The sequence below is a fragment of the Micromonospora sediminimaris genome, from assembly GCF_016863575.1.
Taxonomy (GTDB): Bacteria; Actinomycetota; Actinomycetes; order Mycobacteriales; family Micromonosporaceae; genus Micromonospora; species Micromonospora sediminimaris.
Map to the genome: position 1 here is coordinate 1 of NZ_BOPD01000036.1, position 57,000 is coordinate 57,000.

Sequence of the window (57,000 nt, forward strand, 5' to 3'; positions counted from 1 at the left end):
ACCGACCGGTGAGCCGGGCGCGGGGTGCGGCCGGACGCCGACGCTGGGCAACGGTACGCACACCATCCAGAGCGGCGGCCAGAGTCGTAGCTTCATCCTGCGCCTGCCGGCCAACTACAACAGCAACACCCGCTACCGGTTGATGTTCGCGTTCCACTGGTGGGGTGGCACCGCCGGCGATGTCGCCTACGGTGGAGCTGACGGGGCCGCCTGGGCCTACTACGGGCAGCAGGAACAGTCCAACAACAGCGCGATCCTGGTCGCGCCCCAGGGCATCGGTAACGGCTGGGCCAACTCCGGTGGGGAGGACGTCACCTTCGTCGACGACATGATCCGTCGGATCGAAAGTGACCTCTGCGTCAACACGACGCAGCGCTTCGCCCTCGGCTTCAGCTACGGCGGGGCGATGAGCTACGCCCTCGCCTGTGCCCGCGCGAACGTCTTCCGGGCCGTCGCGGTCTACGGTGCTCCCCGGGAGCTGAGCGGGTGCAGCGGCGGTACCCAGCCGATCGCGTACTTCGGCATCCACGGCATCTCCGACAACATCACCAGTGGACGGTCGTTGCGGGACAGGTTCGTCCGTAACAACGGCTGCACCGCGCAGAACCCGCCGGAGCCGGCGGCGGGCAGCCGGACGCACATCACCACCGTCTACTCGGGGTGCCGCGCCGGCTATCCGGTGCAGTGGGGCGCGTTCGACGGTGGTCACACCCCTGGCCCGGTCGACGGCGGCGGCGACAGCGGCGCCAGGACCTGGACCAAGGGCGAGGTGTGGCGGTTCTTCGCGCAGTTCTAAGCCGAGGGTCGGAGTCCCCGGTCGAGCCCGGGGACTCCGACGCGCCGTCCACCGGCTGGCGGACCGGCCACGGATGGTGCCTGCTCGGCGTGGGTCAGGCGACGCCGGCCGGGCGGAACTGGACGCTGACGCGGGGGCCGACCGGGCGGGCGGTCTTCGGTATCGCGTGTTCCCAGGTGCGCTGGCAGGAGCCGCCCATCACCACCAGGTCGCCGTGGCCGAGCGGAAAGCGCAGGCTGGTGCCGCCGCCGCGGGGGCGCAGCAGAAGCTGACGCGGCGAGCCGAAGGAGACGATGGCGACCATGGTGTCGGTGTGGGCGGAGCGGCCCTGGGTGTCGCCGTGCCAGGCGACGCTGTCCCGGCCGTCGCGGTAGAGGCACATGCCGGCGGTGACGAAGGGCTCGCCGAGCTCGTCGGCGTAGTGGCGGGTCAGCGCCGTGCGGGCGGCGGTCAGCACCGGGTGCGGTAGCGGTCGGCCAGCGCCGTACCAGCAGAGCAGCCGGGGCACGTCGACCTCGGTGTCGTACATGGTGCGTCGTTCGGCCCGCCACGGCACCTCGCGCAGCAGCACGTCGAGCACCTGGTCGGAGCCGTGCACCCAGCCGGGCAGGTGGTCGACCCAGGCGTCCCGGCTCAGCGGGTGCCGGCGCGGTCGCCCGGTCAGCGGGCCGAGGGTCGGTGCCGTGTCGGTGACCTCCAGCATCGACGGCTGGTACGCGGTCTGCGACATGCCCCGCAGCCTAGCAGGTACTTAGCACACCAGTGCTACCGAGTCGGTGAGCCGGGGGTTGCGTGTGGCCGGCAACTGTTCTATAACTCCATGAGAGAGTTATAGAACAGTGGGGAGTGGTCATGGAGGCTCTGGCACTGCGCGACCCGACCGCCGCGCCGGTGGCCGGCCGATTCGGGCGCCACGGTGGCCGGTTCGTACCCGAGCCGCTGATACCCGCCTGCGAAGAGGTCGAGGTGGCCTTCGCCGAGGCGTGGGCGGATGCGGGCTTCCGGGCCGATCTGGCGTGGCTGCTGTCGAGGTACGCGGGCCGACCGACGCCGCTGACCCCGGCCCTGCGGCTGTCGACCGAACTCGGCGTGACGGTGCTGCTCAAGCGGGAGGATCTGGCGCACACCGGCTCCCACAAGATCAATAACGTGTTGGGGCAGGCATTGCTGGCGCGCCGGATGGGCAAGCGGCGGCTGCTCGCCGAGACCGGTGCGGGAATGCACGGCGTCGCCACCGCCACCGCCGGTGCCCTGCTGGGCCTGCCGGTGACGGTCTTCATGGGCGAGCGGGACGTCGAGCGGCAGGCACACAACGTGTTCCGGATGCGGCTGCTCGGCGCGCAGGTCGTACCGGTGCGGTCGGGCAGCCGGACCCTCAAGGACGCCACCAGCGAGGCGATGCGCCACTGGGTGAGCGTTACCGAGGAGGCCTACTACTGCGTCGGCTCGGTGATCGGTCCGCACCCGTACCCGTGGATGGTTCGCCAGCTACAGGCGGTCATCGGCCAGGAGGCACGACACCAGTGCGCCGAGCAGTTGCCGGCCGGCACGCCGGAGCATGTCGTCGCCTGCGTCGGTGGTGGTTCCAACGCCGCCGGCGCCTTCGCCGGCTTCGTCGACACCTCGGCACGTCTGGTGGGGGTCGAGGCGGCGGGCGGTGCCGGCGCGGCGCGGGGTGAGATCGGCGTGCTGCACGGATTCCAGTCGCTCTTCCTCCAGGACGAGCAGGGTCAGATCCGCGAGGCGCGCTCCGCGGCGGCGGGCCTGGACTACCCCGGAGTCGGGCCGGAGCACGCCCACCTGCGCGATCTCGGTCGGGCCGAATACGTCACCGCCACCGACGAGGAGGCGCTGGCGGCGGCGGTCCGGCTGGCCCGCGCCGAGGGCATCGTCCCGGCGATCGAGTCGGCGCACGCGCTCGCCTGGGTCATCCGCGCCGCCGGCACCACCGAACTCCCCACCGGCAGCAGCGTGCTCGTCACGCTCTCCGGGCGCGGCGACAAGGACATCGCGACGCTGATGACGTACCTGGGTGACGGGGAGGCGGAATGACCAGTCTGGAGACCCGGCTGCGGCTGCGCCGGGACCGCGGGCGCAAGCTGCTCATGCCCTACCTCACCGGAGGAGTGACTCCGGACTGGACCGACCACCTGCGCGCCCTGGCCGACGCCGGGGCCGACGCGATCGAGGTCGGCATCCCCTTCTCCGACCCCACTCTCGACGGCGTCACCATTCAGGAGGCCTCCGACGTCGCGCTCTGCCGGGGTGCCACCACCGCCGGTATCCTCGCCGACCTGTCGCGGAGTCGGATCGACGTGCCGGTCGTCGTCAGCACGTACGCCAACCTCGCCCTGCGTCGTGGCGCGGACCGGTTCTGCCGGGCCCTCGCCGATGCGGGCGTCCAGGGCCTGATCGTGCCCGACCTGCCGCTGGAGGAGGCCGGATCGACGGGTGCGGCCGCGCGGGCCGCGAACGTCGACCTCGCGTTGCTGGCCTCGCCCGCCACCCCGGCACGGCGGCTGCGGGACATCGCCGAACGCAGTCGCGGCTTCGTCTACGCCGTCTCCCTGATGGGAACCACCGGCGAGCGCAACCAGCTCGCCGCCTCGGCCGCCGGGCTGGCGCGGCGCCTGCGGGGCGTCACGGACCGGCCCGTATTCTTGGGATTCGGCATCTCGACACCGGCGCAGGCAGCTGCCGCGGCGCGGGACGCCGACGGCGTGATCGTCGGCGCGGCGCTGATGCGACGCCTGCTCGACGGCGCGGACCCGGCGTCGACCGCCGGATTCGTCCGGTCGCTGCGCGCGGCGCTGGACGGCGTGCCGGCACGGACGGCGGCGGACGCCGGAGGATAGGAGGCGGGGCGGCGGCATGGCTACCGGGCAGGACGCGCCTGCGGCGCGGTACCGCACCATCGCCGCGGACCTCGCCGCCAAGATCCGATCCGGCGACTATCCGCCCGGCGGGGCGCTGCCCTCCCAGCGTGACCTCAGCGCCGCCTACGGCGTCACGCTGATGACGCTCCGGCAGGCGTTACGGCAGCTCAGCGACGAAGGGCTGATCGAGCAGCAACCCGGCCGGGGCACCTTCGTCACGCCGCCACACCTGGCGTACCGGCTCGGCTCGCTGCGCAGCTTCGCCGACGACCTGCGGGAGCAGGGTCACGAGGTGCGTACCGCCGTCGTCGGCCGCGCGGTGCGTCGGCTGCCCGCGCGGGTCGCCGGCACGCTGCGGGCCAGCGCGACCGATTCGGGGCTGCGGCTGGAGCGGGTCCGCGCGTTCGCCGGCCGTCGCGCCGTGCACCAGGTCTCCTGGGTACGCGCCTCGCACGCGGACGGTCTGCGCGAGGTGGACTTCGCCGCCACCTCTCTGTACGAGGCGCTCGCCACCCGGGGTGTCCCGGTTGCCCGGGCCACCGAGACGATCCGGCCCGGCATCCTCGCCGGGGCACCGGCGGCACACCTGGACGACGCTCCCGGCGCTGCCGTGCTGATCAGCGACCGGACCACCTACACGTCGGACGGCATCGCCATCGTCGCCGACCGGGCGACGATCCTCGGCAGCATGATGGAGATCAACACCGACCGTGCCGCGCGGGGCCTGTCACTGCACTGGGGCGCCAGCCGCGACGTGTCGTAGCGCCTCCAGTACCGCGTCCACCACCCGTTCCCGTCCGCGCCCGTCCACGGCGGCCCAGGCGCGGGCGGACAACTCCGCCCGGCGGGCCCCGTCGTCGAGCAGCCCTGCCAGGGTGCGCGTGGCGGCCCGGGTCGCCGGAGCGTCGCCGGCCAGCGCGGGCAGTTCACCGAGCCCGGCGGCCAGGCCCGCCGCGACCACCCGGTGGTACGACTCGCGCTGGTTGTCCACCACGCAGACCAGCGCCGACGGGGCCCCGAGACAGCACAGTTCCCAGGTGGAGGTGCCGGCCGCGCTGACCACCAGATCCGCCGCGGCGATCAGCGCGGGCAGCGTACCGGTGGGTGGCACCGGCAGCAGCGACTGCCCGGGCCCCGGCGTCAGCCGGGCCAGCCGCGCCGCCAGTTCGGGCCGGCCGACGACGACTGTGAGTTCCATCGGCCGGCCGGTAGACAACAGCACCTCGGTCAGCACCGGCGCTGCGCCGGCCGCGTCGGTGCCGCCGAAGAAGGCCAGCACCGAGGGAGGATCCACCGTCACCGCCGGGCGCGGGGCCGCCGGCCGGGCGGCCAGGACACCCTCGCGCAGCAGGGCGTACCCGCTGCCGGCGAGCAACCTGCCCGCCGGCACCGCCAGGTCGGTGGCGAAGTTCTGGTCGAGGTAGAGGTCGGCGTCCTGCCCCCGGGTGTCCCCGTCGACGATGGCCAGGGTCAGCACCCCGGCGGCCCGCAGCGCGCCCGCACCGGCGGGATCCAGCTCGTACGAGTCGAGAACCAGCACGTCCAGGTCGTGTCGGCGGGCCGTGGCGACCAGGTCGTCCGGGGTGTCCGGGCCAGGGCGCAACGCGATACCCCGGGCGGTGAGCTGGTCCGCCGCCCAACCGACGCCGTCGACGGTGCCGAAGACCTCGACGGTGGCACCGCGGGCCTGGAACTCCTCACCGAGAGCGAGACAACGGACCAGGTGCCCGACACCGCGCAGCGGCCCCGCGTCGCAGCGCAGTCCGACACGTAACGTGCTCAGCGCTCCTCCAACCGCTTCTGCCGGACGTCGGCGTTGAGCGCGCGCAGCGCCGGTTGCCCGTCGAGCCAGTCGGCGAGCTTGGCCAGCGGCACGCTGACGTCACCGAAGTGCTCGACCACCGCGCGGACCAGATCCCAGTCGCGGGCCGTGTCGAGGGTGAGGCGCAGCTGCGAACGGTCCGGGGTGAGGGTCACGCCGAGCACCCGGAACAGCTCCGGATGCGCGTACGCGTACGAGGTCACGTGCACCCGGTGATGATCGGTGGCGAGCCGGTCGACGGTACGCAGCGCGTCCGCCCGGACGATCTCGACGTCCAGACCTCGGGGGAGGGTGCGGGCGATCGACGTGCTGGCGTAGTCCAGCCCTGGCACGGCGCGGTACACCGAGGCGACCAGGCTGACGATCTCCGGGTCCAGCAGCGGACAGTCGGCCGTGAACCGCATGACCGCGTCGGCGGGATGGGCGTCCAGGGCACCGACGAAGCGGGTCAGCACGTCATCGACGGGGCCCCGGTGCCAGGCGACGCCGAGCCGGTCACACTCGGCGACGACCGCGTCGTCACTGCTGTCGCTGCTGGTCGCCACCACGAGGTCGGCCAGCACGCCGCTGTCCTGGGCGGCCCGGACCACCCGGCCGAGCACGCTGCGCCCGGCCAGCGGGCGCAGCACCTTGCCGGGCAGCCGGGACGAGCCCATCCGCGCCTGCACGATGCCGACGATTCGGTCCGTCACTGCTGTCCTCCCTGCTTCGCGGAGATGGCGGCGCGGGCCCGGCGTTTGGCGGCGCGGGCGCCGCGCCGGGCCATCCGGGCCGGAGTGATGGCCAGGCGCCCGACCTTGTAGCTCAGCGAACCGCTCAACAGATTGATCTTCGCCTCGGCCCGACGCAGCGCACGTTCCCGCGAGGTGAGCAGGTCCTCGGTCCACTTGAGCAGCGCCGTCAGCCGGGTGTTCTCCTCCCGCTGGCGTAGCCACGCCTCGCGGAGTTGCTGGTAGCTGCGCGGGCCCGGTGGCGGGTCGGTCGGTTCGGCCGTGGCCGCGGTCGGTTGCATCGCGGCCTCGACGACGGCCCGGTCGAAGTCGCGTCCGGCGACCCCACCGAGCACCACGGTCAGCCCCGCAACGTCCAGCGTGGACGTCCACGGGTGGGCGTACCCGCCGGTGAGCAGGTCGGCGGCGAAGCGCCACAACGTCCGGGCCAGCACCACGTCGACCGGTGACGGTGCCTCGGCCCGCCAGCCCCGGTCGAGCACCGCCCAGCGGTCACCATCGACGACCACGTTGTCCACCCCGGCCAGGGCCGCCGCCCCGGCGAGCTGTCCCTGCTCGGCCTGGCCGTCGAGCCAGCCGGCGTACCCACGCAGCAGCCGGCGCAGCAGCGCCGTGTCGCGGCGCAGGCAACCGTCGAGCAGCAGGCTGCGCAGCAGACGCCCGTCGGGCACCGGCCCGTCGGGGCCATCCGGGTCGCCGTGGACCGCATCCAGGCCGGCGTCGGCCGAGGCGTTGGCCACGGCGATGCCGGTGCGGTGCCAGTGCCAGCCCTGCGGCCCGTCCCGCACCTCCACGACGGTGCCGCCCGCCGTCGCGTCGGCGAGCAACGCCACCGGCAGCCGGTCGGATCCGCCGACCTCGGCTGACGGGTGCGCCGACCGGTCGGAGCGGGGCAGCCGGTGAACCGCGTCGCCGGTGTCGACCGGGTCGGGGGCGGTGCCGACCGGCTCCTCGTCGTGGTCGGTCGACTGGTGGTCGGGGTCGGTCGGTCGGCGGGCCAGGACCAGCCAGGACGGGGCCAGGTCGGCGGCGCGCCCGGCGTGCAGGGCGTCGGCGGCCAGCCGAGCCGGATCGGCGAGGACGAACCGGCCGGTGTACCCGTCGGTGCAGGCGGCGTGCAGCACCGCGTCGAACAGCCCACTTGTGGTGCGCCGAGCCAACTCGTCGACGGCCAGCAGCGCGGTGGTCAGGTCGGGACGCGGGTACCCGGCGTAACAGGTGCCGGTGCGCATCCCGGCGGCGGCCAACCGTTCGCGTACCTGCGCCAGATTGGCCGGACGGGCGGCGTCGAGCACCCCACCGACGCTCCACTCGGCATCGCTCCGGCCGGCGTACCAGCTCTGCGCGGCGACCAGCCGGTGCACGCCGAGCGGGTTGTCCAGCCGCAGCAGCAGGTCACCACCGGGGCGGACCGCCGCCACCAGGCGGGCCAGCAGCCCGTCCCAGCCGAGCCGCTCACCCTCGACCGACTCGACCGCGTCCAGCCCGGCACCGGCGATCACCACGTCGTACTCCTCGCCGGCGGGCAGGCCGTGCGGGCCGGCCACCAGCACCCGGTCCACCCGGTCGGCGAGCACCGACGCGTCCGGGTAGCCGCGCAGCAGGCAGGTGATCCGGGCGTGGGCCAGCACGTCGAGCAGCGCCGGACCGTGCGGCCCGGCCAGCAGCACCCGGGCCCCGGCCGGCACCAGGCGGGCGGCCAGCGCCGCGAGGGCGCCGTCGCCGGTCTCGTCCGTCCGGTCGGACCAGGCGAGCATCTCGCCGCCGGGCAGCGCCACCGCTGACGCCGTCTCGGTTGTCACGTCGTCTCCTCCTGCGGGTACGCCCACCCCAGCAGCTCCCGCAGCGCGGCGGGCGGGTGGCGGTGGTCGGTGCCCAGCTCGGCGTGGGCGATCGCGACGGCGGTCGGCAGGTGCACCTGTTCGCCGTGCAACTGCGGCCACTGCCGGCGGATGCGGGCGGTGCCGCCGAAGGTCGGGTCCTCGTCTGCGAGCACCATCGGATCGCCGTACACCGCCGGTTCGCAACCGGCCGCGATGCCGTAGAAGATGGCGCTGGTCAACCGGTTGGACGCGACCCGGCGGTGCCGGCGCAGCTCGGCGAGCTGGCGGTCCAGGAACCGCGGGTCGGTGTCCTTCCACCAGTGCCCTCGGTAGCCGTGGCAGATGACCCGGAAGCCGGCGTTCTCGTAGAGCCGGCGGACCCGACGCATCCGGTGCTCGTGCCAGTAGAGGCAGACCGTGACCGGGCCGGGTTCGGTGTCGCGGATGCGGGCGATCAGTTCCTTGTGGTCACCCTTGACGTGCTGGCCCTCCCAGCCGTGGAACGGGTACCAGATGGTGCCCTCCCGGGGCGCCGGCGATTCCTCCTCCGGTCGCATGGCCAGCAGGTAGACGAAGGGTGCCCCGATCACCGTGACGTTGCGCCGCCCGACCGACCAGGCCCGCCGCCGGGTCTGCTCCGACCAGAGCAGACTCGGCGTGCGCTCGGCGTACGGGTGGCCGGGGGCCAGGCCGTCGCCGATGTTCCAGCCGTGCTGGACGTACCCGTTGATCCGGGGCGGGTGGCCGTCACCCAGCCCCGCGTAGCGGGCCAGCACGTGGGCGTGACCGTAGAAGTGGTTCGCGTGGTGCATCGGGCGTTCCCTCAGGCGGCGGGCCGGAGCGAGGCACCGCGCAGGGCCGCGGCCAACGCGTCGATGACGCGGTCCTGGTCGGCGTCGCGCAGTCCAGGGTAGAGCGGCAGCGACAACTGCTGGGCGTAGAAGGCCTCCGACACGGGGCAACTGCCGCGCCGGTAGCCGAGGTCGGCGAAGGCCGGGTGCCAGTGCGCGGGGATGTAGTTGACCTGGACGCCGATGCCGGCGGCACGCATCCGCTCGTAGATTTCGCGGCGGCGGCCGTCGAGCACCCGGATCGGGTACAGGTGCCAGGCCGGTGCCGCCCACTCCCGCCGGCCGGGGACGAGCACGCCGGGCAGCTCGGCGAGGGCCGCGTCGTAGCGGGCCACCAGTTCGGCGCGGCGGGCGAGGAAGGCACCGAGCCGGCGCAACTGGCTGCGGCCGAGCGCGCACAACACGTCCGGCAACCGGTAGTTCAGGCCGAACTCGTGCACCTCCTGGTGCCAGCCGCCCTCGTCCGGCCAGCGCAGCTCGTCGGCCTCCCGGACCAGCCCGATGTTGCGGAACCGGCGGGCCCGCTTCAGCAACCGCGGATCGGTGGTGGCGACCGCGCCGCCCTCGGCGGTGGTCAGGTTCTTGGTGGGGAAGAACGAGAACGTGGTCAGGTCGGCGAGTGATCCGACCGGCCGGCCCCGGTAGGCGGCGCCTATCGAGTGGGCCGCGTCGGCGAGCAGCAGCGCGTCGCTGCCGTCGAGCGCGGTGCGCAGCGCGTCGTAGTCGGCCGGGTGACCGGCGTAGTCCACCGCCGCGACGACCTTCGTCCGTTCGGTGGTCGCCGCGGCCACCGCTGCCGGATCGAGGGTGAACGTCTCCTCCTCCACATCGGCGAAGACGACCCGCGCGCCGAGCGCGACCGCGCTGCTGGCGGTGGCCACGAACGTCATCGGCGGCACGATCACCTCGTCGCCGGGGCCGACGCCGGCCGCCGCGTACGCCACGTGCAGCGCGGCGGTGCCGTTGGAGACCGTGGCCACCCCGGCACCACCGGCCCACGCGGAGATGTCCGCTTCGAAGGCGGCGACCTCCGGGCCGGTGGTGAGCCAGTCGCTGCGCAGGGCGGCGACCACCGCGGCCACGTCGTCGTCGGTCACCGACTGCCGCCCGTACGGAAGAAAAGGCGTCATGCCGCGATGCCGAGCATTTCACGCAGCTGGGGCACGGTGAGCCACTCGTCGTTGGAGTCCGACTGGTACGCGAACCCGTCCGCCACCGGCTCACAGCCGACGGGCGGCTGGTAACCCCAGGTGGCGATGGTCGGCTGCACGATGAACCGGTCCTTGGCGATGAGCGTCCGCCGGCTGTCGTCCGGAGCGATCATCTCCTCGTGCAGCTTCTCGCCCGGCCGGATGCCGATCTCGTGGGTGGTGGCCTCCGGGGCGACCGCCTCGACCAGGTCGAGGATGCGCATGCTGGGGATGCGGGGGACGAACAGCTCGCCGCCCTGCATCTGGTCGAACGAGTCGATGACGAACTGCACGGCCTGGTCCAGGGTGATCCAGAAGCGGGTCATCCGCTTGTCCGTGATCGGCAGGCTCTTGCCTTCGGCGGCGAGCCGGCGGAACAGCGGAACCACCGAGCCCCGGCTGCCGACCACGTTGCCGTAGCGCACCACCGCGAAGCGGGTCGGGTGCTGTGCCGCGTAGTGGTTGGCGGAGATGAACAGCTTGTCGCCGACCAGCTTGGTCGCGCCGTACAGGTTGATCGGGCTGGACGCCTTGTCGGTGGAGAGGGCCACCACCTTCTTCACGCCCGCCTCGATCGCGGCGTCGACGACGTGCTGCGAACCGGTGATGTTCGTGGCGATGAACTCCGACGGGTTGTACTCCGCGGTGTCGACCTGCTTGAGGGCGGCGGCGTGCACGACGTGGTCGACGCCGTGCATGGCCCGGGTCAGCCGGTGCCGGTCCCGGATGTCGCCGATGAACCAGCGCAGCCGGGGGTCGTCGCCGAGCTGCTGGCGCAGCTCGTACTGCTTGAGTTCATCACGGGAGAAGACCACCACCCGGGCCGGATCGGTCTCGGCGAGTAGGTGCCGCAGGAAGGTCCTGCCGAAGGAACCCGTTCCCCCGGTGACGAGGATGGACGATCCGTTCAGCTCGCTCAACTGGTGCTCCCGTGTGTGTCGGATTCGCGGTCGACCTCGGCCGGCCGGGTGGGAACGCTAGACGCGGTGGGTTAACGGGCCCGAGCCCTGCGGTTAACCGCGCGCCGTGCGGCGATGAATGGCGAGCACCCAGTTGGCGAACACCTGCCGCCGTCGCGGCGTGCCCGCCGACAGGCGTCGACCGGCCCGTTAGCGTCCCCACTCGACCGGGAACCGTGGCGCGTCCGGCTGGCGGCTGCCTGCCCGGCCGCGTCGTGGGAGGAAACGATGACCGTCGAGGCCGAGGCGACCCGGGCCGGGGACACGGGCGGGCCGGTGGACCGGCGTGGGTCGGCGTGGCCCAACCGCCGACGCTGGCTGGTGCCCCTGCTGCTGGTCGGCGGCTGGCTGCTCGGCACCGCCTGGCGGATCTGGTTGGCCCGCCACGCCAGCATGCCGTTCGCGCACACCGACGAGGACAGCTACCTCAACACCGCACGCGCCCTGGCCGGCGGTTCCGGCGGGTTCAGCAGCGAGAACGAGACCCTGCGCCGGATCGGCTACCCGCTGCTGATCGCGCCGGCCTTTCTCCTCGACCGGGACTTCGTCGACACCTACCTGCTGGTACGGGTGATCAACGCGGCGCTGAACGCGACGGTCCTGCCGCTGGCGTACCTGCTCGGCAGTCGGCTGCTGGGCCTGCGACCCGGTCCGGCTCTGGCGGCGGCGGCCGGCGCGGCCACGTTGCCGGCGGTGGTCTTCCACGCCACGGTGGCGATGACCGACGCGGTGCTCGGTCCGCTGCTGCTGGCCTGGCTGCTCGCCGTGCACCGGCTGGTCGAGCGGCCCGGACCGGTCGCCGCGGCGGTGTGCGGCACCCTGGTGGGGGCGGCGCATCTGGTGCACTCGCGCGGGGTGGTGATCGTCGCCGGGTTCGCGCTGCTGGCTCTGGCGCTGGTCGTCCGCCGTCGACTGGACCCGGCCGCGCTGCTGGCGGCGGTGCTGCCGGTGGTGGCCGCCGTGCTGGCCAATGAGGCGGGGGTACGGCTGCTCGGCGAGACGGTGCAGCTGCTCGGCAACCCGGCCGGTGGCAACGTCGGGCGCGCGGTCACCTCGGTCCGAGGACTGTCGCAGGTGCTGGCGTCCGTCGGTACGCAGGTGTGGTACCTGACGGTCGTCACCTTCGGGCTGGCCGGGCTGGCCGGTGCCGAGGCGGTGACCCGGCTGTGTCGCCGGGGCGGTGCCGCCACCCGATGGACGTTCGGGGTGGCCCTGTTGACCACCGTCGGCGTAGCCGTCGGCGCGGAGGCGGTGCTGGCCGGCATTCCGGACCGGGTGCCGGACGCCATCTACGCCCGGTACGTGCAGATGTTCGCCCCGTTCTGGATGCTTGTCGGCATCGGGCTGCTGTTCGGTGTCGCGTACCGTCCGCTGCTGCGCCGGGCCGGGGCCGCCGTGCTGCTGCTGGCGGCGGGCGGCGCGCTGATCCACCTCCGACTGGCTCACGCCGCGGCCCAGGGTGCGCCGCTGCGCTGGGGTGGGTTCAGCGCGCCGGACCTGATGGCCCTGACCGGCGGGTGGCGACAGCTGCGCCCGCTTGTCGGCTCCGCGATCGGGGTCGCCGGTTGCCTGCTGCTCGTGCTCGTGCTGGCGACCCGCCACCGGACCGCGCGTACCCGCCTGATGGCGGTGGTGCTCGCGACGCTGCTCGTGGTCAACGTGGCGACCATGCAGGTGATCACGCAGCGACTGATCCGCCCACTGGCGGCGGCCGGCACCCCCGTGCCCAGCGTGACCGACCTGGGGGTCCGGCCGCCGGAGCGGGTCGCCGCGTCCACCGGCGTGCCCTACCAGATCCGGTTCAACCTCAGCCACCAGGTCACCTGGACCGAGGTGCCGTGGTTCCGCGACCGGCCGCCGGCCGACGCGGAGGTGGTCTTCGCCCGCTGGACGCCCGGCGAACCCGACGACTGGGACGGCACCCGGTACGGCTTTGTCCGGCTGGGCGGCGACCCGCACCGGAAATGGGCCGGGTGGCGGCGTCGGTGATTCCCGCAGTGGTGGCCCACGTAACTCGTCGGCCACGTGAACAATGCGTGGACGGAAAGCAAAAAATCAGCGAACGCGGCGGTTGGCGCGCTCCAGAGAAATGGGTATCACGGTGATTTCCCGGCCGTCATGGGTTTCCTGGCGGCCGGGCCCCTCGACAAAACGGAGCCGACGGTTCATCTGGCGTACCACAGTGTTGTGGGCAAGCACCTCACCGTCGAGCCGATCCAGCGACAGCACGTCGAAGGCGTGGTCGACCGCCTCCCGCATCACCTCCAGCCAGGCGGGCAGCGTCTCACCCCGCTCGGCCAACCCCTCGGCGTCCAGGTAGAAACCCCACCCGCCGGTACGCGGGCCGGACAACCGCAGGTCGAAGTAGGTGACCGCGCCGCTCGGCACGCCGTCGCGCAGGTAGGTCAGCACCCGACGGGAGGGGTCCTGACGGACCGCCGACCACCACCGTCGGTGCTCCTCGGCGGTGATGACGTGACTGGTCTTGCTGACCTGCCGGTTGACTTCCTGATTACGCCAGGACAACATCAGGTTAACGTCGTCCTCGGTGGCGTCACGCAACACGTACCGCTCGCTTTCCGTTCCGTTTACCTGGTCACCGGGCACCCTAATCACGATTCACCTGGCTGTACACTCCGCCGCATGAAGGAATTGAGTCGGGCGCAGATTCGCGACCTCATGGGCGAGGTTCTCAAGAACCAGGGCAAAGCGCTGCCCGCCGACGACGCCGCCGATCTGCGCGAGGTTGGCTTCCGATCGCTGGACTTCTCCGAGTTGGCGCTGCGCGTCGAGGACGCCACGGGGGAGGAGCTGAACTTCGACGCGCCCGGGCTGCGCCGGATCGCCACCGTCGGCGACGTGCTGGACTTCCTCGTCGAGTTGCAGCGGCAGTGAGCGTCGAGACCGCCCCGCAGGCCCCCGCCCACCCGGCGGGGATGGACAACCGGATCGTCGTCGACGGTGCCACCCGCACCTGGCGTGACCTGCCGGAGCTGACCCTCCCGGGGCCAGCCGCCGCGCTGGCCCACACGGCGCGGCACGCGCTCGCGGCCGCCCGGCACCACGCCGTGCACGGCACCGAGCTGCTGCTCAGCACGGCCAGCCGGGTCGACGCGGCGATGCGCGCCGAACTGCGCGACGCCGGGTTCGCGGTGACCGAACTGGGCGGTGACCACCCGGCGGGGGATACGACACCGCCCGCCTCGCGAGCCGCCGAGACCGGCCGGCTGTGGCTGCTGACCTCCGGCTCCACCGGTCGTCCCAAGCGGGTGGGGCACACCCTCGAATCGCTCACCACCGTCCGGGGGCAGCAGCCCGCACGGACCTGGCTCTGCCCGTACGCCCCCGGCACGTACGCCTGGTGGCAGGTGGTCACGCTGTCGCTGACCCAGCCGGGCCAGCATCTGGTGGTGGTGGAGCCCGATCAGCTCGACGACTGGCCGGCGCTGGCGGCCGAGCATGGTGTGGACGCCGCCTCCGGCACCCCCACCTTCTGGCGACGGGCCCTGCACCGCGACCCGGCCGGGCTGGCCCGGGTGCCGCTGCGTCAGCTGACGCTCGGCGGCGAACCGGTCGACCAGACCATCCTGGACCGGCTCCGGGAGGTGTTCCCAGCCGCCCGGATCTCCTGGATCTACGCCTCCTCCGAGGTCGGTGCGGCGATCGTGGTGCACGACGGGCGGGCCGGGTTCCCAATGGAGTGGCTGGACCGGGCAGCGCCGGGTCGCCCCACCATCGGGGTGCACGACGGAGAACTGGTGATCACCTCGCCGTACCACGGTGCCGGGCTGGACGGTCCCGTCCGCACCGGCGACCGGGCACAGGTGAGCGGTGACCGGGTGCTGATCACCGGGCGGCTCGACGCGGACGAGATCAACGTCGGTGGCAGCAAGGTCTCCGCCGGTGTGGTCCGCGACGTGCTGACCGCGCATCCGCAGGTGGCCTGGGCCCGGGTCACCGGCAGACGCGCCCCGCTGCTCGGCCACATGGTTGTCGCCGAGGTGGTGCCGGTCGGCAGCGCCACCGCGCCGGCCGAGGCCGGGCTGGACGAGGCCGGGCTGGACGAGGCGACGCTGGTGCGCTGGTGCGCCGACCAACTGCCCGAGTACGCGGTCCCGCGCCGGATCCGCGTGCTTACCGAGATTCCCGTCAAGGAGACCCTGAAGAGCGATGTCTGACTCCACCACCCCCGCCCAGCCCGTACCGCCCAGCTCCGTGGTGCTCGTCTCCGGCGGTTCCCGCGGTCTCGGCCTCGCCATCGTCACCGACCTGCTCGAAGCGGACCTGAAGGTGGCCGCCTTCGCCCGTACCGTCACGCCCGAGCTGGCCAAGCTCGCCGACGCCCATCCGGAGCGGGCGCACGTCGGCTCGGTCGACGTGACCGACCTCGTCGCCGCGCAGGCGTTCGTCCGGGCGGCCGAGGAGCGGCTCGGCCCGATCGACGGAGTGGTGAACAACGCGGCCGTCGGGCAGGACTCGCTGCACGTGCACACCGCCACCGCCGACATCGCCCGGATCATCGAGACCAACCTGACCGCACCGTTGCAGCTCACCCGGCTGGCCGTGCGGCGGATGCTGGCCCAGGGGCGACGCGGGCGGATCGTGAACATCACCTCGATCTGCGCGCAGCGCGGCTTCCCCGGACTGGTGGCGTACTCCGCCACCAAGGGCGGGATGGACGCGGCAACCCGCTCGCTCGCCCGGGAACTGGGCGGGCGGGTGCTGGTCAACGCGGTCGCGCCGGGCTTCTTCGCCTCGGAGATGTCGGCGGTGCTCGGCCAGACCCAGCTCGATCAGATCGTGCGCCGTACGCCGACCGGTCAGTTGACCGAGCCGGCGGAGGTGGTGCCGGTGGTGCGGCTGCTGCTGCGCGACCAGACGAACATCAACGGCCAGGTCATCGTGGTCGACGGTGCCGCCTCGATCTGATCCGCCGCACCCGTTGTCCCGCACCCACGACGGTGCGGGACAACGGGTCTCCGCCCTGCTCGCCGCCGCACCACGACACCTGCGGGTGGCATCGGCTGCCGACTCGGGTGCCGCCGTCACCCGCAGCCATCTCGGCGACGGACGTTGTGTCGGCTGGTACGCCCCGCCGGTGCCCGGCTGGCGGGTGGCGATCGACGCCGAGCGGGCCGCCGCCGCGCCACCCCCCGCGCTGGCCCGTCGGTTCGGGTCCACCGACTTCTGGGGCCGGTGGACCCGCGTCGAGTGTCTGGCGAAACTCGCCGACGTACCGGTGGCCACCTGGTGGCATCGGCACGGCTTGGAGGTGCCGTCCGGCACCGTCTGGCTGTGGCGCACCCTGCCGCTGACCGACCTGGCCGTCACCGTCGCCTTCACCCCCACCCACCGCGTCGACCGTGTCGACCGCGCCGGCCGGGATCCGCGCACTTTTCCGGATGTTGCGGTGTCCGGCGCCGGTTGAGACCGCACCATCAGGGAAGTTGTGCGGGCTCCGGCGTTTCCGAGCGGGCACTGGTGCTGCGCAGGCTCCAGGCGATGGACACCGCGATCGTCGCCACGATGACGCCCAGGGTGACCGGGATGGGGAGCTTGCCGACCGGGGTCTCGGACAGGATGAGCTTGACCCCGGCGAAGGCCAGCAGCACCGCCAGGCCGTAGTGCAGGTGCACGAAGCGGCGCAGCAGGCCGGCGAGACAGAAGTAGAGGCTGCGCAGCCCGAGGATCGCGAACGCGTTAGCCGTCCACACGATGAACGTGCTGGTGGTGATGGCCAGGATCGCCGCGACCGAGTCGATCGCGAAGATCAGGTCGGTGGTCTCGACCGCGATCAGGACCACGAACAGCAGGGTAGCGACCCGCCTGCCGTCGACCCGGGTGAAGAACCTGTCGCCGTGGTAGGCCGGATCGGTCGGCACGAGACGGCGGACCAGCCGGACCACGGGGTTGCGGTCCGGCGGGGTCTGCTCGTCGTGCCGGAACGCCATCTTGTAGGCGGTCACGATGAGGAACGCACCGAACAGGTACGCGGTCCAGAAGAACGTCTCCAGCAGCTCCGCCCCGACGAAGATGAACACGAACCGGAACACCAGCGCACCGATGACTCCCCAGAAGAGGACCTTGTGCTGGTACGCGGCGGGAACTCCGAAGTAGGCGAAGATCATCGCAAAGACGAACACGTTGTCGATGGAGAGCGCCTTCTCGATGAGATAGCCGGCGAAGTAGGTGCCGGCCACGTCGCCGCCCTGCCATGCCCATAGGATCACCCCGAACAGCAGGCCGGCGGCGATCCAGATACCGGACCAGGTCGCGGCCTCGCGGAAGCCGATGACGTGGTTGTCACGGTGCAGGAACAGGTCGACGGCCAGCATTGCGGCGATCGCCAGCATCAGCAGGGCCCAGACCCACCAGGAGACAGACACCGGATAGACCTCTCGTCCGGCCGGACCCGTCGCCGGGCCCGGCGTTGTCGGACGAAGGTCTCCCCGGCCACCGGTGTGGTGGCCGCGTCACCGGGGCCCGGATGGGCCGGGCCCGTACTGACGGTGGCGCGCCATGCGTCGGGTACTCCCCCTCGAACTGCGTACCAGTATTCATGAAGCACACTTCGTGTGTCAAGGGCGCGTCTGCGTCACCGCCACCAAGGTCATACGCAGAGGTATACCCCTCCTGGCGGAAACCGGCACCCTCAGATGAGGTCCCAGCTCAGCGCGGTGCCGCGTGCCACGTCGGCGGTGAAGCGGCGGCCCAGCACCCGGTCGATCTCCACCGGGGGGAGTCCACCGGCCGGTCGGATCGAGCGGACGTTGTGCACGGTCACCTCGTCGCCGGCGCGCACGTCCGCCACCACGTACAGCGAGCGCCGGAAGCGCAGGCCCTCCTGCTCGGCCGGGGTCGGCCCGACCGCCGTGCCGCCCAGTGCCGCGTACGCTCGCTCCGACTCGACCACCAGGGCGGCCAGCTCGGTGGGGTTCAGGGAGAAGTCGGAGTCCACCCCGCCGTCGGCCCGGTCCAGGGTGACGTGCTTCTCGATGAAGCAGGCGCCGAGCGCCACCGAGGCGACCGGCACCCCGATGCCCGGGGTGTGGTCGGACAGGCCCACTGGCACGCCGAACGCGTCGGCCAGCACCGGGATGCGGCGCAGGTTGCTGTCGGCCGGCGGCGCCGGGTAGGAGGCGGTGCAGGCCAGCAGGATGATCCCGCCCGCGCCACCGTCGCGGGCGGTGCGTACGGCGGCGTCGATCTCGGCCAGGGTGGCCATCCCGGTCGAGATGACCATCGGCTTGCCGGTGGCCGCGACCAGCCGGATCAGCGGCAGGTCGACCAGCTCCGACGAAGCGATCTTGTACGCCGGAGCGTCCAGTTCCTCAAGCAACTCCACGGCGGTGGAGTCGAACGGGGAGGAGAAGACGGTCAGCCCGAGGGAGCGGGCCCGCTCGAAGATCGGCCGGTGCCACTCGTACGGCGTGTGCGCCTTCTCGTAGAGCCGGTAGAGGTTCTGCCCGCCCCACAGCTCGTGCCCGCCGGAGATGCGGAAGTCCGGGGTGTCCACGTCGATGGTGATGGTGTCCGGCCGGTACGTCTGGAGCTTCAGCGCGTGCGCGCCACTGGCCGCCACGGCATCCACGATGGATAGTGCGCGGTCCAGGTCTCCGTTGTGGTTGCCGGACATCTCGGCCACCACGAAGGGGCGCTCTCCGGTGCCGACCAGATGCGACCCGATCTTGAACGTCATTCCGATCCGTTTCCGTGCGTGCTTACCAAGGTGCGGTCCTGGGCCGGGCTGCCCGGTGCCGGGTCCGCCCCGCTCGTCGCGGGATCCCCGCCGGTGCTGCCGCGTAGCCGGCCGGCGAGCCGATGGGCCCGCCGCAGCGCCGCGTACGCCAGGTAGCTGTCGCGGCCGACCAGCCGGTGCTTGAGCCCCGACACCCCGCCCGGCCGGGGGTAGCCGCCGCGGGGCAGGTACGTGCGGTAGTGCGCGGCGACCCGGCGGAAGAAGTCCCGGCGCAGGTGCGGATGCAACCGGTCGTCGTTACCCACCACCACCAGGAAGTGGTTCACCATCAGGTCGAACAGTTCCGCGTGCCAGCGCCCGTCGGGATGCCGTTCACGCAGCCAGGCGAAGAGCCGGTCGTACTGCTCGAAGGAGTCGAAGTGCCGGCCGCTGCGCGTCGAGGTGATCGCTCCCTGGCGACCCTGACGGTACAGATAGCAGACCCGGTCCAGCACGCTGATCCGCTCCGCGCCGATCAGCAGCGGATGGCTGAACGGGATGTCCTCGTACCAGCCGGGGTGGAAGCGCAGACCCAACTCGGCCATGAACTCCCGGCGTACCACCTTGTTCCAGGCGGTGTGCTGCACGCGCAGCAGTTGCGGCCGGTCGGCCAGCCGCACCACGCCGGGGGTCGCGCGCAGCAGCCGGCTGCTGGCGTCCACCTCCTCGCGCCCACACTCGTGCACCCGCAGGTGGTCGACCATCATCACGTCGGGGCGGTCCGTCCGTAGCCGGTCCAACACGGCCGGGATCGTCCCGGCCGGCAGCCAGTCGTCGCTGTCGACGAACCAGACGTACCGGCCGGTGGCCACGTCCAGGCCCGCGTTGCGGGCCGGCCCGAGGCCGACGTTGCGGTCCAGGTGCAGGACGCGCACCCCGGGATGCTCGGCGGCGTACGCGCGCAGCAGTTCACCGCAGCGGTCCGGTGAGGCGTCGTCGACGGCGATCACCTCGACCTGCGCCGCCTCGTCGTCCGGGACGTCGGCGCGGATGGAGTCCAGGCACTGGCGCAGGTACGCCTCGACGCCGTAAACCGGCACGACGATGCTCAGCAGCGGCGTCGGCGTCGGCGGTGTGACCACCCGGAAACCTTCGATCACCCGGGTTGACGAACCTGGAACCTGACGTGGCCGGGCGCGGTGAAGTTTTCGAACAGCCGATGAGTGTCAGGTTAACGGCGGGGCACTCGGTGGTCTGAAGGGTCGCCGGTGATCGATCTGGAGGAATGCCGCGGTGGGCGGTGCTCCGGAGTGCGGCAGGCGGCCGAGCCAGGAAGTTGTCTGCCAGCTACCCGAGGTAGGGTGCCCGGCGGGCTGCGTCGACCGGTTGCCACGGGAGACCGGCTCCTGCCGCCAACTCGGCGGCCACGAGGAGACGGGCGTGCGGGTGACGTGGTCGAGAACCGGGAGGTGGACATGACGAGCACTACCCTCGCGGCGTCGGCGACCACCCCGAGCGAGCGTACGGACGCCGACCGCCTGCCGTCGCTGACCGGGCTGCGGTGGATCGCCGCGCTGCTGGTCTTCGGTTTCCACGCCGGCACCATGCGCATCATCGCCGATCCCGGCCCGCAGTCGGTGGTGGGCGAGATCTTCACCCTGGGTCTGTCCGGGGTGCAGTTCTTCTTCATCCTCAGCGGCTTCGTGCTGGTCTGGTCCGCGCGGCCCGGCGCCTCCCGCCGCCGGTTCTGGCGACGTCGGTTCGCCAAGATCTATCCGAACCACCTGGTGCTGTGGGCGCTGGCCATGCTGGCGATGCTCTGGTTCGCCGATCCGATCAACCCGGTGGCGGCGCTGGAGAACCTTTTGCTGGTGCAGGCCTGGGACCCCCGGCCCGGACACTTCTACAGCGTCAACAACGTCAGCTGGTCGCTCTCCTGCGAGCTGTTCTTCTACCTCTGCCTGCCGCTGGTGCTGCCTGCGGTGCGGCGGGCCCGACCGTGGCTGCTGTGGGCCGTGGTGATCGCGGTGCCGCTGCTGATCCTGGCGCTCTGGCCCGGGCAGGCACTGGTGCCGGAGTCGGATCGCTGGTGGTTCACCCAGGTCTTCCCGCTGGTCCGTTCGCTGGAGTTCTGGATGGGCGTGGCTGCGGCCGAACTCATGCTGCGGGGCCACTGGCGTGGGCCGAGGCTCCCCGTGGCCAGCCTGATCTTCGTTCTGACCTGGGTGGCGGCCTCCCAGTGGATCCGGGCCGAGTTCTGGGCGGCGCTGCTGGCGGCGGCGTACGTCCTGGTGATCGCCGCGGCGGCCGACGCGGACGTGCACGGGCGGCGCTCGCCGTTGCGCTCCCGGACGATGGTCTGGCTCGGCGAGGTCTCGTTCGCGTTCTACCTGGTGCACGTCTTCGTGATCATGACGATCCTGCGGTTGACCGGCGACTGGGGCACCGGCCTGCCCGGTTGGTGGGGCCCGCTCGCGGTGATCGGATTCCTGCTGCTCACCCTGGGACTGGCCGCTCTGCTGCACCGGTACGTGGAACAGCCGATGATGCGTCGCCTGGCCCCGTCCCGACCGCCGGCGGTCGGGCTGCCCCGACAGCGGGCGTCCCGGGGCGGCGCGGGCGCTGCCGGAGACGTCGAGCATGGCTCGACCGTCCATCACGGACAGTGAGCTGGCGGTAGCCTGACCTGCGCGTATCGACGCATCCGGCGACGCGCCGGGCGGTTCGACACGCCCGGTGGCTGGTGCGTCCCGGCGGTCGTGGCGGTAGCGTGACGGGGTGCTCTCCGCCGCGCCTGCCCGTCCTCTGTGGTGGTTGGCGCGCTGGGCCGCGCGGCTGCTGACCGGGCTCGCGGTCGCCGCCGCCTTCACCCTCGGCGCCTGGGCCCTGCCCGGCCACCCGGCTCCCACCGATCGGCCCGCCACCCCGGCACCGCTGGCCGACCCCGCCGTGGCACCGGCGTCTCCGGGTCTGGCCGCATCCCTCGACCTGGTGGGCCTGGCGACGCCTGCTGCGCGGTGGGCCGGTGACGCAGCGGGCCCGGCCGGAGCATGCGCGTCGCCGACGACGTGGGGTGCCGACGATCCCGCCGACCCGACCGGGGTGTCCGCGACGCAGCCGCCGGCCTGTGGCCGGCCCGGGCTGACAGTCCTCGGCAGCGTCGCTGCGGGCGTCACGCGGGGGTCTACGGCCCCGGTCGAGGGCGTCCGGGCCGCCCGCGCCCCACCGCACGCCTGATCCCGGCGACACTGCCCGCCTGATCCCCGGCGACCTTCCGTCGCGTCCGCACCGCTCGGGGCCGCACCCGCGCCGAGCCCTTGCCAACCCGTTGCCGCCAGCCGCACCGTCGGTGCTCCTCAGCACGAGGGGCACCCGCACGAACCGCGACCGCGCCGCAACGCCATCCGCGATCCGCTGCCGGCACGGCCACCGTCGCCGTACCGATTTCCCGAGGTGCCGACATGGAGAAGACAGTTCTCTACCAGTTCCTGATCGAGGTGCCACGCGCCGCCGCCATCTGGTCGGTCCTGCTCGTGCTGGCGTTGGGCGTACTCACCGTGCTTGTCGCCCGCCCGGAGCCGGCCGGGCCGGTGGAGAAACCCGCCGACGAGGACGCGCTCCGCGCCGCGACCGAAGAGGCCGACCTGCGCCGATACGCGGGCGAGGTGGCGGTCGCGGCAGCCGGTGCCGGGCAGAACGCCGAGCGACGCCGTACGGCATGGCGGGTGGCCCAGACGGAACTGGACCGCGCCTGGGCCGCGTACGACCAGGCGGAGGCCGCTGCCCGCCGGCTGGCCGGCGTCGCCGGACTGCCGACCCCACGCACCCCCCGAACCCCGGCTGAGTACGCGGCCCGCGAGCGCTGGCTGCGCCGGGCCGCGATGGCCGCCCACTGGAGTGGCGACCTGACCGCCCGTCAACTCAGCGATGTGCTGGCGCGCCGGTCCGGCTGGGATCCCCGGCGGCATCCGGCTGAGCAGGAGGTGGTCCTCGCCCGGGTGGTGCGTGACAACCGCCTGGCCGCCTATCGATCGGCCGCCGAGCGGGAGCGGGACCTGTGGCGGGCGGCGGAACTGGCCACCGAGGCGGCCCGCGCCCTCTCCGCCGAGGCGTACGCGGCCGCCGAGCGGCTCCGACCGAACCGGCTGCCCGTCTCCGGTCGGGCCACCACCGGGCGGCGCGACCTTGTCCCGCGCTGGCGCCCGGCTCGGCTTGGCTGAAATTCCGTGAGCTGGGTCACATGGGCCGGAAATTCGGTCACTGTTCGTAGGTGAGGCGATTACCGCAGCAATCTCCGTCGAGATTTCCACCGGCCGTCCGGTTGTTACCCTAAGGTGCCCGGAATGCCGTCGATCCCATTGAGCGACGCCAGTTCTCCGATACCCGAAAATTGCCGCCACGGATCATGTTTAAGCAGGTCATGGTGGGTTGGCTTCGAGATGACCGGCCAGTAGTGTCAGCGCGTCCGGTGCGGTAACCGATCGCAGGAAGCGACGCCGTACCGACCCGCTCAATCGTGAACCTCACGAACCGGGGACCCACTGCACCACTGGGGTGAATCCGCGAGTCTCGGCCCGCGGTAGGGCGTCTTCCCGCCCGAATCCGTCAGCTAACCCGGTCGGCGGTGACGGAAGGAGTACCAACCCTCGTGCAGTCCGATGTGATCCCCCTGTTCCCCCGCCTCCACGGCACCGCGGTGCCCGTGCTCGCTGGCCCGACCGCCGCGAGCTGACCCCGGTCATCGCCACCGCCCGGGTCTCTCCGGGCGTACCCCTCGAACGGCCTGTCCCGCTCACCCGGGCGGTCGTCGGCGCGCTGATGCCGCCCGACCGCCGGAGCCGGTGTGCCGTTCTCCCCTCAGCCCGTGGAGGAACCGTGAAGCACACCCTTTCCCGCCGGCTCCGCCGGCTGGTCAGCGAACGCCCCTATCAGCTCGTTGCCGGATCCGCCGTGGCCCTCGTACTTGCCACCGGCACCGGAGCCGCCCTCGCCGGCACCGGGAACACCCCGGCACCCACGCAGACCACGACCGCCGCCGCCGAACTGCTCAGTGACACGGTGGCCGCGCCGAGTCAGGCGGAGGCCGCGCCGACGACCGCCGCACCCAGCAGCGCCGCGCCGGCCAGTGCCGCGCCGGCCAGCGCCGCCGCCTCGCCGTCACCGAAGGCCAGCTCGGCTACCCCGGACCCGGACCTGGTCAGCAAGAAGGCGGCACCGAAGCCGCCGGCCTCGAAGGTTCTGGAGTACGACCACGAGGCCCAGATCAACGGCTACTACTGCGGTCCCGCCGCGGTGCGTAACGCGCTCAGCGCCGCCGGTGTCGCGCGCAGTCAGGACGCCCTGGCCAGCCAGCTCGGCACCACGTTCGCCGGCACCAACTCGGCCGAGGACACCACCCGCGTCCTCAACGCCGTCGTCAAGGGCGACCCGTACGAGACCACGATGATCCGTGGCGGTGCGGCCACCCCGGCCCAGATGGACCAGCTCCAGGCGGACGTCGTCGCCGCCATCACCGACGGGCGGGGCGTCGTGGTGAACGTCGCCGGTTCCGTCACCGACACCGACGGCCGCTGGCACTCGTTCCCCGGCGGCCACTACATCGCCGTGGTCGGCTACCAGGACTCCGGGCGGCTGGTGAAGATCGCCGACTCGGCGGACGCCTCGTACCCGTCGTACTGGCTCAGCACCATCGACCTGGCCAACTGGGCCGCCACCCGCGGCTACTCGGCCTGATCGCATCGTCCCGCTGCACCCGGAAGCCCTCGGCCCGCTGGCCGAGGGCTTCCGTTTCGGGTACGTCAAGCGGCGGGTTCATGCTGTGTCGTCGGGTCGACGTGGCCCGGGTTTCGTCAGGCGTGCGTGCGGTGTTGCGTCGTCAGGCGTGCGTGCGGTGCTGCTTCGCCAGGCCGACGAAGCTCGCCCAGGCGGCCGGGGTGAAGGCCAGCGTGGCGGCGTCGCGGTTCTTGGTGTCGCGGACCAGCACGATGCCGGGCAGGTTGTCGGCGACCTCCACGCAGTCGCCGCCGCCGGCACCGCTGCGGGTGGACTTGCGCCAGGTCGCGCCGTTCAGATCCATGGCTTCACAACATCCTTCATGCGCTCGATCGACTGGCGGCCGGACAGTGCCTCGTTGCGCACCGTCTCCCACCGGGACAGCAGGTCACTCAGGTCGCCGTCCTTGTCGACCAGGACGCCGCCGAGTTGGGTTTCGAGATTACCCACCCAGTCACCGTCCGCCCCCCTCGCCAGGATGAAGGGGCCGGTCAGTCCGATGTGCATGCCGACGCCGGTGGGCACCAGGTGCACGCTGATGTTGGGTCGGGTGGCCAGCGCCATGAGGTGGTGCACCTGCTCGACCAGCACGTCCTTCAGCTCCTCGTCGACCCGCCGCAGCACCACCTCGTCGATCACCGCGATGAGCTGGGGCGGGTCGTCCTGCTCCAGCACCGTCTGCCGGGCCATCCGGTTGGCCAGCCGCCGCTCCACTCCCGCCTCGGTCAGCGCGGCGTCGGTCCGAATCACCGCGCGGGCGTAGCGCTCGGTCTGGAGCAGGCCCGGAACCAGCGTCGGCTGGTAACAGCGGAGCTGCCGGGCGTTCCGCTCCGCCTCCAGGTAGGGCAGGAACCACGCGGGTTGGCGCAGGGCCTCGGCGGTTCGCAGCAACTCCTCGAACATGCCCCCGGTCTCCAGGACCTCGTCCGCCCGCTTCGCGTACGGCCGGTCGAGCGGGCGGGTGCCCACCTCCACAGCGGACACCAGGGACGCCGAATAGTTCGTCCGCCTACCGAACTCCTCCTGGTTCATGCCTGCGGCAGTACGCAGCCGGCGAAGCTGCGTACGGATCAACTCATGCAGGTCGGAAGGCTGCTCGCGTTCCATGTCCCCTCCACCGGGTCTGTCAAGATCGCCAAGAGGCCGCCCAGCGCTGGATCGGGGCACCCGGGCCCCACCGTGGCCAGCGTCGATGCCTTCCGACCGTAGTGCCGTGCTCACCAGACTGTCACGCAACGGGGCCGCTCCCATCCACAGGGGACGGGGCGGTTCTGTCCCGGGGCCGCCCGTGCGCCTTCCCCCGCGTCCGGGCGGCCCCTCCGATCGCTGACTGGGAGGTTGATGTGCGTACCCGGGTTGCCTGGTACCTGTGCCCGACGACGCTGCTGCCGGTGTACTCGCCGGGACGGCAGTCGCTGCCGGAGCACTGGCCAGGGCGGCAGTCACCGCCGGCGCACTCGCCAGGGCGGCAGGATCAGCACGAGACGTACCTGCCGCAGCGTCGGCGGGGCACGCACCTGCCGAAGTGGATGCGGGAGCCGACCCGGCCGTTGCCGATGCCGCGTCCGGGGCGTCCCGGCTGGCTCACCCCCGGGCAGCAGTGGCGGGCCAACGGAGGCCAGTGGTGACCGCTGGCGGTTCGGGTGCGATCACCACCCGACTCTTCGCCCCTGAGCGGGGTCCGCGTCCGCAGCGTCCGTACGCCTCTGGCGGCGAGGTGCCGCACACCCCGTTACGGCCGATGTGGTGCTGCCGCGCCGACGGGCAACCCTGGCCGTGCGGGCAGGCCCGGCTGCTGCTGCGCGTCGAGTACGACGGGAACCTGCCCGGCCTGTCCATCTACCTCGCCGGCCTGATGTACGACGCCATGCGCGACCTCTACCACCTCAACCCCCACGACACCCCCGAACCCACCACCCTCTTCACCCGCTTCATAGCCTGGACCCGCCGCCAGCCCGCCTAACGACCCCCGCCGCCACCACCACCACCATCACACGAGATCTTGGAAAGTTTCCGTTATTCGCTAACGGAAACTTTCCAAGATCTCGGCGGATCGTCGCGGATCCTGTGCGCCAGGTGAAGCAGAGCAAGTGCGCCGTTCCGGCAGGGCCTGTCGCGGGCGCGGGGGCGCGGGGGTGGGGGCGATGCGACGATCAGGGGTGAGATCGACCTCGACGTCTGATGCGGGGGGAAGCATGGGGGAGCAGGAGCCGTACGCGGGGCTGGCCACCACGTTCGACACGGCCGCCGAGCTGTACGAGCGGGCCCGACCAGGCTATCCGGAGCCGTTGTTCGACGACCTGGCCGCGACGACGGGCCTGGTGACCGGGCCGGCCAGGGTGCTGGAAATCGGCACGGGCACCGGCCAGGCCACCCGTGGTCTGCTGGCGCGCGGCTGGCAGGTGGTCACCCTGGAACCGGGACGGGAACTGGCCTCGGTGGCGCGCCGCGTGCTCGCCGGTCGCGGAGACGTACGCGTCGTGGAGTCGCCCTTCGAGCGGTGGGAAGCCGGCGACCTCGCGCCCTTCGACCTCGTCTTCGCTGCCACGTCGTGGCACTGGCTGGGCCCGGAGGTCGCCTACCGCCGTGCCGCCGAACTGCTGCGCCCCGGCGGTCACCTGGCCATCGTGGCCACCGAGCACGTGTCACCGCCCGGGGGTGACGACTTCTTCCGGCAGGTCGAGCGGATCTACGACGAGGTCGGCATGGGCGACGGGCAGGGCGGCCCGAAACCACCCGAGGCGATCGCGGCCCCCGATGTGGCGGCGATGGCGGGCAGCGGCTTCTTCGCCCACCCGACCGTGCACCGCTACGTCTGGAGCCGCGACTACACCGCCGAGGAGTATCTGACCCTGCTCTCCACGTACTCCGGTCATATTGCCGCCGCGCCCTGGCAGCGACGGACCCTCTTCGACGGGATCCGGCAGCTTATCGCCGCTCGCCCGGCCGGGACGGTACGCAAGCACTACCTGAACACCCTCCAGATCGCCGTACGCGTCGACTGACGGCCGACCTGTCGCGTCCGCCGCTCTGGCAGCATGGCGACGTGCTGATCTACAAGATCCTGCTGCCGGCCGAGTGGGCCGAGTTCCAGGCTGCGGGCCGGTTCAACGGCTCACCGTTCGACCGGGACAGCGGCTACATCCACTGTTCGTCGCGATCCCAACTGGCCGCCACGGCGGCACGGGTCTTCGGCGATCAGCCGCAGCTTGTCGTCGTCGCGCTCGACGCGTCCCTGCTCGGTGGTGCGCTGCGGTGGGAGGACGCCCCGAATGGTGGGCCGTTCCCGCACGTCTACGCGGCACTGCCGGCGGCAGCGATTCGTGGGGTCCACGAGGTCGCGGGTGCGGCCCGGGTGGACGAGGCGGTTCCCCTGGCATAGCCGGCGGCGGGCGCGGGGCGCGTCGCGCACCTGCGTCCGCCGCCGGTCTGCTCGGCGTCGCGGCGAAGCCGGATCAGGGGGTCAGCACCGTTCCCATTTGAGGTTGAAGAGGGTGTCGACGTCGCCCTCGGTCGTCGTCATGGACATGCTGACGTTCGATCCGGCGGTGCCCGGGTCCACTCTCAACTCGGTGTTGACGTTGAGTACCCGCTGTTGCCCGCAGGGCGTGTAGACCAGCACGGGGGCGACGTCCGAGGTGCCCCAGAAACCGTTGTAGGGGCCGGTGAAGGTCGCGTCGGTGCGGCTGGTCTCGGACGAGCCCTGCCAGTAGTAGGTCGTACGCTGGCGACCGGTCGCGCCGGTGGGGATCCGGGCCCGGCCCCGGTAGTCGGCGGCCGCTACGGCGATGGTCCAGCCGGCCGGCACGGTGACGAGCACACCGAGCTGACAGTTCTTTCGGCTGTCGGTGACATCGACGCCGCGGCCCGCCGTCGCGACGAAGTCGTAGTACCGGATCCGGAAGCCGGTGTTGTCGGGATGGGCCACCACCCGCGCGGTGCCGGGCGAGCAACCGGAGCCGTTGGCAGCCACCACCTCGACGGTGATCTCGCTGTCCGGTGCAGCGGTGGCAGCGGATGGAGCGGCGTGGGCCGGTGCGGACAGGGACAACGCGAGAACCGTGCCGAGTACGGCGAAGATCCCGGTTCTCGCGCCGACGAGGTTCTTTGTCATTCCGTTCCTCTCGGATGCAGTTGATGTTCACCGAATTCAACGCGTGTTTCTTCGCCGAACGGCCGTGAGGCGCTTCGCGTGCCGGCCCGTTGTGGGTGGCGGTGAGTAGCACTCGGTTGGCGTTCTGCGAGAGGATGCTAGCGATGGGGGGCGAGGGTCGCAAGCATCAGTCTCCGTCTATGTGATCCAATGCTGGCCTTTGCTTGATCGGAATTGCCAGACGCGGAGATCAACCTCTATAACTGTTGCTGCGTAAGGGGTATCTGCCCGATCAACTGGCGGTGCGGGCCCAGGTTTCGAGCGATCTCCACCCTGTGGGACGTGGTGAAGTCGCCGGACTAAGCCGAATAAGATTCGGCTCGACATCCGCTGTCGACAAATCGAAATTACATTGACAGTCATCTATGTCTGTACGTAGCTTGTTCCGCATGTGGGTTCGTTTCCTGTACCGGAGGAGGATTCATGCGTAAACTGCTGACGCGGGGCGGCGTGGTGCTTGCGCTACTCGCTTCATCGTTGACCGTGGGGGCGTCGGCGTCCGCTAAGGGAGTCATGGATGATCCGCCCACCGACAAGGTCGTCATCGACCTTGTCGCGATGGCGGGCTCGGGGTGCCGGCCGGGCACTGCCGATGTCGCGGTCTCCCCGGACAACACCGCCTTCACCACCATCTACAGCGACTACCTCGTCCAGGCGGGGCCGGGCATCCCGGTCACCGACGGGCGGCGGAACTGCCAGCTCAACGTGCTGGTCCACGCTCCGGCCGGTTACACCTTCGCGATCGTCAAGGTGGACTACCGCGGGTACGGGCTGCTCAACCCGGGCGCCATCGCCTCGGCGCGGGCGAACTACTACTTCCAGGGCATGACGCAGAGCACCTTCAGCAACCACCCGATCCCCGCCCCGCTCGACGACAACTGGATGGTGACCGACGAGGTGCCGATCGCCTCCGTGGTCTGGCACCCCTGCGGCGAGCTGCGCAACCTGAACATCAACACCGAGCTGCGCCTGAGCCGGGGCCGGTCCACGGACACGAACTTCCTCACGATGGACTCGACCGACGGCAGCATCCAGACGATGTACCACCTCGCCTGGCAGCCCTGCCCGTGACCTGACGCGGCCTACGCCTCAGGAGGGTGGTCGGCGTCGCCGGCCACCCTCACCGGGTGCCCGGGGGCTGGCGGGCCGCGCCGCACCGGCTGGCGGGCCGCGCCGCACCGGCTGGCGGGCCGCGCCGCACCCGTGATCTCAGGTGGCGGAGGGGGAGGGCGCGGCGACCGCGGTGCGTTGCGCCGGTGCGGTCCAGGCCGGGTCCAGTTCGCGTCGGGCAGCGGCCAGGAAGACCTCGGCGTACGAGTCGGCGGGGAAGTCGCCCAGGTAGCGGGTGCGGGTGGCCCAGCGCGCCTCGGCGAGCGGGTCGGTGTCGAGCAGCCCGGTCAGCACGTCGTCCAGGTTGGCCATGTCCCGGCGCAGCACGTAGCCGGCGGCGGCCAGCGGGAAGCGTTCGACGAACCGGTCGCCGTCGGTGCCCATGTCGGTCACCGCGTACGGCTTGCCCGAGTAGAGCCAGTCGGAGAGCACCCCGGAGACGTCGGAGACCAGCGCGTCCGCGCGGTTGACGCAGTCGGTCAGGGTGAGCTTGCTCGCGGCGGCACCGTGGAGGTGCGCCCGGCCGGTGCGGGCCCGGTCGGCGGCGAGCAGGTCGTGCAGCCGCGCCAACTGCCGGGCCGAGGCCGGGTTCTGCGCGGTGTAGGGGTGGGCCCGCAGGATGACCGTGGCCCCCCGGTCCAACAGGCGTCGGAGCAGGGGCTCGGCCACCGGCAGCGAGCAGTAGTCGGCGTCGGCGTTGTGCCCGGTCCAGGTGGGGGTGTAGAGCACCGTCGGATTCGTCAGCCCCCGCGTCGGCCGCGAACGCACCTCGATCGCCTCGACCTGGGGACGGCCGACCACCACGAACTTCTCGGCGGGGATGTCGATTCCGGCCCGTGCGTACCGGTCGATGGCCGCCTCACCGGCGACGAAGATCCGGTCGAAGATCGCCGAGACCGGGTTGGCGCTGGGCGCCTTGTCGCTGTCACCGTGATGCAACTGCACGTGGGTGAGCTGGGTGAACCTGATGCAGTGACTGTTCTTCGCGCCGTGGTTGACGTAGAACGCCGCCCGCAGGCTCGGCACCAGCACCTCGTCCATGCTCCGGGTGGTGGGGCAGTAGACCACCGGGGCGGTGGTGGCCGCCGCGATGGTGGCCAGGAACTCGGGCTCCCGCACCATCACCACGAAGGGCCGGCCGATCCGTTCCAGGTACGGCAGCCACATGGTGACCTGGTACTCGGAGCCGGGCGGGGCCGAGAAGTGCAGGACGAACTCGGGCTGGTGCCGGCGCAGCGCCCGGGCCACCGCCGACCCGGTCGGGGACGGCCGGAACCGGCGCCGGGCCAGGTCGAGGGCGACGGCCGCGGCGGCACCGCCCACCAGCAGCGTCGCCGCCAGGGCCAGGGCCGCGGGCAGCCCCGCCAGCGCGGCCAGGGCCAGCAGACCGAGCAGTACGGCCACAGCGTCGCCGAGCACCGCCGCGACCTGTGGCACCCAGGCGCGTACCGGAAGGTTGGCGGCGCGGATCTCCAGGTTTCCGGCCTGGCGCAGCGGACCGGTGAGCAGCACCAGGCCCAGCAGGACCAGGGCGGTCGCGGCCAGGGCCGGGTCGAAACCGGCGTCGAGTTGGCGGGCGTAGCCGACCAGCACCCCGGCCGCGATCAGCGCGGTCTCGGCGACGTTGTCGGCACCGGGTCGCACCCGGCGCTCCCAGACCGTGGCGGCGAGCGCCACCACGGCCAGGCAGAGCCCCCAGGCGGTCGCTCCGGTGAGTGCGACCACCAGGAAGGCCAGGACCGCCCCACCGGTGGCCAGGCCCCGTGCGGTCAACTTCCGGACCAGCTCACCACGCATTTCGGTGTCGCTTTCGCGGTCGTGTGGTCGGACGGGTCAGCCGACGGCGGCGGCGCTGGCCGCCCGGTCGGTCTGGGCGGGTACGGCGACGGCGACCGGTGCCTCACCCGGCGGCCGGCGGACGTCGATCACCTGGCCGGTGAGATCCGAGATCAGTACGTCCAGCGACGACTGGGCGACGGTCTCGGCGGCGAGCAGCGTGTGCTCCGGTTCCGCGCCGAAGGCCTTCGTCCGCATCGGGGTGGCGGTCCGCTCCGGGTTGATGACGTTGACCCGTACGCCGAACTCCGCCCACTCGTCCGCGAGCGCCTGGGTCAGGTTGACCAGGGCGGCCTTGGTGGCCGAGTAGAGCGCGTAGTCGGCCCGCCCCCGGGTGTACGAGCTGGAGGTGTAGAGCAGCAGCTGGCCCTTTGTCTGCTGGAGGTAGGGCAGGGCCTGCCGGGCGACGGTGACCGGGCCGACGAAGTTGACCTGGAGCACCCGGTCGATGGTGTCCTGGTCCATCTCGGCCAGCGCGCCCTTCTCCAGGATCCCGGCGGTGACCACGACGTGGTCGATCCGGCCGGTGGCCTCGAAGGCGGTCCGCAGCGCGGCCTCGACGTCCTCGGGGCGCTCCACGTGGGTGCCGGTGCTGGAACGGCTGAACGGGAAGACCTGGGCACCGTAGCGGCGGGCCAGCTCGGTCAGGTCGTGACCGATGCCGTAGCTGCCGCCGAAGACGACGATGGTGCGGCCGGAGACCTCCTCGCTGTACGCGCGGTGGTCGGTCAGCCGCGGCACCTTCGCGGCGGCCAGCTGGAACAGCTTGTCGGCCAGGTGCACGTCGACCGGGTGGGTGACCTTGATGTTCTCGTCGGAGCCGTCGATCACCTTGATCGGGGTCTCCGGCAGGTAGCGCAGCACCACCCCGCAGTCGTCGGTGGCGGCGAAGTTGGGGTCGCCCTCGGCCCGGCGGTACGCCTCCCGGATGGTGCCGGAGCGGAACGCCTGCGGGGTCTGCCCCCGGCGCAGCGTGGCGCGCACGGGGATGTCGGTGATGCACTCGTTCTCGTCGACCTGGATGATCGTGTCGGCCGACGGGATGGCCACGTCCACGGCCGAGTAGGTCCACAGCGCGTTCACGCACTCCCGGACGATCCGGCCGCTGAGCAGCGGGCGCACCGCGTCGTGGAAGAGGATGTTGCAGTCGCCCTCACCGACCGCGTCCAGCGCGACGCGGGTGGTGTCGTTGCGGGTGTCGCCGCCCTCGATGACCTTGGTGACCTTGCGGAAGCCGGCCTTGTCGACGATCTTCTGCGCCTCGGCGACGTGCCCGGTGGCCATCAGCACGATGATCTCGTCGATCTCGGGCGCGGCCTCGAAGACGGCCAGCGTGTGCTCGATGATCGGCTTACCGGCGATCTTGAGCAGCTGCTTGGGAATGCCCAGACCCAGCCGGGTGCCGGTGCCGCCGGCCAGCACCACCGCCACCGTCCGTGAGGGTCGCCACGGCGTCCGGTCCTCCGACGTGGTACCCGGATCGGTGGTCTGGTCCTGCGTCATTGCCGGTCCTCGCTCTCGGGGGTGCATGACTGTGGTGGGTAGGTGAACGGAAGGTTCCGCCGACGCGGCGACGGAGTGAACCATAACGCGCGGGCCGCGTCGTCCCAACGGGACAACGCGGCCCAAGATCTTGGGCACGCTCGGCGACGTCGCCGCTCGTTCACCCAGACTCTACTTGCCGTTCGTAAATGCCTCGTAAGCCGCCAGTACCTCGCGAGTCGGGCCGTCCATCCGGATCTCGCCGGATTCCAGCCAGATGGTGCGTTCGCAGGTGTCCCGTACGGAAGAGAGCTGGTGGCTGACCAGGAACACCGTGCCGGCGCTCTCCCGCAGCTCCCGCACCCGCCGCTCGCTGCGCTTGCGGAACGCCTTGTCGCCGGTGGCGAGGGCCTCGTCGATCAGCAGCACGTCGTGCTGCTTCGCGGCGGCGATGGAGAAGCGCAGCCGGGCCGACATGCCGGAGGAGTAGGTGCGCATCGGCAGCGAGGCGAAGTCACCCCGCTGGTTGATCCCGGAGAACTCGATGATCTCCGGGAGCTTGCGCCGTACGTCGGCCGGTGACATGCCCATGGCCAGGCAGCCGATCGTAACGTTGCGCTCGCCGGGGAGGTCGTTGAGCAGAGCGGCGTTCACGCCCAGCAGCGAAGGCTGCCCCTGGGTGTAGACGGCCCCCCGCTCCACCGGCAGCAGTCCGGCGATGGCCCGCAACAGGGTCGACTTGCCGGAGCCGTTGGTGCCGATCAGCCCGATGGCCTCGCCCCGGTACGCGGTGAACGAAACTCCGCGTACCGCGTGCACCTCCCGGACGTTCGGCGTGTTGGTGCGGGTGATCAACCGCTTGAAGGCGGCCACCGGGCTGGTGTTGCCGGCGGAGCCCCGGTACACCCGGTAGACGACGTGCGCGTCGTCCACCACCACGGTGGGGATCCGCTCCTCGATTCGGGGAAGGGTCACCGTCACATCATTGGACATTTCAAGGTTAACCACGGCCGTACTCCTGTTCGCCGCGCCAGAAGTAGAAGTAGCCGCCGAGCCCCGCGACGACCGCCCAACCGAGCGCGATCAGCCAGGTCAGCGGCAGCGAGTCGTTGAGCAGGTGGGTGTTCTCCAGCAGGGAGATGCGGGCCAGCTCGATGTAGACAAGCATCGGGTTGAACTGCACGATGCCCGTGGCCCAGCCGGGCAGGTTCTCGGCGAACAGGGTGACGCTGTAGAGCACGCCGGAGCCGTACATCCAGGCCCGCAGGATGAACGGCATGACCTGCTTCAGGTCGGTGGCCTTGGCGCCCAGCCGGGCCATCGCCATGGTCAACCCGGCGTTGAAGACCGTCTGGAGCAGCACCGCCGGCACCAGCATCAGCCACATCAGGGTGATCGGCTCACCGGTGGCGACCACGATGATCAACAGCACCACGATCGAGCCGAGCAGCTGCTGGAACTGGGTGGCGGTGATGGCCAGCGGCAGGCAGGCCCGGGGGAAGTGCAGAGCGCGGATCAGGCCGAGGTTGCCGCTGATCGCCTGGGTGCCCTGCTGGAGGCTGACCTGGGTGAAGTTGAAGATGAACACCCCGGTGGTCAGGTAGGCGATGAAGTTGGGCATGTTGCGGGTCTGTTCGAGCACCACACCGAAGATCAGGAAGTAGACCGCGGCGTTGCTCAGCGGGGTGAGCACCTGCCAAAGCTGCCCGAGCCGGGCGTTGCTGAACGAGGCGGTCAGCTTGGCGTGGGCGTACGCGGAGATGAAGTGCCGGTAGCGCCACAGCTGGCCGCTGTAGGCGCCGATCGTGGGCCGCTCGCCGGCCACCCGCAGCCCGTGTCGGGCGGCCAGCTGAGCTGGGGTGAGGCCGGAGTCGGGGTCGGCCAGCAGGTTGGCCATGGGGATGGGCGCTCCGATCTGTCGTGCCGGCGTTATGTCGCGCGATGAGTGAATCTAGCGTGGGTCAGTGCGGGAGCGCCGCCCCCGGTCGCTGGCTGGACAGTAGTCCGAAATACGTCGGGACGCAACCGTAGCGTCGTTGCGCTACGCTGTGCCGGTGACAGTCGAGAAGAGTCCCAGGTGACGGCCGAGAAGAGGCGCGCGCCGGCCGGTGCGGCGGTGCTCCGGGGTGAGATCACCTCGGCCATCCGTCGGGCCCTCATGCAGGAACTCGCCGCGGTCGGATACGGCCGGCTCTCCATCGAGGCGGTGGCCCGCCGGGCCGGGGTCAGCAAGACCGCGATCTACCGCCGCTGGAACTCGAAGCTCGACCTGGTGCTGGACGTGGTCTCGGCCGTCGCGAGCCGGAAGCTGCCGATGCTGGACACCGGAACCCTCGACGGTGACGTCCGGCTGCTGCTGCTGGTCGTGAGCGGTGCGCTGGGTCACCCGGTGGCGTCGCAGATCATCCCCGACCTGCTCGCCGAGGCGGCGCGCAATCCGCAGATCGCCGGGACCCTGCAGAGCGCGCTGAAGGACTACCAGGACCGGATCGGCAAGATCGTTATCGGGCGGGCGGTGGAGCGTGGTGAGCTGCCCAGCGGCGCCGACCCGCGGACCGCGGCCGACCTGATCGTCGGGCCGATCTACTGGCGGATGGCCATCGCCCGGTTGCCGCTGGACCCAGCCGAACTGGACCGGATGGCACGGGCTGCCGTGGCTGCCCTGCGGGTGGCCTGCGCCGTGCCGGAGGACGAGCTGGCCTGAGCTGCGTGGCGTTCGCCACCGAATCGTGAACGCCGGCTGGACGCCCCGTGAACGGCTTTCTCATCTTCCGTGTCCAACGGACTAGTATCGCACCCCGAACTTGCGAACAGTCCGGCAACGGGAGGGGATCTTCTTCATGACTGGGCAGCGCCCGGCCTTCATACCGCCAGCCCGCCCGATCATCGGCGAAGCCGAGATCGAGGCGGCTGTCAGGGTGTTGCGCAGCGGCATGGTGGTACAGGGACCTGAGGTAGCCGCGTTCGAGCAGGAGTTCGGCGAACTCGTCGCCAACCGACACTGTGTCGCCGTCAACTCCGGCACCTCCGCCCTCCAGTTGACCCTGCTGGCGCTCGGCGTCGGCCCGGGCGACGAGGTCATCGTGCCGTCGTTCTCCTTCGCGGCCAGCGCCAACGCGGTGCGGCTGGTCGGCGCCGAGCCGATCTTCGTGGACATCGAGCCGGGTAGCTTCTGTCTCGACCCGGAGGCGGTCGCCGCCGCGGTCACCACGCGGACCGTCGCCATCATGCCGGTCCACCTGTACGGCCACCCCGCCGCGATGGACCGGATCATGGCGGTCGCGCAGCGGCACAGCCTGGCCGTGGTCGAGGACGCCGCCCAGGCCCACGACGCCAGCCTGCACGGCACCCCGGTTGGCGCGTTCGGCACCGCCGGTTGCTTCAGCTTCTATCCCACCAAGAACATGCACTCCCTGGAGGGAGGCATGATCAGCACCGCGGACGCCGGGCTCGCCCGCACCTTGCGGCTGCTGCGCAACCAGGGCATGGAGCAGCGGTACGCGAACGAGATCGTCGGGGCCAACATGCGGATGACCGACGTGGCCGCGGCCATCGGCCGGGTGCAGTTGACCCAGCTCGGCGAGTGGACCGAGCAGCGTCGGGCCAACGCCAAGTACCTCGACTCGAACATCACCGGCATGGTGACCCCGCCGGTGGCGGACGCCGCCCGGCACGTGTACCACCAGTACACCGTCCGGGTCCGGGGCGACCGGGACGCCGCCCAGGCGCGCCTGCACGAGTCGGGTATCGGCAACGCCGTCTACTACCCGACCCCGATCCACCGGCTCAAGCCGTACCTGGACAAGGACGGCCAGCCCGGCCCCTGGGAACTGCCGGAGACCGAGCGGGCCGCCGCCGAGGTGATCTCGCTGCCGGTGCACCCCTCGCTGAGCCCCGACGACCTTGAGCGGATCGTCGAGGCCGCCAACCTCGCCGGTGGTGCCCGGTGAGCGCGCGGCAGGGCGGCAAGCTGCGCGCCGGCCTGATCGGCCTCGGCGCGATGGGGCGCAACCACGCCCGCGTACTCTCCGGTCTGGACGGGGTCGAGCTGGTCGGGATCGTCGACCCGGCCGGTGACCAGAGCGGCCTGCTCCGGGCGCCGGTGCTGCCCGATCTCGGCGAGCTGCTGGCCCTGGGCATCGACTATGCGGTGGTCGCCTGCCCGACCGCGCTGCACGAGCAGGTCGGGCTGGAACTCGCCGCACACGGGGTGCCCGCGCTGATCGAGAAGCCGATCGCGCAGTCCGTCGAGGCGGCGACCCGCCTCGTCGAGGCGTTCGAAAGCCGTGGGCTGGTGGCCGGGGTCGGCCATATCGAGCGGTACAACCCCGCCCTGCAAAACCTGCGCATCCGCCTGGAAGCGGGCGAGCTGGGCGAGGTCTACCAGGTGGTGACCCGACGGCAGGGCCCGTTCCCGCACCGGATCGCCGATGTCGGCGTGGTGATGGACCTGGCCACCCACGACATCGACCTGACCAGCTGGGTGACCGGCCAGGAGTACGTCTCGGTGTCGGCCCGGACGGTCTCCCGCAGCGGCCGACTGCACGAGGACATGGTCGCGGTCGTCGGCCAGCTCTCCGACGGCACGATGGTCAACCACCTGGTCAACTGGCTCAGCCCGCTCAAGGAGCGGTCCACAGTCATCACCGGCGACCGGGGATGCTTCGTCGCCGACACGCTCACCGCCGACCTGACCTTCTACGCCAACGGCGCGATCGGCACCGAGTGGGAGGCGCTGCGGGCCTTCCGCGGCGTGGCCGAGGGCGACATGGTCCGCTACGCCATTCCGAAGCGCGAGCCGCTGCTCGTCGAACACGAGCGCTTCCGGGACGCGGTCGAGGGCAAGGAGAGCGACATCGTCACCCTCCGGCAAGGGCTGCGTACGGTGCAGGTCGCCGCGGGGCTGTTGGCGTCGGCCACCGACGGCACGGTGGTCGCGGTGGCGCCGGGCCACCATGAGGAGACCGCCGCCGCCCGCTAGCCGGTCCGACCGACGACACCGGGGCCGTTCCGCTGACGCGGAACGGCCCCGGAAACGGTTGGCCGGTACGTCAGCGCGTGGCCGCCGGTGGCTCCAGCACCAACCGGTCGAAGTCCTTGTGCGTGACGGACCAGTCCCACTCGCCGAGCACGTGCGAGGCCGCCGCCCGGCCCGCCTCGCGCCAGGTCTCCTCGGACGCGGTGACGTCCAGGATCCGCTGCGCCGCCTCCGCCGGAGTGGAGACCACCCAGTCACTGGGGAAGAGGGTGCGGGCACCGTGCGCCCGGCCGGCGAAGAACGGCCAGTCCCGTACCACCGGCACGGCACCACTGGCGGCACCCTCGACCAGTCCGCAGTGGAAGCTCTCCCGTACCGAGGTGCTGAGGATGACCCCGACATCGGTCAGGGCCCCCGGCACGTCCTCCGTCCGGCCGGTGCGTACCACGGCACCGGTGGGCTCCAGCTCGGCCAGGTCCGCGGCCAGCTCCTCCGCGTACCTCGCCACCCCTGGGCCGAGCGAGGTGCGCAACTCGTCACCGATCAGCTTCAACCGGTACCGGTCGTCGCGGCGGCGCAACTCGCGGAGCACCTCCAACGCCCAGCGCGGGTCCTTCGCCACCGCACTTAGCCCGACCAGGCCGAGCATGAAGCGGGCCTCCGCCGACGGCTTCGGCAGCACGTACCGGTGCAGGTCCATGGCGTTGGCGATCACATGGGTCCGCGGACCCTCCGGCCCGCGAAGCCGGGGCACCGCCGCCAGCGCCAGATCGCGCAGGTGCTCGGAGACGAAAACGAGGTCGTCCACCCGGGACCAGTCGGTCAGGTGCGGCCACCAGGTGAACGCCTCGAAGCTGTGCAACCGGATGATCACCCGGGCCGACCCCGGATCGATCATGGTGAGCATCGCGGCGGCCAGGTTGCACCAGTCGACGAAGATGGTGTCCGCCCAGGCGACGTCGGCGCCCCAGGCCTCCTGGACCCTGCGGGCGTGCTCGGAGCTGCCGGCGAGCCGGTGTCGGGTCAGACGCATCCGCCCGTTGCCGAGCACCGGGCGGATCGACTCCTCCACCAGGTTCAACCGGCGGACCTCCACGCCGGGCGTCGCCTCGTAGCGATCGAGGATCGGCCCGATGAAGTTGTCGTTGATCCCGGTGAAGAAGAGCATCCGGTGTGGACGGTCGGCGGGTGGGAATTCCGCCGGCGTACGGCGGCCCTGCGGAGTGGCCAAAGCCTTGCCGACCTCGCTCTTCAGCAGCGGAGCGAGGAAACCCGCCGGATCCGCGGCCAGCGGCGAGGTGAGCCCGTCGAAGTGCAGGTTCCGGTGGAACATCAGGTCGAAGGCGCGTACCACGTGCTCCGCGGCCTGGCCCGTCCGGCGCTTCTTCAGGTGGCCTTCGGCCATCTGAAGCTGTCCCTTGACCACCGTCTTCAGGTGCTCGGGCAACTGGCCCTCTTTGAGCTCCGCCTCGACCATCGGGCTGAGCACCTGACCCTTCGCCGCGACGCTGCGCATCCGGCGCTGGGCGGCGAGCACCAGCCGGTTCGCGCTGTCCCGGTGCCCGGCCCGGCGCATGCTGCGGTTCACCCGTCGGGCGGCCACGCCCCGCAGGCGTTCCGGCACACCGGGAGCGGTCACCGCCTGATGCCAGAACCAACGCACCGGGGCGAGCTGCATGGCCCTCTTGCCGGTACTCAGGTCGAAAACCCGTTTCGCCAGGTCGATGGTCTGACTGCGGGTGGTGCTGGTCAGCGCCGTGGGCGAGGGACCGATGGTGCTCAGCCGGTGCCGGCGGTACCGCGCCGGGTCGGCCGACCGCCTCTGCACCGCCTGCAACGCCGGAGCGATGCCGTGGACCGCATCGGCCCGCCGGTGCCGCTGCGCCAGCTGCCAGACCGTGTGCAGGGCCTTGACGTCCAGGGCGACCAGCACGTCGGCCCGCTTCGCGTGCCGACGGATCCACGGGTCACGCTGGGCGCGCAGCCACGGACGCCGGGCCGGGTTGGCCCGCTTGAGCATCCGGCCGAACCGCGGCCCCAACTGCGCTGCCGTGGGTAGCTGGTGCACCTCGGCCAGCTCGGTCACCGCCGGGATCTTCTCCACCGGGTCGAAGGTGGTGGCGATGCGTACGGTGACGCCCAGGGCCCGGAACTGCGTCAGCGCATCGGTGAGCACCGCCACTCGGGCGGGTACGGCGCCCAGCACTACCAGGACCTCGATCATGACCCACCTTCTCGGGCAAGAGCGGGAGCGTCGGCAGCGGCACCGGGCGCGGTGCCGGCCGGCCCGCCGACGCCCAGCACCAACTCGGTGACCTCCCGGACAGCAGGGATGAGCTGCTCCTCACGGGCGTACTGTCGCGCATCGACCCGCGCCTTGTCCCGTTCGGTCACGTCGGCGTTGCGGGCCAGGTCGGCGGCCCGCCGGAAGGCACCGGCCAGCGCGTCCGGCTCAAGCCCGACCGCCCCGGTCCAGAGCGGGTACGTGGACAGCAGGGTGGACGCGTCGTGCTCCGCCTCGTGGGCCGAGACCACGGGAAGCCCGGTGGCCATGTACTCGTAGACCTTGCCGGAGGTCATGTACTTGCCGCCGGTCACCATCAGCACGACGACGTCCCAGCGGGAGTAGAAGTCCACCACCTCGGCCTTGGGCACCGATCCGCCGACGACCACCCCGTCGGCGGCGGCAGCCTTGAGCAACTCGGCGTGGCGGTTGTCGCCCCGCGCCCAGCCGGAGCCGATGTGACCCCGCACCTCGAACGTGGCGTCGGTGAGCGCCGGGTCCGCCGCGCGGGCCTTCCGCCACCCCTCCAGCACCGCTTCGAGTAGCGGCACCGGCAGATTCAGCGCCCCGAGGTAGCCGAAGGCCAGCGGCCGGTCGGCGGGGGCGGGAATCGACTCGGCCGGGATGCTGGCCGCGTCGTAGCCGTTGCGCACGATCCGCATCTTGTGGGCCAGCTCCGGATAGCGCTCTCGGTACCAGCGGGAGATCGGCTCGTTGACGTTCCAGATCGCCACGGCGTCAGTGAGCAGCTTGGTCTCCCACCGGCCGGAGACCGAATCCCGGGGGAACGCCTCCCCGCCGTTGATCACATCAACGGACCAGCCGTCCCGGAAGTCCACCACGTAGGGAACCCGGTGGGTCTCCCACAACTTCCAGGTGGCGGCCAGGTTCACGTACGGGACGCAGGTGGCCACCAGCAGCTCCGCAGGTCGCTCGCGGTGGAGCCGGAGCACTGCCTCCTCCAACGCGGGCCGCCAGCCGCCGAACACCGGCTCGGGGAAGACCTTCAGGTGCTGTTCGCGCAGCTCGGTCAGATAGTCGTTGTGGTCCAACGCACGTCGTTCGGTGTACGCCCGGACGTCCGTCTCCAGGTCCTCCCGAAACAGCGGCAGCTTCACCACCCGGACGCGGGGGTCCACCCCGGCGACCAGCGTGTGGTCGAGGCCGTAATCGCGCTCCCACGCCTCGTCCGCGATGGTGACGACGGTGACGTCCCAACCCGCGGCGGCGAACTGGTTGGCCGTCGCCCGCATCCGGTAGGTCGAGCTCTTGGCCGCCGGCGGGAAACCGATCGCGAGATAGATCATGTGCGGTCGGGATCCGGACCGGCGCGTCCGGGAACGTTTCCACGAGTCCCAGAGAGGTCGCCGCTTGGTCATTTGTTCCGTTCCTGGGGAGGTGGGAAGATTCCGCGCGGGTACCCGGAGGGCCCCTCCTCGCTACCCGGTCGGATGGCGGCAGCCGCAGGACGTCTGCGGAGCGGGACCATGCCGGGAGGGACCTTTCGTCAGAGGTACGCCGTACCTCGTCGGTCGGCGGGACGCGGTTTCTGCTGGCGCCGGGCAGGGCCGTCGCGGACAGGGTGCTGACCCTACAATAACGCCGGCCCGAGCGTCCGTCGTCTCGGCCGCCGTCCGATCCGTCCGGTGGCCGGCCCGGTCGCCGTGGAAGGTTGCGCCCCAACATGACCACTCCCGACACCCGCGATCGCGAGCCCGCCCGCACCGAAAGCGCTGAGCCGGCGGAGAGCGACGCTTCCGCTCCGTCGCCGCGCGTCGAGCCGGCGGAAAGCGACACGTCCGCCACCCCGCCGCCGCTCGCCGGGCCGGCGGCCGGCGTCGGACGCGGTACCACCCGGCGTTGGCCGGTCGACGTGCTGGCCGCCCTGATGTTCCTCGCCGGCGCAGTCTGGGTCACCGGCCGAGGGTGGCTCGACCCCGACGGCCGGCTGCTCGGCAGCCGCCCCGACGACCAGGGCTTCAACGAGTGGATGCTGGCGTACGCGGCACACGCGGTCAGCCACCTGGAGAATCCGTTCTTCACCACGTTGCAGAACGCCCCGAACGGGGTCAACCTGGTGGCCAACGTCGGGCTGCAACTGCCCGGGCTGGTGCTCAGCCCGGTCACTCTGCTCTTCGGCGCGCCGGTCGCCTACCTGCTGTTCATCACGCTGAACCTGGCCGGTACCGGCTACGCCTGGTACCACGTCCTCTCCCGACACATCGTTAACTCCCGGGCGGCGGCCTTCCTGGGCGGCCTGTTCTGCGCATTCGCTCCGGCGCTTGTCTCACACAGCAACGGCCATCCGCACATCACGGCGCAGTGGCTGGTGCCGTTCATCGTCTGGCGGCTGGTCGCGCTCTCCCGGGGCGAGCACGTGGTCCGCGACGGTCTGGTGCTGGGCGCGCTGGTGACCGCGCAGTTCTTCGTCAGCCTGGAGATCCTTTTCCTCACCGCGCTCGGCTGTCTGATGCTGGTCCTGGCGTACCTCGCCGTCCGGCCGCGGGATGCGGTGCGCCGCGGGCGGGCGCTGCTGCCGGGCCTGGCGATCACCGCCGTGCTGGTGGCGGCCGTGGCCGCGTACCCGCTCTGGATGTACTTCGCCGGCCCGCAACACCGCAGCGGCCATCCCGGCACCCCCGACATGTACGCCCTCAAGCTCGGCTCGTTCGCCCGGTTCGCCACCGAGTCCGTCGCCGGCGGCCCGACCAGTGCCGTGGGCTGGGCGCCGAACACCACGGAACAGGCGAGTTTCTACGGCTGGCCGATGCTGTTGCTCGCTCTCGGCGCGTTGTGCTGGCTGCGGCGTGAGGCCGTCGCGCTGGTGCTCGGGGCGGTCGGACTGGTGTCGGCGCTGCTGTCGATCGGCACCACCTGGACCGTCGGCACCCGCCGTACCGACGTGCCCGCCCCGTTCGCGCTCGTGCAGCACCTACCGGCGTTCGACTCCGTGGTGGTGGCCCGATTCGCACTGATCACCACGGTGGCGCTCGGGGTACTGCTGGCGGTGGCCGCCGACCGGCTCGCCACCCGCCCGGGCTGGCCGTTCGGCCGGCTCGCCCGCGTAGCCGGTGCGGTGGCGGTGGTCGTCGCGCTGCTGCCGATCCTGCCGACGCCGCTGCCGGCCCGAGGCCGACCTCCGGTGCCGGACTTCGTCACCAGCGGGGCATGGCGCGACCACGTGGCGGCCGGCCGCACTCTGGTGCCGGTGCCGGTCACCTGGATGACCTCGGTGTACTGGGGCTCGGCTGCGCTGACCGGCTTCGCCGTCCCGGAAGGCTACTTTCTCGGACCGGTCTCCGCGACCGACACCACCGGACGCTGGGGAGTGGTGCCCCAGCCCACCGCGGCCCTGCTCACCGCCGTGTCGACGGGCAAGCGGGACACCACGGTCGGCCCTACGGAGATCACCCAGGCACGCGCCGACGTGCGCTACTGGAAGGCTGACGCGGTGGTGCTGCCCGACCGGGGCGCTCGCCGGCACGATGCGCTGAAGACAGTGCTCGACGCCCTGTACGGCCCGGGACAGCGGATCGACGACGTCTGGCTGTGGGACGTACGGCCGTTCACCCGATGAGCGCCGCGCCCCGGCCACCGGGTCAGGGCGACCACGGCCAGATCAGCAGCAGGTAGCCGCCGAAGTAGGTGGAGAAGGCGACCACCGCCACCAGCACTGTGGTCGCCCGCGCCCAGCCGGCCCGGGCCAGCGCCACGGCCGCCGGCAGCAGCAGCGGGAAGGCCGGCAGCAGGAACCGAGCCTTGGACTGGTAGTAGCCGGCCGTGCCCAGCGTGGTGACCAGCAGCAGCCCGCTGTAGATCAGCAGTTGCCACGGCTGCCGGTCGAGCACACTCAGTACGAAGAACATCAGTGCCAGCAGGGCCACCAGGCTCACCACGAACAGTTGCGGCGGGGCCGTCTGCGCCAGCGCCTCGCGGCCCCGGCTCACCGTGTAGACGCCGAAGTCGAAGGTGCTGCCCCAGCCGGCGGACTGGATGTGGAACCAGCCGTCCGGGCGCCCGACCTCGCTGCCCACCCAGGCCAGGTAGCCGAGCCAGCCGGCGGGGGCGAGCAGCGCGGCGACCCAGGGACGCCAGCCGTCCCGACGTCGGATGATCGCCACCAGTGCGGCCAGCCCCACCACCGGTATCAACGAGGACGCGGTCGGGCGGGTCAGGCCGGCGAAGAGGCAGAGCAGGCCGGCGGTGATCCAGTGGCCGCGCAGCAGGGCGTAGAGCGTCCAGGCGGCGAGGGCGGTGAACAGGGTTTCGCTGTACGCCATCGACTCGACGACGGCGTGCGGCACGGCCGCCCAGAGTGCGGCGAGCAGTACGCCGCTGCGCCGGTCGTGCAGGTACGCGCCGATCGCGAACAGCCCCCAGGCGGCGGCCAGGCCGGCCAGCCAGGCCACGATCAGCCCCGCGTCACGGGTGCTGAGCGGGGAGATCCGGTCCAGCGCGGCGGTCAGCCCGGGGTAGAGCGGGAAGAAGGCCATGTTGGACTGCGTCTTCTCGTACCCGTCGTAGCCGTGCTGGGCGATCGCGAGATACCAGACGCCGTCCGACTTCGCCAGGGACTCGCCCGGTGAGACGCCGACGCGATCGGCCCAGACGGCGAGGACCACCACACCGACCAGGCGGATCAGCGCGTAGGCGGCGAGCCCGGGCAGGGCGTACCGGGCGGCGTCCCGTAGTCGCCGGACCCGACCCGGCCGCGTCGGTGCGGCCACGGCCGCCGATTGCTGCTGGCGCTCCGCCGTCACCACCCCCGATCAACCCCGATCCGGGCCGCGTGGCGCTCGCTCGCCGCATCCGACCCTTCGAGCAGCCGTGCCGCAGGGTTCAGCCGGGCCGCAGGGTGCGGTAGGGAGAGGTGCAATGGATGATCCCGTCCGTGCCGAAAGGGGATGATCCGACAGCTCCTTCGCCGGGTGGCCGGGCGGCCTGACACCCGAGCGAAAACTGCCATCGGTCGTCAAACAGCATGGAGGTTAGCAATCGGCGCGGTAGGTCACGGACCCCCGACCGCCACGAGGTTCCGGGCCGGAACCCTGCCGTACACTCGCTCGGGTCCACGGGCGGGCGGTACCGGCGACGACGGAAACGGGCAACGATGGGAACTGACGACCTTGGTGGGAGTGGCCTGGTGAACGCACCGGACGTGACAGTCGTTGTCGCCGTCTACAACACCATGCCGTACGTGACCACCTGCCTGGAATCGCTTGTCGGGCAGAGCATCGGTCTGGAGCGGCTGGAAGTGGTCGCGGTGGACGACGGTTCGACCGACGGCAGCGGTGAGGAACTTGACCGCTTCGCCAAGCGCTACCCCGGCACCGTCACCGTGCTGCACCAGCCCAACTCGGGTGGCCCGGCGGGGCCGAGCAACCGGGCCCTGGACGTGGCGCAGGGGCGGTACGTCTTCTTCATCGGCTCGGACGACTACCTCGGCCCGGAGGCGCTGGAACGGCTGGTGGACGCCGCCGACCGGTGGGGTTCGGACGTGGTGCTCGGCCGGATGGTCGGCACCAACAATCGCTACGTGCACCAGGCCATCTACGCCAGCACCGAGGAACAGGTCGACCTGTTCGACAGCGCGCTGCCCTGGTCGATGTCGAACACCAAGCTGTTCCGGCGGGATCTGATCGAGCGGCACGGGCTGCGGTTCCGCGAGGACATGCGGATGGGCAGCGACCAGCCCTTCACCCTGGAGGCCTGCGTACGGGCCGGGCGGATCTCGGTCCTCGCCGACTACGTCTACTACTACGCGGTCAAACGGGACAACGCGCAGAACATCACCTACGCGAGTCGGTTCGAGGAGCGGCTGCGCTGCGCCGAGGAACTGATCAATTTCGTGGCCGGGCTGATCGAGCCCGGTTCCCGGCGCGACGCCGTCCTGGTGCGGCACTTCAGCTGGGAGGTGGCCAAGCTGCTGCGGGCCGACTTCCTCGACCTCGACCCATCGGTTCAGGAGCGTAGCCACCAGCGGATCCGCTGGCTGGCCGAGAGCTTCCTGACCGACGCCATCCGGGACCAACTCGCCCCCGACGTACGCCTGCGCCTGATGGTCGCCCGGCACGGAAGCCTGGAGCAGCTACGCGGGTTGATCCGTCAGCAGAGCGAGAAGCTGCTGCCTGCGTTGACTGTCGACGGCGACCGCTGCTTCGCCGGCTACGTCGGCTTCCGCGACCCGGAACTGGGCTTCCCGGACGAGTGGTACGACGTCACCGAGCGGGCCGCCAAATCGGCGGTCAAGACCACCGTGACCGACCTCGCCTGGGGCCGCGACGCCGCAGGTGGGCTGACCCTCGTGATCACGGCACACAACGCCTGGGCACGCCTGGCCGACCTCACCGGCGACGCGGTGCGGGTCACCATCGGTGACCAGCCCGCCGCCGTCTCGCTGCGCCCGGACGGGGCCGGTACGCTGCTACGTGCGGAATTCCCGGTGAAGCAGCTGCTCGCGGCGGGTGCCCAACGGTGGAAGGCCGGTGCCAAGCTCAGCGTGTTCGGCGGGCTCAGCACGGTGCCGCTGCGGGCGAAGGCTCAGCTCACCGCACCGCGCCAGGCGATGTGGCGCGGGCTCCGGTTGCACCGCGTCACCGCCAACACTGACCGCAAACTTCAGGTGCTCCTGACGCTCAAGCGCGTCCGGTACCGCCAGGTCGCCGCCACCCGTCTGGCCCGTCTGCGGCCCTCGAGAGGAAAGTAGTCCCATGAACATCTGCGTCGTCGCCCTCGGGAAGATCGGTCTGCCGCTGGCCGTGCAGTTCGCCTCGAAGGGACACCGGGTGGTCGGTGCCGACGTCTCCGAGCGGGTCGTCGAACTGGTCAACGACGGGGCCGTACCGTTTCCGGGCGAGACGGACCTGGACGTCAAGCTCAAGGAGGTGGTGGCCGCCGGCCTGCTGTCGGCGACCACCGACACCACCGCCGCGGTGGCCGCCTCCGAGGCGGTCGTGGTTGTCGTGCCGCTCTTCGTCGACGCCGACGGCGTACCGGACTTCGGCTGGATGGACGACGCCACCCGGGCGATCGCCGCCGGTCTCAAGCCGGGCACCCTCGTCAGCTACGAGACCACCCTGCCGGTCGGCACCACCCGGGGCCGGTGGGCGCCCATGCTGGAGGCAGGTTCCGGGCTCACCGCCGGTACGGACTTCCACCTGGTCTTCAGCCCGGAGCGGGTGCTCACCGGCCGGGTCTTCGCCGACCTGCGCCGGTACCCGAAGCTGGTCGGCGGCATCGACGAGGCGTCCGGTGAGCACGGGGTGCGCTTCTACGAGGCGGTGCTGGACTTCGACGAGCGGCCTGACCTGAACCGCCCGAACGGCGTCTGGGACCTGGGCTCGGCCGAGGCGTCCGAGCTGGCCAAGCTGGCCGAGACGACGTACCGGGACGTCAACATCGGCCTGGCGAACCAGTTCGCCAGGTTCGCCGACACGGTGGGCGTCGACGTCATCAAGGTGATCGAGGCGTGCAACACCCAGCCGTACAGCCACATCCACTCCCCGGGCATCGCGGTCGGCGGACACTGCATCCCGGTCTACCCACGGATGTACCTGTGGAACGACCCGGCGGCCACAGTGGTGCGCTCGGCCCGGGAGGCCAACGTCGCCATGCCGGAGTACGCCGTCGACCTGCTGGCCGCCGCGTACGGCGACCTGACCGACGTCGGTGTGCTGGTGCTCGGTGCCGCCTACCGGGGCGGCGTGAAGGAGACCGCGTTCTCCGGTGTCTTCCCGACCGTGGAGGCGCTGCGTCGGCGGGGCGCGAAGCCGTACGTCAGCGACCCGATGTACACAAACGAGGAACTTGTGGCGCACGGCCTGCCGGGCTACCACGGTGAGCCGGTCAGCGCCGCCGTCATCCAGGCCGACCACGTCGAGTACCGGACGCTCGGCCCCGCCGATCTGCCCGGCGTGACGGTCCTGGTCGACGGACGACGGGTCACCGAAGCAGCTCGGTGGACGGGCGTCCGCCGGGTGGTCATCGGGGGCTGAACGAGCCGTCTCCCGGGGCCCGGCGGCTACCGCTCGGGCCCCGGTCGTAACCGGGTCAGTGATCCCGTCGGGGCGGGTTGTCCAGGTCCCGTGAGACGACCTCGCCCCGCTCGTCGACCCAGCCCTTGGGCCGGGCCGGGTTGCCCGCGACCAGCTGGTAGGGCGCCACGTCCCGGGTGACCACCGAACCGGCGGCGATCATCGCGTACTCGCCGACCTCGATGCCGCAGACCAGGGTGGCGTTCGCGCCGATCGAGGCGCCCCGGCGCACCACCGTGGGAGTGATCTTCCAGTCCGGGTTCTGGGCGCGGGGACGGAAGTCATTTGTGAAGACCGCACACGGGCCGACGAAAACCTCGTCCTCCAGGAGCACCCCCTGGTAGACGGAGACATTGTTCTGGATCTTCACGAGGTCGCCGATCGTCACGCCCGCGTCGACATAGACGTTACGACCGATGACGCAGCCGGCACCGACCCGGGCCGACGATCGGATGTGGGCCAGATGCCACACCTTGGTCCCGTCGCCGACCGTGGCCCCCTGCTCGACGTCGGCGGTGGGATGGACGAAGACGGAGGGGGAGTTCTTGTCAGTCAACCTTCAGATCCCATCGGGTGTGCACGGTCTGGCGGAACTCGGCGCAGCATACCGGGCCGTGTGATGACCGGGCCTGCGCCCGACTCCGATTACGCTGCTTGGCGATCCGCTCGCAGCACCGGCCGAGCATGCGCCGCGAACGTGCCGAGCCGGACCCGCCCGTACGATGACAAGGACGCCCCGTGTCGATGACCGACCAGGCTGCCGCACCCTCGGCGGCGATCGACGAACCGACCGCTCCCGCTTCCGGCGGGTCGTGGCTCGCCGCGAGCCGGGTCGGGACGATAGTCGCCGGGCTGCCCGCAGCACTTACCGACGGCGCCGTCCTGGTGTTCGCGCTCTGGACGCTGCTGTACCACGCCGCGCTCCCGCTCGGCCTCGCCCCGTCGTGGACGTTCCGGGTCTGGTTGGCGGCCAGCCTGGCGTTGCTCCTGCTCATCGCGCTGACCCGATGGCGTCACCGGCGCGTCGGCTCGTCGCACACCGCAGGCGGTGCGCCCGACACCGCAGGCGGTGCGCCCGACACCGCAGGCAGCGCGCCGGATGCGACGGGCGCGGGTCCGGCCTCCGACGCCGACCCGGCGGCGGGACGCACCGGCCGGGCAGCGGTCGTCCGGCGTAGCTTGGCGGCACTGGTCCTGGTCTTCGGCACTGTCGCGGCGATCACCGCCGGGCTGGCCGGTACGCCGGCCGGCGCAGAACTGTCCTGGTGGGTGCCGGCCTCGGCCGGGATCGTGGCGGCCACGGGTCTGGTGCTGCTGACCCGGCAGACCTGGCGGACCTGGCGGGACACTGCGGCGACCCGGCCGCCGGCGCCGACCGCCAGGCAGTCGGCGTACGCGTTGCTGGTCGCCGGTGGCGCCGCTGCCGCCTCCCTTTTCCTGGCCCGCAACACCCCGGACGACATCTACTACGTGGGTCGATCGGTCTGGGTCGCGGAACGGGACAACGTTCCGCTCAACGACTTCCTGTTCAGCGAGAACGTCCTGCCGGCGATGGCGTCCCAACCTCCGATCGCCAGCATCGAGGTGCTGGCCGGCGCGCTCGCCCGGTTCCTCGGCATCTCCGCGGCGTCGGCGACCTGGTACCTGCTGCTGCCGCTCCTGGCGGTGCTCGCCGTGCTGGCGCTCTGGCGGCTGGTGCAGCGCTGGGCGCCCCGGCGTCCGGTGCTCGCCTTCACCGTGGCCATCGCCTTCCTCGCCCTGGTCTGTGGCCCGGACGCCGCCCTGGGCAACTTCCACCTGCCCCGGCTCTACCAGGGCAAGGGCATGTTCGTCTCGGCGGTGGTGCCGTTGATGTGGCTCTATCTCACCCGCTGGTTCGACGACCGGTCCCGGCAGGGGCTGCTGCTGATCGCCGCGCTGTCGATCACCGCGACCGGGCTCACCACCACGGCGGCGATCGTCCTGCCGCTGCTGGTGGGCGGGGCGGCCCTGATGATGCTGCTGGTGGGCCGCTGGAAGTCGGCGCTCGCCGTCGGTGCGGCCGCGCTTACCTATCCGATCGGGGCGGTGGTGATCAGCCAGCTGGTCCTCGGGTCGGCCAACGAGGCCGCCGCCGACGTCAACTTCTACGACGCCGCGCACACCTACCGCCGGACGTTCGAGATCGGCATCGTCGGCGTGATCGGCGGACTCGCGCTGTGGTGCGGCCCGCTGCTGGCCCGCCGCCGCAGCCCGGCGCTGCTGGCGGCCGGCGGCACGGTCACCCTGAGCGTGCTGCTGGTGCCCGGAGTACTGGAGTGGCTCAGTGCGCTCACCGGCATCTCCGTGGTGCTGTGGCGGGTGTCGTGGCTGTTCGCCCTGCCGGCGCTTATCGGTCTGCTGTGCACGGTCTGGCTGCCGACCCGGCTGCCTGCCGTACGGGCGCTGGCCGGTGTGGTGCTGGCCGCCGTGATGGTGGGCTCGTTCGCCGGCTACGCCGTGCCGATGTGGGACGAGCGCAGCGGGGTGCTGGTGCACGACAGGCCGACCTGGAAGATCCGCACGAAGCAGCTGGCCATCGCGAGGTTCGTCGTGGGCCTCGACCGACCGGACGGCCTGGTGCTGGCCCCGGAGAGCATCATGCGGGCCATCCCGTTGCTGACCACCGAGGCGCGGGTGGTCCTGCCGCGTGACTTCTTCCTGATCGAGTACGACATCAACTCGCAGTTCTCCCGGGACCGGTTGTTGCTGACCAGGTTCGCCAACGGCGGCCCGGCCGCCCAGCGGCCCTCCGCCGAGGAGGTGGGCGCCGCGCTGGAGCGGCTGGACGTGGGCACGATCTGCGTCTACAGCCAGAACCGGTACGCCCGGCAGACCGGTGAAGGGTTCGGCTACACCACGTTCGCCAGGCGGAAGGCCGATCCGCCCGTGCACCCGAACGCCGTCACCTGCCTGCGTCGTGGGTAGGCACCCGGACGTCACTGCGTCGATGTCTCGCGTTAAGGTCGCAGCTGCGCTGACGCCGGGACGTGGCGTTCGGTGCCGCCGGGGCTGCCGGCCGTCGATCGCGGTAGGGAGAGCCGTCCCTTGTTGAGCATGTTGACTGGGCGCGTCGGTGTGGCGGCGCGTGGGGCCCTGCTGGTGGGGGCGTACCTGCTCCTGCTCGTCGGCGGCGCGTTCGGCCAGGTCGCCGGGTTCGTGGTTGCCGCACTGGCGGCGGTGCTCGGCGAGGTCGCCGTGCAGCGGTGGTCACCGGCCACCGTGACCCTGATGGAGAAGGCCGGCCTCGGCCTGGGCTACCGGCAGCTGGCCCGCGACGTGTCGGTCGTGCTGCTGGTCGTCGCCCAGGTGGCCCCGGTCGGCGGCGCATTGACCCTGCTGCTCCTGCTGCCCGCCCTGGTGTGGGTGATCGCCGTCTTCGCCGGAGCGTTCGAGCGCATCATCGACCGGCGCAGCCCCGGCGGTTCGATGGTGCGCAACATCGACCTGGGCCGGCTCGGCGGGCCGCCGCTGCCCCGGTGGGCCGCCGCGCTCAGCGGGGACCGGCTGCCCTGGGTGAACGTGTTGCTCGTACCGGCAGCGGTGGCCGCGGCGCTGGCCGACACGGTGACGCCAGTCCACGTGGCCGGCGTGATCGCCGTCGGGCTGGCCACGGTGGTGGGCGCAACTGTCGCGTCGATCTGGCTGCGGGGCCGGGGCGCCGGGCACGGCGCCCGGCTGTCGGCGGTGCAGCGGTGGCTCGACAGCCACCGCCCGGAGGTCGCGCTCTACTTCGCCGGCCCGGGCAAGGACATCTACCAGGCGAACATGTGGCTCGCCCCGGTCGAGGCGCTGGACCGGCCGACGGTGGTCTTCCTGCGTAACCGGGAGGCCCTGGCGGAGCTGGCCGACACCCGGCTGCCGGTGGTCTGCGTCCCGCCCGGTGCGGATTTCATGAATCTCGGCAAGACCAGCGTCCGGGTGGCGCTGTATCCCGCCAACGCCGGGGAGAACATCCACATGCTGCGGGAGCCCGGGATGAAGCACGTCTTCGTCGGGCACGGCGACAGCGACAAGGCCGCCAGCGTCAACCCGTTCTGCAAGGTCTACGACGAGGTCTGGGTCGCCGGGCCGGCCGGCCGGGAACGCCTCGCCCGGGCCGGGACCGGCGTACGCGACGGGAACGTGGTGGAGATCGGTCGGCCGCAACTGGCCGGCCTGCGTACCGCCGGTGGGTCTGCCGAACGTCCCTTCACCGTGCTCTACGCGCCCACCTGGGAGGGTTGGCTCGCCGACGACCCATTCCACACCTCGGTGCTGCTGATGGGGGAGCAGCTCGTCGCCGAACTGCTGGCACTCCGGCCGGAGGTCCGACTGATCTACAAGCCGCACCCGCTGACCGGGAGCCGGTCGGGGCGGGTCCGGGCGGCGCACGAGCGGATCGTGCAGCGCATCCGGGCCGCCGGTGGCCTGATCGACGCGAGCACCCTGGACGGACCGGCGCACCGGGTCGTCACCGGGCGGGTGCCCGCGCTGTTCGACTGCTTCGACCAGACCGACCTGCTGGTCAGCGACGTGTCCAGCGTGGTGTCCGACTTCGTGCAGAGCCAACGGCCGTACGTGGTGACCAACCCCGCCGGGCTGCCTGAGGACGAGTTCCGTCGCACCTTCCCGACCGCTCGGGCGGCGTACCTGCTGGCCGCCGACTGCGGGGAACTGGGGAAGATCGTGGCGGTCACCCGGGCGGGCGACGACCCGATGACCGAGGCCCGCCGGGAGCTGAAGACCTACCTGCTCGGCCCGACCGACGCCGACCCGATGGACCGGTTCGCCGAGGAGGTCGGCCGGCTCTGCCGCTGACGCCGCAAGGGTGCCCTGGTCCCCGCGCCGTTGAGCCCGGGTTTTGTCCGGTACCGGCCCGGTTCGCCGCCCCGGCGGGCATGCTCGAAGGGCAGGCCGCCGGGCGAGGGGATGGGCATGGAGAGCTATCACGAGGACTGGACCGACAGCCAGCGCGCGCTCTACGACGAGTGCTACCGCGCCGGTGCCGACTGGGCCGACGATCCCGACACGCCGTCGGAGGACGTGCAGCACGTGATCAACCTGGCGGAGGCCGACGACGACACCCTCGCCGACGCCGAGATCGACTTCGCGCCGTTGATCGACGCGGTCACCGAGGCCACCGGCGAGGTCGTCGCCACCGTGCCGGCCAGCCACGAGGACCCCGGATTCAAGGGGTTCGTGGACGGGGTGCGCGACGGCACCTCCGACGAGACCTTCGGCCTATGACCGGCTGAGCCGCCCGAGGCACCCGGGCCTGTCCACCCGGCCGCTCGTCTGCCACCATCTAGCGCAGTTGAGCAGACCGAACGGGGAGGCCGGGTGCGCATCCTGCTGGTCGAGGACGACCGACGGGTGGCCGCCGCCCTGTTGTCGGCGCTGACCCGACGCGGGTACGAGGTGGAGCACGCCGCCACCGTCGCCGCCGCGCTCTCCGCTGCCCCCTGTGACCTGGTGCTGCTCGATCTCACCCTGCCCGACGGCGACGGGACCGACCTGTGCCGGCAGTTGCGACGGCGCAGCAACCAGCTCGGCATCATCGCGGTGACCGCGCGCGGTGAGGAGCGCGACCGGGTGCTCGGCCTTCGGCTCGGCGCGGACGACTACGTGGTCAAGCCCTTCTCGATGGTGGAACTGCAGGCTCGCATCGAGGCGGTGCTGCGGCGGGCCTCGCACGCGGCACCGGAACGCAACCTGATCGAGGTCGGGCCGGTCTACATCGACGTGGCGGCCCGCACCGTCGCGGTGGCCGGGCGGCCGGTGTCGCTGACCCGCAAGGAGTTCGACGTCCTGCTCTCCCTGGCCCGGCAACCCGGCGTCGCGGTGCCCCGCGACCGGATCCTGCTCGACGCCTGGGGCACCACCTTCACCGATCGGCACACGGTCGAGGTGCACGTCGGTTCGCTGCGCGGCAAGCTCGGCGACCCGCGTCTGGTGGAGACCGTCCGAGGCGTCGGTTACCGGCTCCGGGGCGAGTGAGGAGCCCAGGGTGCGACGGCGGCTGGTGATCAGCTATCTGCTGCTGATGGTGCTGGTGGTGGTGGCGCTGGGTACGCCGCTGGCGGTGACGCTGACCACCCGGGAGACCGACCGGGTACGCGCCGACCGGCTCGCCGATGCCACCCGCTTCGCGTCGCTGGCCGGGCCGGCGTTGCGTGACGGCGTGCCCGGTCCACTCGACCACGAGCTGGGCAGCTACGACGAGCTGTACGGCATCGGGGCGGCGGTGGTGGACCGGGACCGTCGGGAGGTGGTGGCCTCGGCGAGCTGGCGACCGGCCCCGGGTACCCGGGCGGCGTTGGACGTCGCGCTGTCCGGGCAGCAGGCGAGCGGGCCTGACTCGGTCTGGCCGTGGGTCGACGGGCCGATCGTGGTGGCGGTGCCGATCAACGACGGCGGCGAGGTGCTCGGCGCGGTGGTCACCGCCACCCCGGCCGACGGGGTCCGGCGTACCGTCGCCACCTGGTGGACGCTTGTCGCCGCGCTGGGTCTGCTCGCCGTGCTGGCCTGCGTGCTCACCGCGTTCGGGCTGGCCGGCTGGGTGCTGCGTCCGGTCACCGAGTTGGACGCGGTCACCCACGAGATCGCCGAGGGCGACCGCGGTGCCCGCGTGCAGCACCGGCTGGGGCCGCCCGAACTGCGTCGCCTGGCGAAGAGCTTCAACCACATGGCGGACGTCGTCTCCGACGTGATGGACCGGCAGCGTGCGTTCGTTGCGCACGCCAGCCACCAGCTCCGTAATCCGTTGACCGCGCTGCGGCTGCGGGTGGAGGAGTTGGGGCCGAGCGTCACCGACGAGCAGGGCCGCGCCGAGCACCGGCTGGCGTTGGAGGAGACCGACCGGCTCGCCCTGCTCCTGGACGCGTTGCTCACCCTCGCCCGCGCGGAACGCCGCGAGAACCAGCGGGTCACCGTCGACGCGACGGCGGCGGCCGAGTCCCGGGTCGCGGCCTGGGAGCCGCTGGCCCGCCACCGGTCGGTCAGCCTACGGCTGGCGGCCGGTCCCGGCCCGGTGTACGCCCGTACCGTGCCGACCGCCATCGACCAGGCCCTCGATGCCCTTATCGACAACGCGGTGAAGTTCAGCGGTGCGGGCGGCGAGGTGACGGTGACCGTCGCGGCCCGCGACGGCGGGACGACCCTTGAGGTACGCGACACCGGCCCGGGGATGACCCGCAGCCAACTCGGCCGGGCCACCGAACGGTTCTGGCGGGCGCCGGAGGTGCAGAACGTCGACGGTGCCGGGTTGGGCCTGACCATCGCCGCTGTGCTTGTGGACGCCTCCGACGGCCGGCTCACCATGCACCCGAACTCGCCGCGTGGCCTGGTCGCCGCGCTCTGGTTCCCGCAGCCGGCGGAGCCGGCCGAACCCGCCGGCCCGGATTCCGCGGCCGGTCCACCGGCACCCACCGATCCGGCGTCGTCCGCACCAGCCGTGGCCTGAGCAGAGCCGGTCCGGGGCAGCCTAGGTTTGCTCCGATCCGTAGTATGAGTGCTATCTTTCAGCGCACAGATCATACGGAGGTGGTGGTCCATGGTTGTCAGCGCCGGGGCGGAAACCCCGACCAGCACCGGGGCGTCGACCGACCGGGGCGTCACTCTGGACGTGCACGACCTGCGGATGCGGTACGGCTCGACAGACGTGCTCACCGGTGTGTCGTTCAGCGCGCGGCGCGGCGAGGTGCTGGCCCTGCTGGGCCCGAACGGCGCCGGCAAGACGACCACAATCGAGATCCTGGAGGGCTTCCGGATGCGCTCCGGCGGCCGGGTCGAGGTGCTGGGGACCGACCCGGCGCGGGGCGACGAGCGGTGGCGGTCCCGACTCGGCGTGGTGCTCCAGTCCTGGCGTGACCACGGCCGATGGCGGGTGCGGGAGTTGCTGACGCACCTCGGCTCCTACTACGCGCCCTACTCGACCGGGCGGATCAGCCGGCCGTGGGACATCGACGAGCTGATCCAGGTGGTCGGGCTGGCCGAGCACGCGCACAAGAAGGTCGGTCAGCTCTCCGGTGGCCAACGTCGCCGGGTGGACGTGGCGATCGGCATCGTCGGCCGGCCCGAGGTGCTCTTCCTCGACGAGCCGACCGCCGGGTTCGACCCGTCCGCCCGCCGCGAGTTCCACGACCTGGTGCACCGGCTCACCGACATCGACGACACCACCATCCTGCTCACCACCCATGACCTGGACGAGGCGGAGAAGCTGGCCGACCGGATCCTCATCCTGGCCGGTGGTCGCATCATCGCCAGCGGGTCCGCCGACGAGCTGTCCCGCCGCATCTCCGCCGACGCCGAGGTGCGCTGGAGTCAGGGCGGGGCACGGTTCGTGCACTCCACCGGCGACGCGACCGGCTTCGTGCGGGAGCTGTTCGCCCAGCACGGCGAGGACATCGCCGACCTGGAGGTGCGCCGGGCCAGCCTGGAGGACACCTACATGACGTTGGTACGCGATCACGAGTCCGGCCGCGCCGACGGCGCGACCCGCGCGTTCGAGGAGGTGGCTCGATGAGCCCGCTGGTCGTGGCCGCCCGGGCCGGTCTGTCCCGGGGCCGGATCGAGCTGCGGCAGAGCTTCACCAACGCGGAGACCCTCTGGGGATACCTCTTCCCGA

The 57,000-nt window shown here is 71.6% G+C and carries 53 protein-coding genes and 1 riboswitch (1 of these 54 only partly in view); of the genes, 31 read left to right on the forward strand and 22 right to left on the reverse strand.

The genetic code is table 11. From position 1 onward, the window contains the following. Nucleotides 1-796, forward strand: a 796-nt coding sequence (locus tag Vse01_RS24450) for a CE1 family esterase (protein ID WP_373870714.1), incomplete at its 5' end; no start/stop codon positions are given. 94 nt (nt 797-890) lie between these two features. On the opposite strand, the gene Vse01_RS24455 is transcribed toward Vse01_RS24450, so the two are convergent. Further along, the gene (locus Vse01_RS24455; protein WP_093403099.1) at nt 891-1,526 is read right to left on the reverse strand and encodes an alpha-ketoglutarate-dependent dioxygenase AlkB; all 636 of its coding nucleotides are present in this window, start codon (nt 1,524-1,526) and stop codon (nt 891-893) included. Between the two features lie 122 nt (nt 1,527-1,648). Here Vse01_RS24455 and trpB point away from each other — a divergent pair, with 122 nt between their 5' ends. The 3 genes from trpB to Vse01_RS24470 are packed head-to-tail and all read left to right on the forward strand — an operon-like array spanning nt 1,649 to nt 4,435. Next, complete coding sequence (gene trpB / locus Vse01_RS24460; RefSeq protein WP_093403100.1) at nt 1,649-2,848, forward strand: tryptophan synthase subunit beta; 1,200 nt, start codon at nt 1,649-1,651, stop codon at nt 2,846-2,848. Then, entirely contained in the window at nt 2,845-3,651 is an 807-nt protein-coding gene (gene trpA, locus Vse01_RS24465; protein WP_093403102.1) for a tryptophan synthase subunit alpha, read from the forward strand. Before trpB ends, trpA begins: the two co-directional genes overlap by 4 nt. 16 nt (nt 3,652-3,667) lie before the next feature. Then, nucleotides 3,668-4,435: a GntR family transcriptional regulator gene (locus Vse01_RS24470; RefSeq protein ID WP_093403103.1), complete on the forward strand. Its 768-nt coding sequence runs from the start codon at nt 3,668-3,670 to the stop codon at nt 4,433-4,435. On the opposite strand, the gene Vse01_RS24475 is transcribed toward Vse01_RS24470, so the two are convergent. The 6 genes from Vse01_RS24475 to pseB are packed head-to-tail and all read right to left on the reverse strand — an operon-like array spanning nt 4,400 to nt 11,009. Then, the gene (locus tag Vse01_RS24475) at nt 4,400-5,455 is read right to left on the reverse strand and encodes a PseG/SpsG family protein (RefSeq protein WP_093403105.1); all 1,056 of its coding nucleotides are present in this window, start codon (nt 5,453-5,455) and stop codon (nt 4,400-4,402) included. The genes Vse01_RS24470 and Vse01_RS24475 overlap by 36 nt on opposite strands. After that, on the reverse strand, nt 5,452-6,186 hold the full coding sequence (locus Vse01_RS24480) for a cytidylyltransferase domain-containing protein (RefSeq protein ID WP_093403106.1): 735 nt from the start codon (nt 6,184-6,186) through the stop codon (nt 5,452-5,454). Before Vse01_RS24480 ends, Vse01_RS24475 begins: the two co-directional genes overlap by 4 nt. Next, on the reverse strand, nt 6,183-8,027 hold the full coding sequence (locus Vse01_RS24485) for a hypothetical protein (protein ID WP_093403108.1): 1,845 nt from the start codon (nt 8,025-8,027) through the stop codon (nt 6,183-6,185). The genes Vse01_RS24480 and Vse01_RS24485 overlap by 4 nt, the downstream gene beginning before the upstream one ends. After that, nucleotides 8,024-8,860 carry a hypothetical protein gene (locus Vse01_RS24490; RefSeq protein WP_093403109.1) on the reverse strand — a complete coding sequence of 279 codons (837 nt, stop codon included), beginning with the start codon at nt 8,858-8,860 and terminating at the stop codon, nt 8,024-8,026. Before Vse01_RS24490 ends, Vse01_RS24485 begins: the two co-directional genes overlap by 4 nt. An 11-nt stretch (nt 8,861-8,871) precedes the next feature. Continuing rightward, nucleotides 8,872-10,029 carry a DegT/DnrJ/EryC1/StrS family aminotransferase gene (locus tag Vse01_RS24495; RefSeq protein ID WP_093403111.1) on the reverse strand — a complete coding sequence of 386 codons (1,158 nt, stop codon included), beginning with the start codon at nt 10,027-10,029 and terminating at the stop codon, nt 8,872-8,874. Then, entirely contained in the window at nt 10,026-11,009 is a 984-nt protein-coding gene (pseB, locus tag Vse01_RS24500) for a UDP-N-acetylglucosamine 4,6-dehydratase (inverting) (RefSeq protein ID WP_093403112.1), read from the reverse strand. The genes Vse01_RS24495 and pseB overlap by 4 nt, the downstream gene beginning before the upstream one ends. 267 nt (nt 11,010-11,276) lie before the next feature. Here pseB and Vse01_RS24505 point away from each other — a divergent pair, with 267 nt between their 5' ends. Next, complete coding sequence (locus Vse01_RS24505; RefSeq protein WP_093403114.1) at nt 11,277-13,037, forward strand: glycosyltransferase family 39 protein; 1,761 nt, start codon at nt 11,277-11,279, stop codon at nt 13,035-13,037. 66 nt (nt 13,038-13,103) lie between these two features. Here the strand turns inward: Vse01_RS24505 and Vse01_RS24510 are convergent, their stop codons facing one another. Further along, complete coding sequence (locus tag Vse01_RS24510) at nt 13,104-13,664, reverse strand: GNAT family N-acetyltransferase (protein WP_232511171.1); 561 nt, start codon at nt 13,662-13,664, stop codon at nt 13,104-13,106. Between the two features lie 27 nt (nt 13,665-13,691). On the opposite strand from Vse01_RS24510, the gene Vse01_RS24515 reads away from it, so the two are divergent. Genes Vse01_RS24515 through Vse01_RS24530 form a run of 4 tightly spaced genes read left to right on the forward strand, consistent with a single transcriptional unit; the run spans nt 13,692 to nt 16,476 of the window. Continuing rightward, on the forward strand, nt 13,692-13,943 hold the full coding sequence (locus Vse01_RS24515) for an acyl carrier protein (protein ID WP_093403117.1): 252 nt from the start codon (nt 13,692-13,694) through the stop codon (nt 13,941-13,943). Next, entirely contained in the window at nt 13,940-15,226 is a 1,287-nt protein-coding gene (locus Vse01_RS24520) for an AMP-binding protein (RefSeq protein ID WP_232511172.1), read from the forward strand. Before Vse01_RS24515 ends, Vse01_RS24520 begins: the two co-directional genes overlap by 4 nt. Continuing rightward, nucleotides 15,219-15,977 carry an SDR family NAD(P)-dependent oxidoreductase gene (locus Vse01_RS24525; protein ID WP_093403118.1) on the forward strand — a complete coding sequence of 253 codons (759 nt, stop codon included), beginning with the start codon at nt 15,219-15,221 and terminating at the stop codon, nt 15,975-15,977. Before Vse01_RS24520 ends, Vse01_RS24525 begins: the two co-directional genes overlap by 8 nt. Next, nucleotides 15,961-16,476 (forward strand): hypothetical protein, encoded by a 516-nt coding sequence (locus Vse01_RS24530; protein ID WP_198413160.1) that lies wholly within the window; start codon nt 15,961-15,963, stop codon nt 16,474-16,476. The genes Vse01_RS24525 and Vse01_RS24530 overlap by 17 nt, the downstream gene beginning before the upstream one ends. Before the next feature lie 10 nt (nt 16,477-16,486). Here Vse01_RS24530 and Vse01_RS24535 read toward each other — a convergent pair whose 3' ends face one another. The 3 genes from Vse01_RS24535 to Vse01_RS24545 all read right to left on the reverse strand — a co-directional run bounded on the left by Vse01_RS24535 (nt 16,487) and on the right by Vse01_RS24545 (nt 19,868). Further along, nucleotides 16,487-17,434, reverse strand: coding sequence for a TerC family protein (locus Vse01_RS24535; RefSeq protein WP_093403119.1), 948 nt, complete (start codon nt 17,432-17,434; stop codon nt 16,487-16,489). A 266-nt stretch (nt 17,435-17,700) separates the two neighbouring features. Beyond that, nucleotides 17,701-18,753, reverse strand: a complete 1,053-nt coding sequence (gene pseI / locus Vse01_RS24540) for a pseudaminic acid synthase (protein ID WP_170863391.1) — start codon at nt 18,751-18,753, stop codon at nt 17,701-17,703. Then, a complete protein-coding gene (locus Vse01_RS24545; RefSeq protein ID WP_093403243.1) occupies nt 18,744-19,868 on the reverse strand; it encodes a glycosyltransferase family 2 protein in 1,125 nt (374 codons plus the stop codon). Before Vse01_RS24545 ends, pseI begins: the two co-directional genes overlap by 10 nt. Nucleotides 19,869-20,201: 333 nt before the next feature. On the opposite strand from Vse01_RS24545, the gene Vse01_RS24550 reads away from it, so the two are divergent. From Vse01_RS24550 to Vse01_RS24565, 4 genes are all read left to right on the forward strand, one after another. Beyond that, nucleotides 20,202-21,395, forward strand: a complete 1,194-nt coding sequence (locus tag Vse01_RS24550; RefSeq protein ID WP_093403244.1) for an acyltransferase family protein — start codon at nt 20,202-20,204, stop codon at nt 21,393-21,395. Between the two features lie 109 nt (nt 21,396-21,504). Next, nucleotides 21,505-21,963 carry a hypothetical protein gene (locus Vse01_RS24555; RefSeq protein ID WP_093403122.1) on the forward strand — a complete coding sequence of 153 codons (459 nt, stop codon included), beginning with the start codon at nt 21,505-21,507 and terminating at the stop codon, nt 21,961-21,963. Nucleotides 21,964-22,187: 224 nt separating this feature from the next. After that, the gene (locus tag Vse01_RS24560) at nt 22,188-22,946 is read left to right on the forward strand and encodes a hypothetical protein (protein ID WP_093403124.1); all 759 of its coding nucleotides are present in this window, start codon (nt 22,188-22,190) and stop codon (nt 22,944-22,946) included. A gap of 277 nt (nt 22,947-23,223) precedes the next feature. Beyond that, nucleotides 23,224-23,365, forward strand: a riboswitch (cyclic di-AMP (ydaO/yuaA leader). 179 nt (nt 23,366-23,544) lie between these two features. Beyond that, a complete protein-coding gene (locus tag Vse01_RS24565) occupies nt 23,545-24,459 on the forward strand; it encodes a C39 family peptidase (protein WP_093403125.1) in 915 nt (304 codons plus the stop codon). 142 nt (nt 24,460-24,601) lie between these two features. Here the strand turns inward: Vse01_RS24565 and Vse01_RS24570 are convergent, their stop codons facing one another. Then, nucleotides 24,602-24,802, reverse strand: coding sequence for a DUF397 domain-containing protein (locus Vse01_RS24570; RefSeq protein ID WP_093403127.1), 201 nt, complete (start codon nt 24,800-24,802; stop codon nt 24,602-24,604). After that, a complete protein-coding gene (locus tag Vse01_RS24575) occupies nt 24,793-25,605 on the reverse strand; it encodes a helix-turn-helix domain-containing protein (protein ID WP_093403128.1) in 813 nt (270 codons plus the stop codon). Before Vse01_RS24575 ends, Vse01_RS24570 begins: the two co-directional genes overlap by 10 nt. A gap of 236 nt (nt 25,606-25,841) precedes the next feature. On the opposite strand from Vse01_RS24575, the gene Vse01_RS24580 reads away from it, so the two are divergent. From Vse01_RS24580 to Vse01_RS24595, 4 genes are all read left to right on the forward strand, one after another. After that, on the forward strand, nt 25,842-26,126 hold the full coding sequence (locus Vse01_RS24580; protein WP_093403130.1) for a hypothetical protein: 285 nt from the start codon (nt 25,842-25,844) through the stop codon (nt 26,124-26,126). Beyond that, a complete protein-coding gene (locus Vse01_RS24585; RefSeq protein WP_232511173.1) occupies nt 26,123-26,461 on the forward strand; it encodes a hypothetical protein in 339 nt (112 codons plus the stop codon). The genes Vse01_RS24580 and Vse01_RS24585 overlap by 4 nt, the downstream gene beginning before the upstream one ends. A gap of 232 nt (nt 26,462-26,693) precedes the next feature. Continuing rightward, complete coding sequence (locus Vse01_RS24590; protein ID WP_170863383.1) at nt 26,694-27,503, forward strand: class I SAM-dependent methyltransferase; 810 nt, start codon at nt 26,694-26,696, stop codon at nt 27,501-27,503. A gap of 41 nt (nt 27,504-27,544) precedes the next feature. After that, complete coding sequence (locus Vse01_RS24595; RefSeq protein WP_093403133.1) at nt 27,545-27,880, forward strand: DUF952 domain-containing protein; 336 nt, start codon at nt 27,545-27,547, stop codon at nt 27,878-27,880. Nucleotides 27,881-27,961: 81 nt separating this feature from the next. On the opposite strand, the gene Vse01_RS24600 is transcribed toward Vse01_RS24595, so the two are convergent. Then, complete coding sequence (locus Vse01_RS24600; protein WP_093403134.1) at nt 27,962-28,612, reverse strand: DUF4360 domain-containing protein; 651 nt, start codon at nt 28,610-28,612, stop codon at nt 27,962-27,964. A 462-nt stretch (nt 28,613-29,074) separates the two neighbouring features. On the opposite strand from Vse01_RS24600, the gene Vse01_RS24605 reads away from it, so the two are divergent. Next, on the forward strand, nt 29,075-29,722 hold the full coding sequence (locus Vse01_RS24605; protein WP_093403136.1) for a DUF4360 domain-containing protein: 648 nt from the start codon (nt 29,075-29,077) through the stop codon (nt 29,720-29,722). Between the two features lie 138 nt (nt 29,723-29,860). On the opposite strand, the gene Vse01_RS24610 is transcribed toward Vse01_RS24605, so the two are convergent. From Vse01_RS24610 to Vse01_RS24625, 4 genes are all read right to left on the reverse strand, one after another. Then, on the reverse strand, nt 29,861-31,558 hold the full coding sequence (locus Vse01_RS24610; protein ID WP_093403137.1) for a CDP-glycerol glycerophosphotransferase family protein: 1,698 nt from the start codon (nt 31,556-31,558) through the stop codon (nt 29,861-29,863). Between the two features lie 36 nt (nt 31,559-31,594). Continuing rightward, nucleotides 31,595-33,100 (reverse strand): bifunctional cytidylyltransferase/SDR family oxidoreductase, encoded by a 1,506-nt coding sequence (locus Vse01_RS24615; RefSeq protein WP_093403139.1) that lies wholly within the window; start codon nt 33,098-33,100, stop codon nt 31,595-31,597. A gap of 171 nt (nt 33,101-33,271) precedes the next feature. Then, complete coding sequence (locus tag Vse01_RS24620) at nt 33,272-34,072, reverse strand: ABC transporter ATP-binding protein (protein WP_093403140.1); 801 nt, start codon at nt 34,070-34,072, stop codon at nt 33,272-33,274. A 7-nt stretch (nt 34,073-34,079) separates the two neighbouring features. Next, the gene (locus tag Vse01_RS24625; protein WP_093403142.1) at nt 34,080-34,976 is read right to left on the reverse strand and encodes an ABC transporter permease; all 897 of its coding nucleotides are present in this window, start codon (nt 34,974-34,976) and stop codon (nt 34,080-34,082) included. Between the two features lie 180 nt (nt 34,977-35,156). On the opposite strand from Vse01_RS24625, the gene Vse01_RS24630 reads away from it, so the two are divergent. From Vse01_RS24630 to Vse01_RS24640, 3 genes are all read left to right on the forward strand, one after another. Continuing rightward, on the forward strand, nt 35,157-35,783 hold the full coding sequence (locus tag Vse01_RS24630; RefSeq protein WP_093403143.1) for a TetR/AcrR family transcriptional regulator: 627 nt from the start codon (nt 35,157-35,159) through the stop codon (nt 35,781-35,783). A 136-nt stretch (nt 35,784-35,919) separates the two neighbouring features. Beyond that, nucleotides 35,920-37,029 (forward strand): DegT/DnrJ/EryC1/StrS family aminotransferase, encoded by a 1,110-nt coding sequence (locus Vse01_RS24635; RefSeq protein ID WP_093403145.1) that lies wholly within the window; start codon nt 35,920-35,922, stop codon nt 37,027-37,029. Further along, nucleotides 37,026-38,060 (forward strand): Gfo/Idh/MocA family protein, encoded by a 1,035-nt coding sequence (locus tag Vse01_RS24640; RefSeq protein ID WP_093403146.1) that lies wholly within the window; start codon nt 37,026-37,028, stop codon nt 38,058-38,060. Before Vse01_RS24635 ends, Vse01_RS24640 begins: the two co-directional genes overlap by 4 nt. 70 nt (nt 38,061-38,130) lie before the next feature. On the opposite strand, the gene Vse01_RS24645 is transcribed toward Vse01_RS24640, so the two are convergent. Both Vse01_RS24645 and Vse01_RS24650 read right to left on the reverse strand, forming a co-directional pair. Next, nucleotides 38,131-40,281, reverse strand: coding sequence for a glycosyltransferase family protein (locus Vse01_RS24645; RefSeq protein ID WP_093403148.1), 2,151 nt, complete (start codon nt 40,279-40,281; stop codon nt 38,131-38,133). Then, on the reverse strand, nt 40,278-41,648 hold the full coding sequence (locus Vse01_RS24650) for a glycosyltransferase (RefSeq protein WP_232511174.1): 1,371 nt from the start codon (nt 41,646-41,648) through the stop codon (nt 40,278-40,280). Before Vse01_RS24650 ends, Vse01_RS24645 begins: the two co-directional genes overlap by 4 nt. Before the next feature lie 377 nt (nt 41,649-42,025). Here Vse01_RS24650 and Vse01_RS24655 point away from each other — a divergent pair, with 377 nt between their 5' ends. Next, nucleotides 42,026-43,918, forward strand: coding sequence for a DUF6311 domain-containing protein (locus tag Vse01_RS24655; RefSeq protein WP_093403151.1), 1,893 nt, complete (start codon nt 42,026-42,028; stop codon nt 43,916-43,918). A 22-nt stretch (nt 43,919-43,940) separates the two neighbouring features. Here the strand turns inward: Vse01_RS24655 and Vse01_RS24660 are convergent, their stop codons facing one another. After that, nucleotides 43,941-45,068: a putative hexosyltransferase gene (locus Vse01_RS24660; RefSeq protein WP_232511175.1), complete on the reverse strand. Its 1,128-nt coding sequence runs from the start codon at nt 45,066-45,068 to the stop codon at nt 43,941-43,943. A 416-nt stretch (nt 45,069-45,484) separates the two neighbouring features. Here Vse01_RS24660 and Vse01_RS24665 point away from each other — a divergent pair, with 416 nt between their 5' ends. Both Vse01_RS24665 and Vse01_RS24670 read left to right on the forward strand, forming a co-directional pair. Beyond that, on the forward strand, nt 45,485-47,047 hold the full coding sequence (locus Vse01_RS24665; protein ID WP_093403152.1) for a glycosyltransferase family 2 protein: 1,563 nt from the start codon (nt 45,485-45,487) through the stop codon (nt 47,045-47,047). A gap of 4 nt (nt 47,048-47,051) precedes the next feature. Beyond that, complete coding sequence (locus Vse01_RS24670) at nt 47,052-48,335, forward strand: nucleotide sugar dehydrogenase (RefSeq protein ID WP_093403153.1); 1,284 nt, start codon at nt 47,052-47,054, stop codon at nt 48,333-48,335. Nucleotides 48,336-48,390: 55 nt separating this feature from the next. Here the strand turns inward: Vse01_RS24670 and Vse01_RS24675 are convergent, their stop codons facing one another. Further along, nucleotides 48,391-48,930 carry an acyltransferase gene (locus Vse01_RS24675; RefSeq protein WP_093403154.1) on the reverse strand — a complete coding sequence of 180 codons (540 nt, stop codon included), beginning with the start codon at nt 48,928-48,930 and terminating at the stop codon, nt 48,391-48,393. A gap of 188 nt (nt 48,931-49,118) precedes the next feature. Here Vse01_RS24675 and Vse01_RS24680 point away from each other — a divergent pair, with 188 nt between their 5' ends. The 7 genes from Vse01_RS24680 to Vse01_RS24710 all read left to right on the forward strand — a co-directional run. Beyond that, the gene (locus Vse01_RS24680) at nt 49,119-51,320 is read left to right on the forward strand and encodes a DUF6077 domain-containing protein (protein WP_093403250.1); all 2,202 of its coding nucleotides are present in this window, start codon (nt 49,119-49,121) and stop codon (nt 51,318-51,320) included. 120 nt (nt 51,321-51,440) lie between these two features. Next, nucleotides 51,441-53,192: a CDP-glycerol glycerophosphotransferase family protein gene (locus Vse01_RS24685; protein WP_373870715.1), complete on the forward strand. Its 1,752-nt coding sequence runs from the start codon at nt 51,441-51,443 to the stop codon at nt 53,190-53,192. A 117-nt stretch (nt 53,193-53,309) separates the two neighbouring features. After that, complete coding sequence (locus tag Vse01_RS24690; RefSeq protein WP_093403251.1) at nt 53,310-53,621, forward strand: hypothetical protein; 312 nt, start codon at nt 53,310-53,312, stop codon at nt 53,619-53,621. Nucleotides 53,622-53,714: 93 nt separating this feature from the next. Continuing rightward, complete coding sequence (locus Vse01_RS24695) at nt 53,715-54,371, forward strand: response regulator transcription factor (protein WP_093403157.1); 657 nt, start codon at nt 53,715-53,717, stop codon at nt 54,369-54,371. A 10-nt stretch (nt 54,372-54,381) separates the two neighbouring features. After that, complete coding sequence (locus Vse01_RS24700) at nt 54,382-55,836, forward strand: sensor histidine kinase (RefSeq protein WP_093403159.1); 1,455 nt, start codon at nt 54,382-54,384, stop codon at nt 55,834-55,836. A 90-nt stretch (nt 55,837-55,926) separates the two neighbouring features. Continuing rightward, a complete protein-coding gene (locus tag Vse01_RS24705; RefSeq protein WP_093403160.1) occupies nt 55,927-56,898 on the forward strand; it encodes an ABC transporter ATP-binding protein in 972 nt (323 codons plus the stop codon). Next, on the forward strand, nt 56,895-57,000 hold the start of the coding sequence (locus Vse01_RS24710; RefSeq protein ID WP_093403162.1) for an ABC transporter permease. It continues 746 nt past the right edge of the window; the window shows 106 of its 852 coding nt (coding positions 1-106); its start codon is at nt 56,895-56,897; its stop codon lies off the right edge, out of view. Before Vse01_RS24705 ends, Vse01_RS24710 begins: the two co-directional genes overlap by 4 nt.

Bases quoted from the DNA above. Each gene is read 5' to 3' on its own strand.
- Vse01_RS24455 (WP_093403099.1), bottom strand. From the start codon at position 1,526: ATGTCGCAGACCGCGTACCAGCCGTCGATGCTGGAGGTCACCGACACG.
- trpB (WP_093403100.1), top strand. From the start codon at position 1,649: ATGGAGGCTCTGGCACTGCGCGACCCGACCGCCGCGCCGGTGGCCGGC.
- trpA (WP_093403102.1), top strand. From the start codon at position 2,845: ATGACCAGTCTGGAGACCCGGCTGCGGCTGCGCCGGGACCGCGGGCGC.
- Vse01_RS24470 (WP_093403103.1), top strand. From the start codon at position 3,668: ATGGCTACCGGGCAGGACGCGCCTGCGGCGCGGTACCGCACCATCGCC.
- Vse01_RS24490 (WP_093403109.1), bottom strand. From the start codon at position 8,860: ATGCACCACGCGAACCACTTCTACGGTCACGCCCACGTGCTGGCCCGC.
- Vse01_RS24495 (WP_093403111.1), bottom strand. From the start codon at position 10,029: ATGACGCCTTTTCTTCCGTACGGGCGGCAGTCGGTGACCGACGACGAC.
- Vse01_RS24505 (WP_093403114.1), top strand. From the start codon at position 11,277: ATGACCGTCGAGGCCGAGGCGACCCGGGCCGGGGACACGGGCGGGCCG.
- Vse01_RS24515 (WP_093403117.1), top strand. From the start codon at position 13,692: ATGAAGGAATTGAGTCGGGCGCAGATTCGCGACCTCATGGGCGAGGTT.
- Vse01_RS24525 (WP_093403118.1), top strand. From the start codon at position 15,219: ATGTCTGACTCCACCACCCCCGCCCAGCCCGTACCGCCCAGCTCCGTG.
- Vse01_RS24550 (WP_093403244.1), top strand. From the start codon at position 20,202: ATGACGAGCACTACCCTCGCGGCGTCGGCGACCACCCCGAGCGAGCGT.
- Vse01_RS24560 (WP_093403124.1), top strand. From the start codon at position 22,188: ATGGAGAAGACAGTTCTCTACCAGTTCCTGATCGAGGTGCCACGCGCC.
- Vse01_RS24565 (WP_093403125.1), top strand. From the start codon at position 23,545: ATGCCGCCCGACCGCCGGAGCCGGTGTGCCGTTCTCCCCTCAGCCCGT.
- Vse01_RS24570 (WP_093403127.1), bottom strand. From the start codon at position 24,802: ATGGATCTGAACGGCGCGACCTGGCGCAAGTCCACCCGCAGCGGTGCC.
- Vse01_RS24575 (WP_093403128.1), bottom strand. From the start codon at position 25,605: ATGGAACGCGAGCAGCCTTCCGACCTGCATGAGTTGATCCGTACGCAG.
- Vse01_RS24590 (WP_170863383.1), top strand. From the start codon at position 26,694: ATGGGGGAGCAGGAGCCGTACGCGGGGCTGGCCACCACGTTCGACACG.
- Vse01_RS24600 (WP_093403134.1), bottom strand. From the start codon at position 28,612: ATGACAAAGAACCTCGTCGGCGCGAGAACCGGGATCTTCGCCGTACTC.
- Vse01_RS24605 (WP_093403136.1), top strand. From the start codon at position 29,075: ATGCGTAAACTGCTGACGCGGGGCGGCGTGGTGCTTGCGCTACTCGCT.
- Vse01_RS24610 (WP_093403137.1), bottom strand. From the start codon at position 31,558: ATGCGTGGTGAGCTGGTCCGGAAGTTGACCGCACGGGGCCTGGCCACC.
- Vse01_RS24615 (WP_093403139.1), bottom strand. From the start codon at position 33,100: ATGACGCAGGACCAGACCACCGATCCGGGTACCACGTCGGAGGACCGG.
- Vse01_RS24620 (WP_093403140.1), bottom strand. From the start codon at position 34,072: ATGTCCAATGATGTGACGGTGACCCTTCCCCGAATCGAGGAGCGGATC.
- Vse01_RS24625 (WP_093403142.1), bottom strand. From the start codon at position 34,976: ATGGCCAACCTGCTGGCCGACCCCGACTCCGGCCTCACCCCAGCTCAG.
- Vse01_RS24635 (WP_093403145.1), top strand. From the start codon at position 35,920: ATGACTGGGCAGCGCCCGGCCTTCATACCGCCAGCCCGCCCGATCATC.
- Vse01_RS24645 (WP_093403148.1), bottom strand. From the start codon at position 40,281: ATGATCGAGGTCCTGGTAGTGCTGGGCGCCGTACCCGCCCGAGTGGCG.
- Vse01_RS24650 (WP_232511174.1), bottom strand. From the start codon at position 41,648: ATGATCTATCTCGCGATCGGTTTCCCGCCGGCGGCCAAGAGCTCGACC.
- Vse01_RS24655 (WP_093403151.1), top strand. From the start codon at position 42,026: ATGACCACTCCCGACACCCGCGATCGCGAGCCCGCCCGCACCGAAAGC.
- Vse01_RS24670 (WP_093403153.1), top strand. From the start codon at position 47,052: ATGAACATCTGCGTCGTCGCCCTCGGGAAGATCGGTCTGCCGCTGGCC.
- Vse01_RS24680 (WP_093403250.1), top strand. From the start codon at position 49,119: ATGACCGACCAGGCTGCCGCACCCTCGGCGGCGATCGACGAACCGACC.
- Vse01_RS24690 (WP_093403251.1), top strand. From the start codon at position 53,310: ATGGAGAGCTATCACGAGGACTGGACCGACAGCCAGCGCGCGCTCTAC.
- Vse01_RS24705 (WP_093403160.1), top strand. From the start codon at position 55,927: ATGGTTGTCAGCGCCGGGGCGGAAACCCCGACCAGCACCGGGGCGTCG.